This window comes from Arthrobacter sp. 210 2 (assembly GCF_059093025.1).
Window position 1 is genome coordinate 56428 of the sequence record NZ_JBNHIE010000007.1, and the last position, 57201, is coordinate 113628.

The following is a 57201-nucleotide window of genomic DNA, read 5'->3' on the forward strand; positions in this document are numbered from 1 at the left end:
GGGGTTACGTGCACTGCAGGCTGCACCGGCACGGGAAGGACGCTAACGGCGGGCTCGGCCGGCACGGGAACAACCGTAACGGCCGGCACCCCGGCCAAGGGGCCGCCGTCGGCCGGGCCGACCCCGGAAGCGCCCTCGGTGGAACCAGCCACTGCGGAGGATCCCGCCGGCGGCGTTGCGGTCCCCGCGGCAACCGCGGGGGAGGGCAGGGGCTCCACGCTGATGGGCTGCCCGCCGTGCTCGGCGATATCGCTGGCCAGGGTTTCGAGCATGCCTTCAGCCTCGGCAACCATGCCGGGATCTCCGGCGGCGATCCCCTTCACCAAGTACTGGGCCAGGGCGAATTCCGCAGAAAGTGCCGCCCTGCGCAGCAGATGGTTGTCCGGAGTGTCCCGGCGGCTGGCTGTGTAGCCGGCCAGGACCGCGTCCACGAAGTCCTGCTCGTTGGACGCCACCAGCCAGGCAAAGTCGTCCGCAGGGTCACCAATGCGAAGATCGGTCCACCCGGTGACGGCCGTGACGCGCTGGCCCTCCACCAGAAGGTTGTCCTCGTGCAGGTCGCCGTGGACCACACACGGATTGAAGCGCCACAGGGACACGTCCTCAAGGGCGTGTTCCCAGCGCAGCAGCAGGGCCGGCGGAATCTTCCCGGTAGTGGCTGCCTGGTCCAGTTCATTCAGCCGGCGCTGGCGGAACTCGTTGGGGGTGTAGCTGGGCAGGTCGGCGTTGCTGACCAAAGCCCGGGGCAGGTCATGGATAGCGGCCAGGGCCACCCCGATTTCCCGGGCCAGGGTCTCCGGGCCCGCGGTGAGTTCCTCAACACTGCGGGTGCTGCCGGCAAGGTGCGAGTAGACAAACGTGCTCAGGGTTCCCAGCCGGACGCTGCCGGCTACCGTGGGCATCAGGAAGGGAAGTTCGGCACGGATACCGGGGGCGAAAGCCCGCAGTACCAGGAACTCGGTTTCCAGCCTGGCACTGGCCTCCGCGTGCCGCGGCGACCGCACCCGCCAGCGCTTGCCCTCGGAATCCAGGAGCAGGGCTGAGTCGAAGTCCGCGGGATCATCCGGGGCAGAGCTAACGGCCGTTGGGGTCAGTCCGGGGACTGCCGCGGTTGCGACGGCTGCCAGTTCAATCGGTTTTCTTCTCACCGTTCCACGGTAGATTGCCCGCCGTCCAAGACACCGGTCTGACGGCGGCGAGTCTTCAGATACATCCAAATCTGGGTACCCCGGAGGAGGTCCGCGGCCCGCCCGGAAATGGGCATTGTCGGTCCCAGTCAGTACGGTGGACTCATGAGCCATGCGGAGTTTGCCACACCGGTCCATCAGGGGGTGCCGGCACTGCTGCCGGCGAACCACCTCCGGGACACCTTGCTTCCCGTCCCGCCAGCCTTGGTAGACCGGGGATCTGTTGTGCGGGCCAGGCCCGGCATGGTGGAGGAGCTCCTGGCACGGACTGAAACCCTGGCCATTGTCCTTTCCGGCCGGCAGGGACTGGTGCAGGGCAGCGGCCTTTTCACTGCCGGCGCCAAGGCGATGCTGGAGGGCCTGTCAGCGGCCGCGGTGACTCCGGAGCTTGTGGTCTACCTGGGCTCAGCCCTGCCGGGCGCGGACCTTCCTGCCGGCACCGAGCTGCTGCTGTTTGTCCTTCCGGAGGCCGTTAAGCCGGGCACCGCGGGCATCCCCGCCGACGCGGCATGGGCCGGGTTCCGTGATGTGGCGGCCGGCCTGAGCACAACGGACACTGCGTTGTTCGTGGAGGCAAGCGCCATCACCAACTGGCACGCCGGCCACACCCACTGCCCGCGCTGCGGGACGCCCACGCTGGTTGAAGCGGGCGGTTGGGTACGCCGGTGCCCCGCGGATTCGTCGGAACATTATCCGCGCACGGATCCCGCAATCATCGTCACCGTGGTGGGCCCGGATGGCCGGGTGCTGCTGGGCGGCGGCGGTGCTCCCGACGCAAAAAACTACTCAACCCTGGCGGGGTTCGTTGAGCCCGGAGAATCACTGGAGCAGGCAGTGGTGAGGGAAGTCCTTGAGGAAGTGGGAGTGCGTGTCACCGCCTGCCAATACCTCGGTTCGCAGTCCTGGCCCTTCCCCGCCTCCCTTATGCTTGGATTTACCGCCGTCACCGAAGATGCCGAGGCAACGCCCGACGGCGTGGAGGTCACCAGGGCGCGCTGGTTCAGCCGGGAGGAACTCCAGGACGCCGTGCTCAGCGGTGAGATTACCATTTCCAGCAGGCTCTCCATCGCGCGGGCGCTCATTGAGCACTGGTTCGGCGGGCGGATCGAGGACCGCCCCGCCGCCTGACACCCATATCCACCAGACTCCAAGCATTCGGTAGTCGAGACACAAAAGCAGCAGAAGTGACTACAGAGCATATTGACGGAGCAGCCTCGCTCGAGGACCGCATCCTTGGCGGATTGGACGCCGAACAGCGCGAGGTGGCCAGCACCCTGAACGGCCCGCTGTGCGTTCTCGCCGGCGCCGGGACGGGGAAGACCCGCGCCATCACCCACCGCATCGCCTACGGCGTGCATTCCGGCGTCTACTCCCCGCAACGGCTGCTGGCCGTGACGTTTACGGCGCGGGCCGCCGCCGAGATGAGGAGCCGGCTGCGGGACCTCGGGGCCGGCAACGTCCAGGCCCGCACCTTCCACGCTGCCGCCCTCCGCCAGCTCCAGTTCTTTTGGCCGCAGGCTGTTGGCGGCACATTGCCCAACCTTTTGGACCACAAGGCGCAGATGCTCGCCGAGGCGGCCAGGCGCTTGCGGCTCAGTACGGACCGGGCGTCCATCCGGGACCTGGCGTCCGAGATTGAGTGGGCAAAGGTCTCCATGCTGACCCCGGCCAACTACCTGGAAAACGCGCAGGGAAGGGGAACCCCGGGCGGTTTCGACCTCACCGCGGTGGCCCGGGTGTTCCAGGCCTACGAGGACGTCAAGACGGACCGCAACGTCATCGACTTCGAGGACGTGCTGCTGATCACCGTCGGGATCCTCCAGGAGGATGAGAAGGTGGCTGCCACCGTCCGCGAGCAGTACCGGCACTTTGTGGTTGATGAGTACCAGGACGTGTCCCCGCTGCAGCAGCGGCTCCTGGAACTGTGGCTTGGCGGCCGCGACGAACTGTGCGTCGTGGGCGACGCCAGCCAGACCATCTATTCCTTCACCGGCGCGTCGCCCCGGCATCTCCTCGACTTCAAGGCCCGCTATCCTCAGGCCAACGTGGTCAAGCTGATCAGGGACTACCGCTCCACACCGCAGGTGGTGAAGCTGGCGAACGATCTGCTGGCGGGGCGGCGGAGCGGCGGACCGGCTGCCGACGCCGCCTGGGCAACGCCCCTGCAGCTTGTGGCACAGCGGCCTGCCGGCCCGGCGCCCCATTTCACGGAGTGCTCAGATGACGAAGCGGAGGCCGCTACCGTCGCCCAGAAGATCAAGGTCCTTCTCGACGCCGGCACTCCCGCCAGCGAGGTGGCGATCCTGTTCCGCACCAACGGCCAGTCCGAAGCCTACGAGCAGGCCCTTGCCGCAGCGGGGATCGGGTACCAGCTGCGTGGAGGGGAACGCTTCTTCGCGCGTAAAGAGGTCCGGGACGCCATTCTCCAGCTGAGGGCGGCAACCAGGGCAGTATCGGAGACCGATTCGCCGGAACCCCTTGGCCAGCTTGTCCGCGATATTGTCTCCTCCCTCGGTTACACGGATTCCGCTCCCCACAGCGGCGGGGCGCTGCGGGAGCGCTGGGAATCCCTGGCGGCACTCGTGGCCCTTGCCGATGAACTCGTGCAGGTCCGGGGCGCACAGTTCGGACTGGCGGATTTCGTCAATGAACTCCAGGAACGTTCACTGGCCCAGCATGCGCCGACTGTCCAGGGGGTGACGCTGGCATCCCTGCACGCCGCCAAGGGCCTGGAATGGGATGCGGTTTTCCTGGTGGGGCTCAGTGAAGGCCTGATGCCTATCTCCTTCGCCGACTCGCCCGAGTCCGTCGACGAGGAACGCCGGCTCCTGTACGTCGGGATCACCCGGGCGCGCGAGCACCTGTCGCTCTCCTGGAGCACGGCCCGCACGCCCGGCGGCCGCGCCAACCGCAAGCCGTCCCGGTTCCTCGACGGCCTGCGGCCGGATTCCGTGGTGAGCTCACACACGCGCGGCAAGGGCGCGGCACCCCGCCGGAAAGCAGCGGCCCCCGCCCTGTGCAGGGTCTGCGGAAGCATGCTCGCAACCGGGGCGGAACGCAAGGTGGGACGCTGCAATGCCTGCCCGCCTACATACGAGGAACAGACCTTCGACGCGCTAAGGACCTGGCGCCGCGAAGTGGCACTGTCCGCCGAGGTCCCGGCTTTCGTGGTCTTCACAGATGCAACGCTCACAGCCATCGCCGAGGCCCGGCCTGCGTCCCTGGAAGAACTCGCCGGACTTGCCGGGGTGGGCCCCTCCAAGCTGGAAAAGTACGGGGAAGACGTCCTTCGGGTCCTGACGGAAAGCACGTCCCTGTGACCCGGTCTCCAGGGCCGCGGAACCGGCGTGACGGGGCCCCTGGTGCCGGCCTCACCACGGCTGACGGTGCTCCCGTGGAGGTCAGGCGTTCCGCCCGCCGCACGCGCACCGTGGCAGCCTTCTGGGAAAACGGGACCGCCGTTGTTGCCATCCCGGCCCGCTTCACGGCTGCACAGGAAAGCGAGTGGGTGCACCGCATGCTGGCAAAGCTGCAGCGCCAGGGGGAGCGGCGCGCCGCAGCAGGCAGGAAACGTCCCGCCTCGGACGCAGCCCTCGCGGCGCACGCCGCGCACCTTTCGGCGCACTACCTGGGCGGACGGGCTGTCCCCACGTCAGTGCGCTGGGTCAGCAACCAAAACTCGCGGTGGGGATCAGCCACCCCGGCGGACGGGACCATCCGCCTCTCGGACAAGCTCCGCCCCATGCCGCAATGGGTCATCGACTACGTGCTGCTCCACGAACTCGCCCACCTCCTGGTGGCCGCACACAACGCCGCTTTCTGGAAGCTGCTGGAGGCCTACCCGGAGACCCAGCGCGCCAAGGCATTTCTTGAAGGCGTCTCCTTCGCCACCGCACGCGGCCTCACGGACAACGGAGGGGGAGGCGGCGTGCCGGAGCAGGAACCCTGGCCGAACGACGCCGACTAGGCCCCACCCGGCGGCCACCGCAGGACTTAGCCCTTCGGCTGGTTGTCCCCGCCGTCGTCGTCCTGTGAATCTTCGTCCTTGTCCGTCCCCGCGTCTTTCCCGGCATCCGTGCCCGGCGCCTCGTCGAAACCGCCGCTGAGCAGTTTCTGCAGGGCATCATCCACTTCGCTGTCGCTGGCTTCGGCCAGTTTGCGGCGCCCGCTGAAGCCCTTGGGATCGTCCAGGTCCTCCGCGGTGGGCAGCAGGTCCGGGTGGTGCCAGATGGCGTCGCGTCCCTCGATGCCGCGCTCTTCCTTCAGGGTGGCCCACAGCGTGGCGGCGTCACGCAGCCGCCGGGGACGCAGTTCCAGGCCCACCAGTGAAGCGAAGGCGTGTTCGGCAGGGCCTCCCGTGGCGCGGCGGCGCCGCACGGTTTCGCGCAGCGCACCGGCGGAGGGCAGCATCTTTTCGGTCGCCGCGGCCGTGAGTTCGTCCACCCAGCCCTCCACGAGGGCGAGTGCTGTTTCCAGCTTCTCCAGGGCCTGTTCCTGGGCAGGGGTCCGCTGGGGCATAAAGACGCCCTGGGACAGGGCCTCCTGGATCCCTTCGGGGTTGCTCGGGTCCAGGTCCCGGGCCAATTCCTCGATGCGCGAGGTGTCGATGTGGATGCCGCGCGCATAGGCTTCGATAGCGCCGAGCAGGTGCCCCCGCAGCCAGGGAACCTGGACGAAAAGGCGGGCATGGGCCGCTTCGCGAACGGCGAGGAAGAGCCGGATGTCGTTTTCAGGCAGGGACAGGCCCTCGCCGAACGCGGCAACGTTCGCCGGCAGCAGCGCCATTTCAAGGTCGGCAAGGGGCACGCCGATATCCGTGGAACTGACCACGTCGGCGGAGAGGGCACCGATGGCCTGGCCCAGCTGCATGCCGAAGATGGCTCCGCCCATGTTCTGGAGCATGGAGGAAGCGCCGCCCATCATGGACTTCATCTCCTCGGGCATCTGCTCCGTCATGGCGGATGAAAGCGCGTTGGCGATGCTGTTGGCCACGGGTTCCGTCAGCCTTTTCCAGGTGCCCAGGGTGGCCTCGACCCATTCCGCGCGGGACCAGGCCCGGCCGATCAGGCCGGTGGCCGGCAGGTCAGTGACAGGGTCCAGCCACAGTTCCGCCAGGCGGAGGGCCTCGTCCACGTCACGCGACTGCTGGGAGGTTACCGATGGGTCCGAGCTGCTTGCTGCCACGCGCCGTGCATTGTCGTGGGCCAGCGTCCAGTTGACGGGCCCCTCGGACGGCGCGCTCATCATGGCCTGCACCTGGGAGAACATCTGGGCCAGCAGGTTGGGGTCGTTCGGCAGGCCGGCGGCCTTGGCGAGTTCGGCGGGGTCGAAATTTTCCATCCCCTTGCCGCCCATCAGGCTCTGCAGCATCTCGGTCAACGGATCCTTGGGGGTATCGTCGCCGTTGGACGGATTAAGTGGATTGGAGGTCATGATCCCGCCGATCGTCGGTGTGACTGTTGATCAACCTTCACGGTACCCCGGCCATGGTCGGCTGTCTGCCGCACTGCGTTGTCGTTCGCTGTAGGCAAAGAGCTGTCCCTGTCTGCCACCGCGTAGTGTTGGTGGGGTGACTACAACCCGTGGCGGCTACCCCTCCGAGGACCACGCCCCTGAGCTTCCCCACGATGGCTTTTCCTGGGAAAAAGACGCCGGCATAACGGCCGACGGCGGGACCGCACCTGAAGAGGCCGGCACACCGCCGCGGGACCCGCGGGTGTCCACCATGATGCTGGCAGGCATGGCCGCGCTGGGCCTTGGAATCGGCGTCGCCACGATTCCCGTCCCCTATGTTGTGGAATCACCCGGCCCCACGTACAACACGCTGGGGCAAAGCCAGGGAACCCCGGTCATCAAAGTCACCGGCCGGGAATCGTACCCCGCTGTCGGGAACCTCGACCTGACCACCGTGTACGTCGCCGGCGGCCCCAACGGGCCAGTCAGCATTATCGGTGCCTTTTCAGCCTGGCTGGACCGGACCAAGGCCGTCCACCCGGTGGAGCTCCTCTATCCCACGGGGACCACCCGGCAGGAAGCCGAGGAACAAAGCGCCGTGGCCATGACCACCTCGCAGGAGAACGCCGTGGCCTCGGCACTCAACGAGCTGGACATCCCTTTCGGCCAGCAGCTTCAGGCAGCGGACCTTTCCGAAGGATCGGCGTCGGCGGGCAAGATCCAGCCCGGGGACATCCTGAAATCCATCAACGGCAAGGACATCACCGCGCTGTCCGTCATCCAGGAGGAACTGGCCGCGGGCAACGGTGCCGCCGCCACCGTCGTCCTGGAGCGCGAAGGGCAGCCGGTAACCGAAACCATCACCCCGAAGGACAACGGCCAAGGCCGGTTCATCCTCGGTGTCATGCTCAAGTATCTGTTCACTTTCCCCTTTGACGTGGAGATCTCCCTGGAGAAGGTTGGCGGTCCGTCCGCCGGCCTGATGTTCTCGCTCGGCATTATCGACACCGTCACCCCCGGCGACCTGACCGGCGGCAAGCACATCGCAGGGACCGGCACCATTACCCCGGACGGGGCGGTAGGGCCCATCGGCGGGATCGGGCAGAAGATGCAGGCTGCCCGCGCCGGGGGAGCCACCCTGTTCCTGGCGCCCGCCGCCAACTGCGAGCAGGTGGCAGGGCACATCCCCGACGGCCTGCAGGTGGTACGGGTCGAGAACCTGGCAGAGGCAAGGGCCGCCGTCGAACGTGCCGGCACCGGCCAGGACACATCCGGCCTGCCGGGCTGCACAAACAACTAGACTGGGCGCAACTAGACTCGACAGGAACTAAGCTTTACCGCCACTCGTGGCAATTATGACGGGCAAAACCAGCCGTTTGACCGGTGGAGTTCGTCGCTCGCACGCACGCTTCGAATATCTGACGACCAGCTATGAGGTACCCAGTTTGTCCCGTCCCGCCAGCACCATGTCCACAGGCAGACCCCCATCACGGCGCGGCGCACTGACGCCCACCCTGATCGTCGTTGCCCTCGTGGTTGTGGGCTTCATCTTCTTCGCCAATGTCTGGACCGATGTCCTCTGGTACCGGCAGCTGGGCTTCATTGAAGTCTTCGTCACCGAGAACCTGGCCAGGATCGGCATCTTCGCGGCCGGATTCGCCTTGATGTTCGCTGCCGTGTTCTTCGCGATCCGCATCGCCTACCAGGCCCGGCCCGTGTACGCTCCGGACTCCGACATCCGCGACAACCTCAACCGGTACCAGGCCCAGCTGGAACCCGTCCGCCGGGTGGTCATGGTGGGCCTGCCGGTCCTCTTCGGGCTCTTCGCAGGCAGCGCAGCCGCAAGCCAGTGGCAAAAAGTCCTGCTGTTCTTCAACCAGGAGGGCTTTGGCAAGAGAGACCCCGAATTCGACATGGACATCAGCTTCTACCTGATGGTCCTGCCGTTCCTTGGGTTCGTCACCGGCTTCCTGATCAGCGTTGTGGTCATCGCGGGCATCGCGGGCATCCTCACGCACTACCTCTACGGCAGCATCCGCTTGATGGAACGCGGCGTGTTCACGAGCCGCGCAGCCCAGATCCACATCGCCGTCACCGGTGCCGCCTTCCTGGTGCTGCTGGGCGTGAACTTCTGGCTGGACCGTTTCTCCGCCGTGCAGAGCAACAATGGCCGCTGGGCCGGTGCCCTTTACACGGACGTCAACGCCGTCATCCCCACCAAGGCCATCCTGGCCGTGGCCGCCGTGCTCGTTGCCATCCTGTTCGTCGTCGCGGCCGTCATCGGACGCTGGCGCCTGCCGGTCATCGGCACCGCCATGCTGGTGATCACCTCCATTCTCGCCGGCGGCGTCTACCCCTGGGTCATCCAGCAGTTCCAGGTGCGGCCCTCCGAGGAAACGCTGGAAAAGGAATTCATCCAGCGCAACATCGACAACACCCGCAGCGCCTACGGCCTGGACACCATCCAGGTGAGCCGCTACGACGCCACCAACACCGCAAGCACCGGCGCCCTCGCGCCGGACGCCCAGACCACCGCGAACATCCGCCTGCTGGACCCGAACCTGATCTCCGACGCGTTCTCCCAACTCGAGCAGTACCGCCCGTACTACCAGTTCCCCGAAGCCCTGAACGTTGACCGCTACGAAGTGGACGGCAAGATCCAGGACACCGTGATCGCGGTCCGCGAGCTGAACCCCACGAACGTTGCCACAAACCAGCAGGGCTGGCTCAACCAGCACGTGGTGTACACGCACGGCTACGGCGTCGTGGCGGCAAAGGGCAACAAGTTCACCGTGGACGGCAAGCCCGAGTTCCTCCAGTCCGGCATCCCCTCCACGGGTGTGCTCGGCGATGATTCAAGCTACGAGCCCCGGATCTACTTCGGCGAATCGTCCCCGGACTACTCGATAGTAGGCGCGCCGGACGGTGCCCCCGCCCGTGAGCAGGACAGGCCGTCCGGCCGCGAGGGCGAAGGGGAAACCCAGTACACGTTCCAAGGCAACGGCGGGCCCAACGTGGGCAGCTTCTTCAACAAGGTCCTGTACTCCATCAAGTTCCAGTCGTCGGACCTGCTGCTCTCGGACGGCGTGAACCCCGAGTCGCAGATCCTGTACGACCGCAACCCCCGCGATCGCGTCGAGAAGGTTGCGCCCTACCTGACGGTTGACGGCAACGCCTACCCGGCAGTGGTGGACGGCCGCGTCAAGTGGATCGTGGACGGCTACACCACCAGCCAGTACTACCCGTACTCGCAGCAGGAACAGCTGTCGGATGCCACCGCGGACTCCCAGACCACGTCAGGCCGGGCGGTTGCCCTGCCCAACAGCACGGTCAACTACATCCGGAACTCGGTTAAGGCCACGGTGGACGCCTATGACGGGTCCGTCACTCTGTACGCCTGGGATGACCAGGACCCGCTGCTGAAGGCCTGGCAGAAGGTGTTCCCCACTTCACTGAAGCCTTATTCGGAGATGTCGGGCGACGTCATGAGCCACGTCCGCTACCCGGAGGACCTGTTCAAGGTCCAGCGCCAGCTTCTGGGTGAGTACCACGTCACCGATCCCTCCAGCTTCTACAAGACCAACGACGCCTGGAGCGTTCCCGCGGATCCCACCGTGGACACGGACGTCAAGCAGCCGCCGTTCTACATGTCGCTGCAGATGCCGGACCAGGACAAGCCCGCGTTCCAGCTGACGTCCTCCTTCATTCCGCAGATCGTCAACGGCAACGCACGCAACGTCCTCTACGGCTTCCTGGCAGCGGACTCGGATGCCGGCAACCAGGCAGGTGTCAAGGCCGAAAGCTACGGCAAGCTCCGGCTGCTGCAGATCCCGCCGGAGATCCAGGTCCCCGGCCCGGGCCAGGCGCAGAACAAGTTCAACTCCGATCCCACGGTGTCGCAGGCCCTCAACCTGCTGCGCCAGGGTGCCTCGGACGTATTGAACGGCAACCTGCTGACACTGCCTGTGGGCGGCGGCATCCTGTACGTCCAGCCGGTCTACCTCAAGTCCACCGGTGAGACGTCGTACCCCACTCTGCAGCGCGTCCTGGTGGCCTTCGGTGACAAGGTGGGCTTCGCGCCCACGCTGGATGAGGCGCTGAAGCAACTCTTCGGCGGTGACTCCGGTGCTGCCGCCGGCGACTCGGACAACAACGGTCAGACCCCGGCTGATCCCGGGGCCCCGGCTGCTCCTCCCGGGGGAGCGGACGCCAAGGCGGACCTGAAGGCGGCACTGGAGGAAGCCAACGCGGCGATCCAGGCAGGGCAGGCAGCACTGGCCGCCGGTGACTTCGCTGCCTACGGCGAGGCCCAGAAGCGGATCCAGGCTGCGCTGCAAAGGGCTGTGGACGCCGAGGCCAAGATCCCGGTAGCAGCCCCGGAGGCCACCCCGGCGCCGGCAGCTACTGCCACGCCTGAAGCTACGCCGTCGCCTTCAGCGAGCAGCTAGATCCGACGACGGCGGCCCGGCATCTGCCCCTTTGCGGGCGGGTGCCGGGCCGGCGTAACGGAGATCACGCCGCTTCGATTTGGCCGGATGTTCACCGGCCGGTAAAGTAGTTCTTGCGACGCGGGGTGGAGCAGTTCGGTAGCTCGCTGGGCTCATAACCCAGAGGTCACAGGTTCAAATCCTGTCCCCGCAACTGGCGAAAGGCCCGGACACTGGAAACAGTGTCCGGGCCTTTCTGTTTAACCCAAAACGAACGTCCTAACCCCAATGCCGATGCCGGATCCGGGTAGGGGTCAGCGGCCGGAAGGGGTCCCTCCGTGGACCCGTTTCGGCGCCGGAGTGCAGGGTGGAAAAACCTGCCGCGAAAATAGGGTAGTGTTGTTTCAGCGACGCGGGGTGGAGCAGTTCGGTAGCTCGCTGGGCTCATAACCCAGAGGTCACAGGTTCAAATCCTGTCCCCGCAACTATGTGAAGACCCCGTACGGCAGATATGCCGGACGGGGTCTTCTTTTTCCTTGGATACGGGTAGTTCCTAGTATTCTCTTTCGCAGAGCCTCACGCGCAGTGAGTACTTGGCCAGTCATTCTCGAGAGGAATGTTGTTCGATGTCCACACCCACGAAGAAGCCCGGCACCGCCGCGGGTAAGCGGTCCCGACTCTACTGGGGGGTGCCCGCCGTCCTCGTGGCGCTGGTCCTGGTGGTACTGCTTGCCAAGTGGCTGATGGGGCTGCCGGCTGTTGCCTCCTTCGTGACGGACTACCCGGGCCACTCGGAGCTTCCCGACAATGCTCCGGTGGGTTTTCCGGCCTGGCTGGCCTGGCAGCACTTCCTGAATGCGTTCTTCCTGCTACTGATCATCCGCACCGGCTGGCAGGTGCGCACCACCACCCGTCCCAGCGGGCACTGGACCCGCAACAACAAGGGCCTGATCCGGACCAAAAACGCGCCCACCAAGATCAGCCTGGAACTGTGGTTCCACCTGACCCTGGACGCGCTGTGGATCCTCAACGGGCTCGTGTTCGCGGTCCTGCTCTTCGCCACCGGACAGTGGATGCGCATCGTCCCCACGAGCTGGGACGTGTTCCCGAACGCCCTCTCGGCGGCCCTGCAGTATGCGTCGCTCAACTGGCCAACGGAGAACGGCTGGATCAACTACAACGCGCTGCAGCTGCTGGCCTACTTCGCCACGGTTTTCATCGCCGCGCCGCTTGCGTTCATCACCGGCCTCCGGATGTCCTCGGCCTGGCCCAAAAAGGCCGCCGGCCTCAACAAGGCGTTCCCCATCGAATGGGCCCGCGCCGTCCACTTCCCGGTAATGATCTACTTCGTGGCCTTCATCGTGGTGCACGTCTTCCTGGTGCTGGCCACCGGCGCGCTGCGCAACCTCAACCACATGTACGGCGTGCGTGACGACGACGGCTGGTTCGGCTTCTGGGTCTTCGTTGCCTCGGTGGTGGTCATGGTGGCGGCCTGGTTCCTTGCCCGTCCGATCTTCCTGCGGCCCATTGCTTCCCTGATGGGCAAGGTCAGCCGCTAACCCGCCTGGGAATCTTTAAGCCTCTGGTAAGCCTCCAGGGCGCGCTCCCTCGATTCGGGCAATTCAACGAGGGGGGCCGGGTACTCCGGCACACCGGCCTTCCACGGTTCATGAATGGCCTTGGCGTCAAGGCCGGCAAGCTCAGGGACGAACTCACGGAGGTAAGCCCCGGCGGCGTCGAATTTCCTGCTCTGCGTTACCGGGTTGAAGATCCGGTAGTAGGGCGAGGCATCGGCGCCCGACCCTGCCACCCATTGCCAGTTGGCAGGGTTGCTGGCGGCATCTGCGTCCACGAGGGTGTCCCAGAACCATTCCTCCCCGATGCGCCAGTCAGCCAGCAGGTTCTTGACCAGGAACGAGGCAGCGGCCATCCGGACGCGGTTGTGCATCCAGCCGGTCTGCCAGAGCTGGCGCATGCCGGCGTCCACGAGCGGATAGCCCGTGCGCCCCTGCTGCCACGCCTGCAGTTCCTCCTTGCCGAGGGACTGCCACTCAAACCGGTCGAACTCGGCCCGGTAGTTGCGGGTGGCAAGGTGCGGGTTCGCATACAGCAGGTGCCAGCAGAACTCCCGCCAGCCAAGTTCCGAACGGAAAATCGCGACGTCGGCCGGCACCTTGTGCGGGAACCGCCGGCGTATTTCCCGCCACACCCGGAAGGGACTCACTTCGCCGAACCTCAGGTGCGGCGAGAGCCGGCTGGTCCCTTCGGCACCGGGAATGTTCCTCCCCGTGCCGTAGTCTTCGGCTGGTCCGGCAAGGAAGTCCTCCAGCCGGTGCAGCGCGCCGTCTTCACCGGGCTCCCAGGTGTCAGCCAGGCCGCCGCTCCAATCGGGGGAGGAGGGCAGCAGCTGCCAGCTGTCCAGGTCGTCGCCCTGCGGCAGGCGGCCCTTCGGAGCGGCAGGTGACGGCAGGCTGCGGGGAGGCTCCAGGGGGTCGCGGACTTCATGGCCCGCCAGGCAGGTACGCCAGAACGGCGTAAACACCTTGTACGGTCCACCGGCACCTGTGCGCACCGTCCATGGCTCGAACAGCAGGTTTGCCTGGTAGCTCGATGCTTCCAGCCCGTTGTCCGCTGCCCAGGCCTTGACGGCGGCGTCCACGGTGCGCTCCGGAAGGCCGTAGCGCCGGTTCCAGAAAAAATGGCCAGCGCCGGTTTCAGACGCCAATTCCCTGATCGTGTCTGCCGCGGGACCGCGGCGGAGAAGCAGGCGCGAGCCCTTGGCTTCAAGCGATCCGGACAGCGCCGCCAGGGAATGGTGCAGCCACCAGCGTGCCGCCCCTCCCAGAGCACGGATTCCCTCTGACTCCTCGTCCAGGATGTACACCACCGTCAGGGGGAGCCCGAGTGCGGCAGCCTCAGACAACGCAGGGTTGTCGTCCAAACGAAGATCGTCACGCAGCCACACCAGGGACGTCACATCGGAAGAAGACATGCCACCACGCTACACACCTGCGGCATGGGTAAGGGCCGGAGCTTCCGGCCCCGGCCCTTACCCAACGCCCTTCACGAGGGCTGCTTCTGCTATCCGTCAGAGCTTGTCGTAGTCGATTTCAGTCGTGGTGGATTCATCGGAGTTGGCAGAGCCGGCTGCGCCGATGGCAGGCTTTGAGGCGCCGCCCGACTTCAACGCGGCCAGGCGGGCTTCAATCTCCACCTGCTCACCAAGGTCCTCGAGCTGGTTGAACTGCGCATCGAGGCTTGACGCCGCCAGTTCCTGCTGCCCACGGACCTTCGCCTCTTCCCGGCGGATCTTCTCCTCGAAGCGGCCCACCTCGCTGGTGGGGTCCATGATGTCAATGCTCTTGATGGCGTCGTGGACCTGCGACTGCGCAGCCGCGGTCTTGGAGCGGGCCACCAGTTCGTTGCGCTTGCTGGTCAGCTGGTTGAGCTTGCCCTTCATCTGGTCCAGGCCGGTCTTCAGCTTGTCCACTACTTCCCGCTGGGAAGCGATGCTCGGTTCGGCGCCCTTGGCCTCATTTTCGGCGGCCATCTGCCGCTGCAGGGCAACCTTGGCCAGGTTGTCGAACTTTTCGGCATCCGTCACATTGCCGTTGGCACGGTATTCATCGGCCTTACGGGAAGCGGCAAGTGCCTTGTTTCCCCAGTCGCGCGAGTTCTTGACATCCTCGTTGTAGTCGTCCTCGAGCATGCGGAGGTTGCCGATGGTCTGTGCGACGGCGGACTCCGCTTCGGCGATGTTGTTGGTGTAGTCCCGGACCATCTGGTCCAGCATCTTCTGCGGGTCCTCAGCGTTATCCAGCAAGGAGTTGATATTTGCCTTTGCCAGCTGTGCGACACGGCCGAAAATGGACTGCTTAACCATGGTGTTACCTTTCGTCCTGCTCTGTGATGACCACTGAAATCCGTGAACAGTGGGTGTACTGCTTCTGTCCGCCCGCCGGGACCCCGTCAAACGTCCAATCTGATTGTCAGAAACTTCCCGAGTCTCCTCCGCCGAAGTCTCCGCCACCGAAGTCGCCGCCGCCGAAGTCACCTCCGCCCCAGCCTCCGCCGTCGCTGTGGCCGCCGCCCCAGCCCCCGCCGCCGCCTCCGTTAAGGATGGAGTTGATGAGGATGCCGCCCAGGATGGCGCCGCCGAGGCCGCCACCTCCACCGCCGCCGAACATGCCGCCCCGGCCGTAGCCCTGGTTGGCGTAGCCGTCGAAGTGGTCCACGTCAGCCTGTGCCAGCTGGGCCGCCTGCGCAGCGAGCGCGTGAGCCTGTTGGGCGTAGGTCAATGCAGTGACCGGATCGGTCCGGGCAATGGACAGCGCATAGTCGAGGTTCCGCTGCGACTCTGCCAGCCGGGTGCGCGCCTCGGTGCCCACGCCGCCGCGCCGGGCGGTGATGTAGTCGGACGTTGCACTGATCTGGGCTTGGGCAGACATGATGGTCTGCTGGAGCGATGCCTGCGCACGGCGCGCCTGCTCCTGCTGGTCCCGGATGCCGGTCAGCGCCTGGTCGAGGGACTGATGGGCGGTCTCAACGCGCTGGAGGGTGGCGATCGGATCGATCTTTCCGCCCTGCATCTCCGCTTTCACCTGCCCCAGTGCCGCTTCCACACCTGCCACCGGACCGGCCAGCTCGGGGTGGGCGCCGGACTGGATTATTGCCCTTGCCTGGGCAAGGTCCTGCGAGGTGTCAGCCACTGCTGCCTCGAGGCTGGTCCTCGCTTCGTCCAGATTGGATGAGACCTTGGAGATGGCGTCCAGGAGGACGTTGGTCTGGTGCAGGCTTTCCTCTGCTGCCCGGACGGCCACGGCTGCCAGGCTGCCTTCGCCCTCGCCCAGCTTTTGCTGTGCGGTGGCGGTGGCGTTCTGGACGAAGGCCAGGCGTTCCTTGGCCTGCAGGATGTTGTCGGAGACCTGGGTCAGGGCGCTCTCGGCGTACTTGGCGCGCAGGGTGCCGAGGGACTGCTCCGCACTTGCAATTTTTGCATCTGCTTCACGGGCTCCTGCATTGACGGCTGCGAGTGCCTGCGGGGCGTTCTTCTCGAGCTCCCGCAGGGAATCGAAATCGGCCTTCTGTTCCTGCAGGGATGCCAGGGCGGCTTCCGAACGGCGGATGATCTCGCCAAGCCATGTGCGCTGCTGCTCTTCAGTGTCGGGAATGTGGTCGTCCAACTGCTGCTGCAGCTTGAACGATTCCGTCATGTGGCCTTTGGCTTCGTCCAGGGCCTTGGTGAAGTTGCCAACGGCGGAATCACCGTACTGTGCCTGCGCGAACATCAGTTCCTGCTCGCTGGACTTGATGGCGTCGTCAGCTTCGATCAGCAGGGAGCCGCTCTTCCGGCGCAGTTCCTCAACGCTGAGCGAGGCCAGCGGATCGAGCTCGGCGCCCTGCGGCCCATAGCTGCCTGTCGCTGCCTGGCCGGCTGCTTTCTTGCGCTTGTTGCGGAAGTACAGGTAGGCGCCGGCGCCACCGGCCGCGACAACGCCCGTGCCAACCAGGACGGCAGTGCCGGCTCCGTTATCGGAAGGAACCGTTCCGCTTCCACCACCAGCGGCGTCACCGATGGCCGCTGCGGTGTCAATTGCGGCCTGCGCGAAGTCGGGGTTGCCGCCCGCCAGATTGGCCGTGACGGCGTTTTGACTGATGGCCCCCTGCTTGGGCTTGATGGGACTGGCCGAGTTCAATACGAAGCTGAATTTCCCTTCTTCCGCTATCGCGAGGATGGCGTCGGACCGGCCCATGCTCTTATTCGTCGCTACGGCCTGTGCCCAGGCTGCAGGATCGGCGGGATTGGTGAACGAATCCACGGTCACAACATAGAGATTGTATTTGTGGTCTTTCAGAAGCTTCGAGATCGCTTCCTGCACTTCACCCTTGCGGCTGCCAAGAATGTTGGCGTCGTCCACAATGTTGGTTCCCGAGGGAATGGTCACTGGGTCCTCTGCCCAGGCCGCGCCGGCGGGTACCGCCAGCAGGCCGGTGAGGCCGATGACGGCGAGTATACGTTTGAACTTTGACCGCATGTGCAACCCTTCAGCACGCCTGACACCGATTCGGGACGAATCAGTCGTCTCAGAATCCAGCAGCGCCCCCACGCTTGGTGTGAAGCCGCAGGTCGCTGTGGCAATTCATCTTGATTCTATGGTGCACCCCACAGCCCGTCCATCGGCGGGAATATGCCACCAGCGAAACGCATGCGGGGGCGGCGCACAGGGGAAAAAGGGCCATCAGGAAGCTCTCAGCAAACATCCGAGCTTGTTCCAGCCAATGAGTTCATAGTTAATGCAGACGAGGATGAAAGGAAGTCCCATGACTGAGAACCACACTCCCGGACAGGGCGCCGAGGATAACCGTCCGGGCAACCGGAATCCGTGGCAGCAGCACCCGCAGCCGGGGGAGGGTTCCGCGGAGGCTCAGCATGCGGAAGCCCGCGGTGCGGAGGACGCGGCAAGCCAACGCCTGGCAGCAGGTGACCAGCCCGACGGTGGACACGTCCCGGCTCCTCAGCAGTACCCCACGGAAAGGCTGGACCAGCCGCAGCGGGCGAACCCCACGCAGGAACTCCCCGGAGCTCCCCGCCCCGACTATCCCCAGCGCCAGCCTTTCTACGGCCAGTCCGGGTACTACGGGCAGGGTCAGCAGCATACGCAGCAGTACCCCCAGCACAGTCCCCAGGGCCAGCTGCACAACGGCCATCAGGACATCGGCCAACACAGCGGCCACCAGGCCCAGGGTGCGCATGAATTCCAGGGCGGAGCGGTGGGCCTCGCGCCGAATCCCAAGGATGCCCCGCGGCGGAAAGCCAGCTTCGGCGTCGGCACGCTGGTGGCCAGCATCCTCGCCGCGGGCCTGGTGGGCGGCGGCGTGGCCACGGTGGGCTCCGCTGAATGGTTCGGTACCTCCGGAACCCCGGCCAGCACCAGCAGCAACGCCCAGCCCGGCACCGTCATCGTCAACAACCAGGACTCGGTCAACGAGATCACTGCAGCAGCAGTGAAGGCTTCACCCAGCGTGGTAACCATCAGTGCTTCCACCGGCAGTGCGGGCGGCACCGGTTCGGGCATCGTGCTGGACGACCAGGGACACATCCTCACCAACACCCACGTGGTCACCCTCGACGGCCAGACGGCGAATGCGAACCTTGAGGTCCGCTCGAGTGACGGCCGGGTCATCCCTGCGAAGCTGGTCGGCACGGATCCGTTGTCGGACCTCGCCGTGATCAAGGTGGACGCAGGCTCGGGCCTCACCCCGGCCACCCTTGGCGATTCCGGGAAGCTGAACGTGGGAGACACTGCCATCGCCATCGGCTCTCCGCTGGGTCTCACCGGAACCGTCACCGACGGAATCGTCTCCACCCTCAACAGGACCATCAGTGTTGCGTCGGCAGCTGCCCCCGAAGAGGGGGACAACGCCGAGGGCGACGACGAGGGCGGCTTCCAGTTCGCGCCTCCGGGCGGTGGACAGAGCCAGCAGACTGCAGAACAGGGCCAAATATCCATCAACGTCATCCAGACGGACGCAGCCATCAACCCGGGCAACTCAGGCGGCGCCCTGGTCAACAGCAACGGTGAGATTATCGGCGTCAACGTGGCCATCGCGTCGGCGGGCTCAAGCGCATCCTCCACGAGCGGAAACATCGGCGTCGGCTTCAGCATCCCCATCAACCACGCCAAGCGGGTTGCCCAGGAAATCATCGAGACCGGCAAGGCTTCCCACGGGCAGCTGGGTGTCAGCGTCAAGCCGAAGGGCACGAGCGCGTCCTCAGAGTTCTCTGTAGGCGCGGACGTCGCCACCGTGGAACCGGACTCGGCAGCCGCCAAGGCAGGTATCAGGGTGGGTGACGTGATCACGAGGTTCAACGACCTTGCAGTCGGTGAACCTGAGCAACTGACCGCGGCTGTGCGTGAGCAGCCCGGCGGTTCCAAAGTGAAGATCACCGTCCTGCGCAACGGCCAGGAACAGACGTTCGACGTCACGCTGGGCACTGCAGCGAGCTAAGTGCCGTACGGCGCTAACCGCGAAGCAGCAGTACGACGGCGGCGTCCCCACCTTCGGGCGGGGGCGTCGCCGTCGTTGTTTCCACCTCGTGGGGAAGCCAGGCACCGGCGTCAAGGGAGTGCTGACACAGGCGTTAACGGAAGAGGGCGCAGGGGCGGGCCTATATGGTTAGCTAGGAGCTACCCGTATGCCGGGCATTCCGCGGCCACGACCTCACCCGGCTGGCTGTCCACAAGCATGGAAGGCTGCTGTCAATACAGTGGAAGATACATTGAAGATCATCGTCCTGGTCAAGCATGTACCGGACGCCCAGTTCGACCGTCACCTCAACGGGGAGGGGTACACGACGGACCGCGATGAGAGCATCCTGTCCGAGCTCGACGAATACGCACTCGAGGCGGCACTGCAGCTCGCCGAGGCGCGTGGCGGCAGCAAGGCGGGCAACCAGGTCATCGCCCTGAGCATGGGTCCTGCCGGGGCCGTCAATGCCATCAAGAAGGCACTCCAGATCGGGGCCACCGAGGGGGTCCACCTCACCGATGACGCGCTGGCCGGTTCCGACGCCGCCGCTACATCCCTCGCGTTGGCGGCCACCGTCCGGTACCTGGGCCAGTCCGCACCGGTGGACCTGGTGATCACCGGCATGGCTTCCACCGACGGCGAAACCTCCCTGGTTCCGGCGCAGCTGGCGGAACGGCTTGGCCTGCCACAGGTCACCTTTGCCTCGTCGCTGGAGGTCAGCGGCGGCAGGCTGACGGCGCGGCGCGATGCCGATACGTTCTCCGAAACGGTGGAAGCATCCCTGCCCGCCGTTGTGTCCGTGACGGACCAGATCAATGAGCCCCGGTACCCCAACTTCAAGGGCATCATCGCCGCCAAGCGCAAGAGCATCACCACACTGTCGCTCGCGGACATTGGTGTTGACCAGGCACAGGTGGGCTTCGCCGGGTCCTGGACCAGCATCATCAATGCAGAGGAACGCCCGCCCCGGACCGCGGGCACCATCATCACCGACGAAGGCGATGCCGGCATCAAGCTGGTTGACTTCCTGGCCGCCCAGAAGCTGCTCTAAGAGGGATCACAGACATGGCAAAAGTACTTGTATTCATTGACAACCCGGGCGCTGCCGTCAAAAAGAGCTACCTCGAGCTGCTGACACTGGCACGTTCACTGGGGGAGAGCGCTGTGGCCCTCAACGGGGAGCTTTCCGACGGCGTTGCGGCTGCCTTCGCCGAATACGGCGTCAGCACTGTGGTGCGCCCCTCGGCCCAGGACCTCGACGACTTCCTGGTTGCCCCGAAGGCTGCCTACGTCGCCGCGGCCGCGGAAACCACCGGCGCGGGCATCGTCCTGCTGGACAACTCGCCCGAGGGCAAGGAGATTGCTGCCCGTGTGGCGATCCGGCTGAACGCCGGTGTTATCACCGACGCCATAGCTGTGGACGCGGATGGAACCGCGCACAAGTCCGTCCTGGCCGGCTCCTACAACACTTCCTGCAAGGCCACCACGTCCGTGTCAGTAGTGACCGTTAAGGCCAACAACATCACGGCCGAGCCTGCCACTGCCCCCTCCACGCCGGAAACCGTCACCGTAGAGGTGCCGGCCGCGGCCGCAGCTGCCCGGATCACCGCCCGCGAACAGAAGGTGGCCAGCGGACGGCCCGACCTCACCGACGCCCGGATCGTGGTGGCCGGCGGACGCGGCCTGGACGGCGACTTCGGACCCGTCGAAGAGCTCGCCGACGCACTGGGTGCAGCCGTGGGAGCGTCGCGCGCAGCCACGGACGCAGGCTGGATCAGCCATGACGCACAGGTGGGCCAGACCGGCAAGACCGTGTCCCCCCAGCTCTACATCTCAGCCGGCATCTCCGGGGCCATCCAGCAGAAGGCCGGGATGCAGACCTCCAAGGTCATCGTTGCCGTCAACAAGGACGCGGAGTCGCCGGTCTTCGAGATTGCCGATTTCGGCATCATCGGGGACGTCTTCGATGTGCTGCCGCAGGCTACGGAAGAAATCAAGAAGCGAAAAGGCTGATTCCTTGACTGCCTCCAACGAGCAGGCACAGAGCCCGTTCAACCCGGCCACAGACCGGGTTGGGCGGGTGCTCTGTTTTGCGGCCCACCCGGACGACATCGACTTTGGTGCCGCAGGCACCATCGCCGCCTGGACGGCCGCGGGGGTGCAGGTCAGCTACTGCATCATGACCGACGGCGACGCGGGGGGCTTCGACCCGGCACACCGGGCCAACATCATCGCCATGCGGGACGCCGAACAGCGCCGCGCCGCCGGGCTGGTGGGCGTCACCGACATCCACTACCTTCACCAGCGGGACGGATACCTCGAACCCTCGCACGAGGTGATGCGGGGCGTGGTGAAGCTGATCCGGGAAATCCGTCCCGACGTCGTGCTGTCCATGCATCCGGAACGGAACTGGCGGCGCATCCAGAAGAGCCACCCCGACCACCTGGCGGTGGGCGAGGCCGTCACCCGGGCGGTGTACCCTGCGCTGGAAAACCCCTTCGCCTACCCTGAACTCGCCGAATCAGGGCTTGAAGCCTACAAGCTGCCGTGGCTCTGGCTGTACGCCGGGCCGGAGGAGCGGGAGAACCACTTCGTGGATGTCACCGGGCAGGTGGAAGCCAAGCTGAAGGCGATCCATGTCCACGTCAGCCAGCACCCCGATGTGGAAGCCATGGAGGCAACTGTCCGGCAGGGGATGCGGACAAACGCGGCCCGGGCGGGACTTCCGGAGGGCCGCAGTGCGGAGGCGTTCCACGTTGTTGCCGTCAACGGGCCCGGAACCATCGCCGGCTTCTAGGATCTGTTTCTACATACAAGAACGCCCCGTTTCCTGGCCGGAAACGGGGCGTTCTTCAGCGTGTTGCCGCTTTCCGGCTACGCTCCCAAGGGTGCGGCGGCGACCGTGGGCAGGGTAGGTGACTGGGATCCGCCCACGGGTTCGACGGTTATCCCCAACGCAGCCGCGGAGGAAATGCCCTGCACAACAGCAGGCTTGGACAGGGCTTCCTCGTCCATCAACCCCTGTGACACGGGCGCAGAGCCGTCCTTGGGAATCAGCCACATCTGGTAAACCTTGCCCTCAGGCGGAGCGGGGACGCCATTCATCTTCACCACGGCAGCGTCCTCGGAGGAGGAGATGAGGAGGGTGGCGGTGCCGCCCCCGGACACATCCACCGATGCCTCGCGAAGGTCGCCCGCACGGACCACCTGGTTCAGGGGGTCGTTCTGGTCCGCGAGGTATGACCCCACTCCGACGCCGCCCAATGCGATCGCCGCAGCTGCTGCCACTCCGGCAAGCCAACGGCGGGCACCGGGCCGGCGCCGTTCTTCCCTGCGCTGGCGGGCCTTGGCGAGCTCGTCGCCGGCTACGGGCACGGCAGCGGGGGGAACGGCAGCGGTGGCGCCGGTTTGGGCGTCCGGCAGCAAGTCGTCCCGGTGCACGTCTTCCCGGTGCACGCCGTCCTGGGGCGGCAATTGGGCCACAATCCGGTTGAACAGATCGGCCGGAGGTTCCTCTTCAATGTGGAAAGTTCTGGCCAGCGTCTCGCGCGCCTGCCGCACCCGCTCCTGGAATGCGAGCCGTTCTGCTTCCGGGGCGGTGGAGATGTAATCCTCAATGGCTTGCCGTTCGTGATCCGTCACGGCGTCCAGGGCATACAGCTCAGCCAGGTCAACGGCCCTGCCGGACGCGAGGTCCATGGCAACGGTATCGCCGAACGAGCCGGAGCGGCCGTTGCGCCCATGGTTCATTTCTGTCATCTCAACTCACCCCCAGACAGGTCTTCAATCGGATCAGTCCATCGCGGATGCGGGACTTTATGGTGGGTACTGCCGCGTTCAGCCGTTCTGCGACCTCCCGGTAGGTGAGGCCGCCATAGTATGCGAGGCGTACGGACTCCTGTTGTGTTTCGGTCAAGGTTCCGAGGCAGCGGGCCACGGCTTCAGCTTCCAGCCTGCTTCCCACTTCGTCGGAAACGCTGTCATGATCGATGTCCTGCGTGCTGGCACCGTACTTCGCTTCCCGGTCCGTTGAGGACTGCGAGGACCTGACTTTGTCCACCGCGCGCCGGTGCGAAATAGTCATCAACCAGGACAGCGGGCTTCCTGCCTGGCGGTCGAACTTCGCCGCGTTCTGCCACACCTGCAGGAAGACCTCCTGGGTGGTGTCCTCGCTAAGCTCAGGATCAATCAGCACCCGGCGGGCCATGCCGAACACCCTCCGGGACGTGAGCCGATAGAACTCCGCAAAGGCCGCCTGGTCCCCACGGGCTATGCCTTCCAAAAGGATTACAAGGCGTTGGCTGAGGTCAGCCGGCGGATCGGTTACCGCGGCAGGAGCCTCGGAATGTGGCGCGTTGGGAGTTTCCATTACTTCCAAGCATAAGTCTCCCGGCGGTGAATCCTCAGCAGTGCCTGTGCGGCTGCGGCTTTTGGTCCTGGACCCTGCTTCCAGAAGTGTCACCTGCCGCTCCTCGATCCCGTGAAATGTTCTCAGGAGTGATTCGGGGCTGCTGCATGGGTGGATGGGCGGCGCCGGAAGATTTTTCCCCCGGCCGCCATAGGGAAGGCCTCAGATCCGCGCGCCGGCGAACCCCTGCTGCCGCCACGCCTCGTAGACGGCAATGGAAGCGGCGTTGGCCAGGTTCAGGGAACGCAGGGCAGGCAGCATGGGCAGCCGCACCGTGGCGGTGACGTGGGAGTCCGTTTTCAGTTCCTCCGGGAGGCCCACGGACTCCCGCCCGAACATCAGGACGTCGCCCGGCTGGTACGCGATGTCCGTGTAGCTGGCCGCTCCATCGGAAGTAAACGCATAGACGCGTTCGGGTTGCAGGTGCTGCCAGGCGTCCTCGATGTTCTTATGCACCGTGACCACGGCGAGGTCGTGGTAATCGAGCCCGGCGCGGCGCAGCTTGGCGTCTGAAAAATCGAAACCCAGTGGTTCCACGAGATGCAGCTCAGCCCCGGTGATGGCGGCAAGCCTTATGGCGTTACCTGTATTGCCGGGAATTTCAGGGGCGTGGAAGAGGATGCGGAACACATTCCCATCCTAGCGACCGCAGTCAGTGCATGCCGCGCAGCAGCCGGGCCAGGACGGGCACGTTCACGGTATTGGGCGCCGGCCCGGAGGCAAGGAACTCCTTGAGCCCGCGCACCATGCCGGCACCGTTGACGATCTGTACTGTTTCGAGTGCACCTGCGGGGCGGCGGTGATGGTCGATGACCGGCTCGTGCAGGTTCCCGCTGGGGCTCAAAACCACTGTCCAGCCGGTGACGTTCAGTTCCGGGAAGATGTCCTGCATCGCCCGAACAAGGTGGGCCAGCTGCGGCGGCGCGATGGTGCGCGTCCCATGGTTCAGGGTCCTGCCGTCCCAGGCGTACGCCCCCTTGGGCAGGAGCATGGAATTAATCAGCGCGAGCCGGTAGCCCGACAGCACGGCATGGTCGATGTGGCTGTTGTCCGCCGGCGACTGCAGGCCGTTGATGAGCCGGGCGGCGGGGATGGCGGGCAACACCTGGCGGGTCAGGAGCTGGACAGTGCGCATCTCCCGCTGGATCCGTGCTTCGGCTCCAAAGATGCCGCGTTTCCGGGGCATACCGTGCACCTGCTGGCTGGCCTGGGCCGGTGGAATCAGCGGAACAGTGCCGGGCGCGAACGGCGGCACGTAGACAGGCGGATCCCCCGCGGTATTGCGGGTGCTGCCAGGCCGGTGGACTGTGGCCGACGCCCGGCTGCCGGCGGGAGGAGCATCAAAGTGCGGCTCATCGTCAGCAGCATTGCCCCGGACAGGGCCCGCCGCATACGAACGGTCGTAGGCTTTACGTCGCTGGGGATCAATGAGGGTCTCATATGCGGCCGTCACCCGGCGGAACGCGGCAGCGTCACCGCCATGGTCGGGATGGGCGGTGCGGGCAGCACGGCGGTAAGCCACCTTGATTTCCTTCTCAGTGGCCGTAACGGCTACCTGAAGGACCTGGTAGTGGGAGCTGCTGCTCTCGGTCAAACACTCATCCTTTTCTGTATGGCCGACCCGCGGGGGAGCCAAGCCAGCCCAGTCTAGCCAGCACAGCGGCCCGCCCTGTCCTGACAACGAGTGCCTGGGCTGTGCAGGTTCCCGGCGGGAGCTGCAGTCTAGACTCGTGCATGCGCGGCCGGCGGGGCCGTGGCATGAAGCAGCGGGGGACATGACAATGCCGACGACGGTACGGGCGGCCGGCGGGAAGTGGCTGGGGGCGGCGCCGGCAGGCACCCTGGTCGCCGTCCTTTTGAGCGGATGCAGCGTGGAGGTGCGGGATCCGGCGGCACCGGACGTGGTGGAAAGCACTCCGGTCCTGGCTACTCCCACCATTACCCCCGGCCATGACGCTGACGCCGTGGCCGGGCAGGATCTTCCCTTCGCAGCCGGCGGGACCCTTGCCCGCGACGTCCCCGTGGGGATATCGGATGGGTTGAAGGATGCGCCTGGCTGGAAGCAGGTTAAGGACAATGTCGCCGGCGAGAGCCAGTACGCAAAAGCGGACGGGTGCCTCGTGGCTGCCAAAGTCCGCAGCAACCAAGGCGCCCTTGCGCGGGGCGATGACCGTGAATCAACGGCGGCGCTCTTCGAATACCTTGATCCGACCCTGCTGCCGGGCTCCCTGAAGGCAGACACCCTTCGCTGGGGAAATGACCGTGACGCGCCGGTGCGCCGGGTGGAAGTCCTGGCCCTGGAGCAGGCTGCACCGCCGGGCGGGAAGGCAGCGGTTGTCCTGGCCCGGCTCTTCGCCACCGCCGGCTCGTCCGTCTATGTCTCCGTGTCCTGCCCCGATGCGGCATCGCTCGCCGCAGCACGGGCAGACGTAGCCTCGTTCCTGCCGGTGCTGCCGCCGTCGAACTAGCTTCCCGGGCATTTAAAAGGAAGAGCCGGCCGCTGGATATCCAGCTGCCGGCAGGTCTTTTCTGCTGTAGTCAATGCGCACAGTTACTCCGTGCGCACTCCTGTAGGCCGGGAGAGGCGGTTCAAAGCCAGCGCTGCCACCAGAAGCCCGAAGTCGCGCAGTGCGACGTCGAAGAAACTCCCCAGCAGGAGGAGGTTGATGATGATGCCGGCCAGCCAGGCCGCCACCAGGAGCGAACCAAACCGCGGGCGGATGGCCACGATAATACCGGCGGCAATCTCCACTGCCCCCACCACGTACATGAAGGTCTGGGCGGGGATCGGCACGATCGCGGTGGCCTGCGGAGCAAGGTAGATCGTCCAGTCAGCCAGGATGTTGGTGAACTTGTCCAGGCCGAAGATGATCGGCGCAACGGTAAACACAGTTCGCAGCAGCAGGAAAGCCTGCCGTGCAGGTTGATCTGCCGGGAGGTGATGGGCATGCACTGCGGATGCGGTTTTCATGGCAACTCCTTCTAAAAGTAGATATGACAATTTTAGAAGCGGGCAGGTCTATAATCAAGAGATCTTGACTTTGGATTGGGGTGGAATGACCAGGCTCCCTTGGGCAGACAGGATGGCTGCGCTCGCCTCCCTTGCAGACGAAAAGCGGCTCCAGCTCTTCGAATTCGTGGCGGCGGCGCCGCATGCCGTGAGCCGCGACGATGCCGCCCGGGCCGCGGGCATTCCGAGGAGTACCGTGTCCTTCCACCTGGACCGGCTGGTTCAGGACGGCCTGCTGGCCGTTGAATTCCACAAGCCGCCGGGAAAAACCGGCCCCGGGTCCGGCAGGCCTGCAAAGATGTACCGGAGCACAGCGGGCGAAATCGGCGCCTCGGTGCCTGACCGGAATTACGACCTTGCAGGCGAACTCCTGGCCGCCGCCATCGAGAGGTCCCAGGAGACCGGCAAACCGGCTGGAGAGGCACTCCGGGACATCGCCTTCCACAAAGGCCGGGAGTTGGCCGAGGGAGCCGAATCCCTGGAGCGGTTCCTCGCCGCAACCGGATATCGGCCGGAACCGGACGGCGAGGACGGGTTCCTGCTGTCGAACTGCCCCTTCCACCGGCTTTCCCGGACGCACTCCGGCGTGGTGTGCTCCATGAACGGCGCGTTCCTGCGGGGCGCGGCGGTGGGTTCCGGCACCTCGGAGGAACGCGTGGCGGGAGCGGATATGCCGGATTACTGCTGTGCCCGGATTGTCCCGGCACATCAGGTGGCAGGGCCTCCGGCACCGGGCGGCAACCGGCCCAAGGGCTAGAATTGCAAGGTGCCCGTCTACCTCGATCATGCTGCCACCACCCCGCTTTCGGCTGAGGCTCTGGCTGCCCTGACGCGTGAACTTGCCCGCACCGGAAACCCCTCCTCGCTGCATGGTTCCGGCCGGCGGGCGCGCAGGTCAGTTGAGGATGCCCGGGAGGCCGTCGCCGCTGCTGCCGGCGCCCATCCATCAGAGGTGATCTTTACGTCCGGCGGCACCGAATCGGACAACCTGGCTGTCAAGGGCCTGTATTGGGCCCGGGTGGCAGAGAACCCTGCGCGGCGGCGCATCCTCTGTTCCGCCGTCGAACATCACGCGGTCCTGGACACCGTGGAGTGGCTCGAGCGGCACGAGGGCGCCGACGTGACGTGGCTGCCGGTGGACGGCGACGGCGTGGTGGACCTCGAATTCCTTGAAGGTGAGCTGTCCCGGGATCCGGGCACCATCGCGCTGGTCACCGTTATGTGGGCCAACAACGAGGTGGGCACCATCGAGCCGGTCCATCGGATCGTGGAACTGGCCCATGCTGCGCGCGTTCCCGTGCACTCGGATGCCGTGCAGGCGTTCGGTTCGCTCCCCGTGGATTTCAAGGCGTCCGGCCTGGATGCCATGTCCATCTCCGGGCACAAGATCGGGGGACCGGTGGGTGTGGGCGCCCTCCTGCTGGGGCGGACGGTCAAGCTGACCCCCGTCCAGCACGGAGGCGGGCAGGAACGGGACGTCCGCTCCGGCACCTTGGATACGGCCTCGATTGCAGCTTTCGCAGCGGCCGCAGAGGCTGCTGCTGCAGCGCTGCCCCGTGAAGCCGCCCGGATCACGGCTCTCCGCGACCGACTGATCAAAGGGGTGCTCGAGCGGGTGCCGGAGGCCGTCCTGCGCGGAGCGCCAGGCACCGGGCGGCTCCCGGGCAATGCGCATTTCACCTTCCCGGGCTGCGAAGGGGATTCCCTCCTTTTCCTTTTGGACCTTGCCGGGGTTGAGTCATCCACCGGATCGGCGTGCACGGCCGGTGTGCCGCGCCCGTCCCACGTCCTGCTGGCCATGGGACTTGACGAGGAAACGGCGCGGGGCGCGCAGCGGTTCACTCTCGGCCATGCCTCCACCGACGCCGACGTTGACGCCTTGCTGAGCGCCCTTCCGGATGCCTATGCACGTGCCCGGCAGGCGGGTATGGCCGGCCGCGAGTCCTCCATCCAGACTGCAGGCACCATCGCCCGGCAGGGACGGGCTGGCAGCTGACTGCGCCGTGTTCCTTTACGCTGCGCCGTGCTCCTTTACACGAGGCCGTAGAATAGATAGGCGACGATCGTATCCGGGACCCTGCCCGGCGGTCCGCACGGTCCCGGCCACGGGGCCGCAGCCTTCCCCGACAGAAAGCCAGCATGCGAGTTCTAGCAGCCATGAGCGGCGGAGTTGACTCCGCCGTAGCCGCCGCCCGCGCCGTTGAGGCGGGGCATGACGTCGTCGGGGTCCACCTGGCGCTGTCGCGGATGCCAGGCACCCTGCGTACCGGCAGCCGCGGCTGCTGCACCATCGAGGATTCCCGCGACGCCTGGCGCGCGTGTGACGTCCTGGGCATCCCTTACTACGTGTGGGACTTCTCCGAGCGCTTCAAGGAAGACGTCGTCCAGGACTTCATCGACGAGTACGCAGCCGGCCGTACGCCCAACCCCTGCATGCGCTGCAACGAGCGGATCAAGTTCGCGGCCCTGCTGGAAAAGGCCATTGCCCTGGGCTTCGACGCCGTGTGCACCGGACACTATGCCAAGGTGATCGAAGACGCCGACGGGAACCGTGAGCTGCACCGCGCCGCGGACTGGGCCAAGGACCAAAGCTATGTCCTCGGCGTCCTGACCCACGAACAGCTCAAGCACTCCATGTTCCCGCTCGCCGACACCCCGTCCAAGGCCGAGGTCCGGGCCGAAGCCGAGCGGCGCGGACTCTCGGTGGCCAACAAGCCCGACAGCCACGACATCTGCTTCATTCCCGACGGCGACACCGCCGGGTGGCTCGCGGAAAAGATTGACATGACCACCGGCGACATCGTGGACGAAACAGGCACCAAAGTAGGTGAGCATCCCGGCGCCAACGCGTTCACTGTCGGCCAGCGCCGCGGCCTGAAGCTCGGCACACCGGCCGCCGACGGAAAACCGCGCTTCGTCCTGGAGATCCGGCCGAAGGAAAACAAGGTGGTGGTGGGACCGGAGGCGCTCCTGGCCATCGACGAGATCCGGGGCATTAAGGTCTCCTGGGCGGGCCTGCCGATCGCGGAGGTGGAGTCCGGTGCGGAATTCGACTGCTACGCGCAGGTTCGCGCGCACGGCGACCCCGTGCCGGCCACTGCCCGGATGGAAGCAGGAGAAGGCGGCGCCGCCGGCCAGTTGGTCATCAGGCTGACCGACCCCCTGCGTGGCGTGGCGCCCGGCCAGACGGTTGTCCTCTACCAAGGCAGCCGCGTCCTCGGCCAGGCAACCATCGACGTTGCCCGGTCCCTGCAGCGCGCCGCGCTGTAACTGAACACTTTTCCAAGCGCCGCCCCGGTTTCCCGGGGCGGCGTTTTTTCTACCTTCCTGCCGGTGGACTGCCCCTAAAACCGGGGCTGCGGATGCGCCAGGTAAATTTTGTGTCTCAACTCACACGATGGGCCGTCCCGGGGGTTGACTCTCTGATTGAATCTACCCATCAGTAACGCGCTGCCCGCCTGAGCAGAGGCACCCACATCCTCGGCGGGCGCGTACTCATCGAACAGAAAGTTCACAGATGACGAAGAGCAACAAAGCCCTGCACGGCGCCATCGCGCTGGCAGGCATCTCCGCCCTCGCACTGACGGCCTGCACGGGCCCCTCCGGCGGCGGCGGAACGGCAACCGAGGGCGCCGGCGGCGGCGCCATCACCTATGGAACGACTGACAAAGTGGTCACGCTCGACCCCGCCGGCTCCTACGACGGCGGATCCTTCATGGTGATGAACCAGATCTACCCCTTCCTGCTCAACTACGCTCCGGGAACAGCCGACGCCACCCCGGACATTGCAGAGTCGGCCTCCTTCACCAGCCCCACCCAATACACCGTGAAGCTGAAGCCGGACCTGAAGTTTGCCAACGGCCACACACTGGACTCCTCCGACGTTGTCTTTTCCTTCAACCGGGTCAAGAAGATCGACGACCCCAACGGCCCCGCGTCGCTGCTGGCCAACATGGAAAAGATCGAGGCCACTGACTCCAGCACCGTGGTCTTCACGTTGAAAGCCGGCAACGACCAGGTCTTTCCAGGAGTGTTGGCCTCCAACCCGGGCCCCATCGTGGATGAGGAAGTCTTTCCCGCGGACAAGATCCTGGACGACGACGCCATCGTCGCGGCCAAACCCTTCGCCGGGCAGTACACCATCGACAGCTACAAGAAGAACGAACTGATCAGCTTCAAGCCCAACGCCGACTACCAGGGCCTGCTGGGCAAGGCTGCCAACGACGGCGCTACGCTCAAGCACTACGCCGACCCGAACAACCTCAAGCTCGATGTCCAGCAAGGCAACATTGACGTTGCCGGCCGGATCCTGACTGCAACTGACGTTGCTGACCTCGAGTCGGACAGCAACGTGAAGGTCCACAAGGGTCCCGGCGGAGAACTCCGCTACATGGTGTTCAACTTCGACACCATGCCGTTCGGCGCCAAAACGCCCGACGCCGATCCCGCCAAGGCACTGGCTGTCCGGCAGGCCATTGCGCACCTGGTGGACCGGGACGTCATCGCGTCGCAGGTCTTCAAGAACACGTACACCCCGGTCTACTCCTACGTGCCCAAGGAATTCGAAGGCGCAACCGAGCCGCTGAAGAGCCTTTACGGCGACGGCAGCGGCAAACCCAGCCTGGACAAGGCCAAGAAGGTCCTCACCGACGCCGGAGTGACGTCCGTGGTGGACCTGAAGCTGCAGTACACCGACAGGTACGGTACGTCTGCTGCGGATGAGTACGCCCTGGTGAAGGAACAGCTCGAGAAATCGGGGCTTTTCACGGTTGACCTCAAGTCCACGGAGTGGACCACCTACACCAAGGAACGCAGGGCCGATGCCTACCCCGTGTACCAGCTGGGCTGGTTCCCTGATTACTCGGATGCGGACAACTACCTCACGCCGTTCTTCATCCCCGGGAACTTCCTCGGCAACCACTACGAAAACCCGGCCGTGACAGAGGTCGTCAATAAGCAGCTGGTCACCACCGACAAGGCGGAACGGAGTGAGCTGCTGGGCCAGGCCCAGGAAGCCATTGCCAAGGACCTCTCCACGCTGCCGCTGCTGCAGGGTGCCCAGGTCATGGTGGCAGGAACGGATGTCCAGGGCGTTGAAAAAACCCTCGACCCGTCGTTCAAGACCCGCCTTGGCGTGATGTCCAAGTAGGTCCTGCCGACCATTCGACGACCACCGCACATGGGGCGGGACGCCCGCCAGGCGTCCCGCCCCAACGTGCTGGTTAATGGTGCGGGCAGCAGCCGGCGCCCAGACAACCCTGAGGTACCATGACCACTTTGATTGATGCGCCGCCCAGCGACGCGGACGGCCTCCTCCCGGCCACCAAAAAATCTTCCGGCGGGGGACTCGGCCAGTACATCCTGATCCGTTTCCTGCTGATCTTCCCCACGATCTTCATCCTCGTCACCATGGTCTTCTTCCTGATGAGGATTACCGGTGACCCCATTACTGCGGCCATGGGCGGCCGACTGCCTGCCGACCAGCTCCAGGAACGCATCCAGGCGGCCGGCTATGACCGGCCCATCCTGGTCCAGTACTTCGAATACCTTGGCCAGCTGGCCACCGGCAACTTCGGCCGTACCCTTACGGACAACCGTGCCGTCGTCGAAATGCTGACCACCTACGGCTCCGCCACCCTGGAACTGAGCATCAACGCGCTGCTCGTTGCCCTGCTGGTGGGAATCCCCCTGGGCCTGGTCGCAGCCCACCGCCGGGACAAGGCCGCGGACGCGGTCCTGCGGGTGTTCGCCATTCTCTGCTACGCCACACCCGTGTTCTTCGCGGGCATGCTGCTGAAGCTGACGTTCTCCGTCTGGCTGGGCTGGCTCCCGGTGGCGGGCAGGGCAAGGACCTCAAGCGAGCTCGCGCTGACGTCGCTGGAAGCACCCACCGGCATCTACTGGCTTGACGCCCTGCGGAGCGGCAACATGGCCGCGCTCAGCGACGTCCTGGCCCACGCCGTGCTGCCGGCGGTGGCCCTCGGCCTGCTGACCGCCGGCATTTTCCTCCGCCTCGTCCGGACCAACGTCATCGGAACCCTGGGCAGGGACTACGTGGAGGCCGGGCGTTCCAGGGGAGTCAGCGAGTTCCGCCTGGTGACCAAGCACGCCTACAAACCGGCCCTGATCCCGATCATCACCGTGATGGGCCTGCAGATCGCGGTGATGCTCGGCGGCGCGGTACTGACCGAAATTACGTTCGAGTGGAAGGGCCTGGGATTCCAGCTGGCCAATTACCTCACAGCACGCGACTTCGTGGCGGTCCAGGGCATCGTGGTGCTGCTCGCCATCATCGTCGCCTTGACCAACTTCATCGTGGACATTATCGCCGCGCTGATCGATCCCCGCGTGAGGTACTGACATGAGCATTCCAGCCGTTCCCGTCCCGATGGAAAGTCCGCGGGCGCCCTGGTACCGGCGCCTGCCGGTCGTCTCGCATTTCAACAAAAGCGTTGGCCTCCAGCGCGGCATGCTGGTGGCGGGCCTGATCCTGACCGGCGCTTTTGTCCTGACCGCACTCTTTGCCCCGCTGCTCGCGCCGTACGGCTTCTCGCAGCTGTCCGACGCCGACGGCAACTTCCCCACCCAGCAAGCCCCGGGTGGCAAGCACCTTTTGGGTACAACAGTGGGGGGCTACGACGTCCTGTCGCGGGTGATCTGGGGTGCGCAGACCGCCATCCTGGTGATCATCGTCGCCGTGGTCATGTCCATCGTCCTCGGCGTCGTCCTTGGCTTGGTCAGTGGATACCTGGGCGGGTGGCTCGACCGGATCCTGGTGGTCATCGCCGACGCCGTCTACGCCTTTCCGTCGCTGCTGGTGGCCATCGTGATGGCCATCGTTATCAGCGGGGGCCAGTCCAGTCTCATCGGCGGCATCTTCGCCGCCGGCACTGCCATCACGCTGGTATTCATTCCGCAGTATTTCCGCGTCATTCGGGCCGAGACTGTCAGGTTGAAGGCCGAGCCGTTCGTGGAGTCCGCAAAAGTGGTGGGAGCCTCCAACATCCGCATCATGAGCCGCCACATCTACCGCAATGCCACGCGCACCCTTCCGCTGATCTTCACGCTGAATGCCTCCGAAGCCATCCTCATCCTGGCCGGCCTGGGTTTCCTTGGTTTCGGCATCGAGCCGAGCTCGGCCGCCGAATGGGGCTTCGACCTGAACAAGGCGCTCGCCGACACCACGTCCGGGATCTGGTGGACCGGCATGTTCCCCGGCCTGGCCATCGTGCTGACCGTGGTGGGCCTGACCCTGGTGGGCGAGAGCATCAACGACCTGAATGATCCGCGCCTGCGCGGCCGCAAGCGCATAGGGGGCAGCTCCCCGGCGCCGGTGGACACCGCCGCCATCGCAACAGAAGTGAGGGCATCATGACCGTCAACATCGACCCGTTGTCCGCTGGGCATTCAGGCGACGGACAGCCCGACGGCGGCCGTCCGGTCCTGGACATCGACCACCTTCAGGTCACTTTCGCCACCGACGGCGGGCCCGTCCATGCCGTCAAGGACGTCAGCCTGGAAGTCAGGAAGGGGGAAGTGCTCGCGATTGTGGGGGAGTCGGGGTCCGGCAAGACTGTCACTGCCAAGACCATCCTGGGCCTGCTCCCGGAAACAGCCAGCAGCTCGGGCGCGGTGGTGATCAACGGGGCTGACGTGATCAGTGTCAGTGCCGCCCGCCTCCGCCAGATCCGGGGCCGGGATGTGGCCATGGTGTTCCAGGAACCGTCCACGGCGCTGAACCCGGTGTTCACGGTCGGATGGCAGATCGCCGAAGGCATCAGGGCGCACGCCGGCCGTGAGAGTGGGAAACGGGTTTCCGCCAAAGAAGCCAAGTCCCGGGCCATTGAGGCCCTGCGCAAGGTGGGTATTCCCGATCCCGAGCACCGCGTCAACTACTACCCCCACCAGTTCTCGGGAGGGCAGAAGCAACGGGTTGTCATCGCAGCGGCGCTGGCGCTCAACCCCGGCCTGATTGTTGCCGACGAGCCGACCACCGCACTGGACGTCACGGTCCAGGCCGAGATTCTGGAACTCCTCCGGGACCTGCGGGACAAGTACGGCACCTCGATCGTGCTCATCACGCACAACATGGGGGTGGTGGCGGACCTGGCCGACCGCGTGGTGGTGATGTACCAGGGGGACGTGGTCGAGGAAGCTCCGGCCCGCACCCTGTTTGCCGAACCCCGGCAGGACTACACCCGGAAGTTGCTCGCCGCGGTGCCGCACCTGGGGCACAACTCCGCCTCGGAAGGACTGACCAGCCGGGCCCACCAGGATGAGGACGTCCTGGTGGAAGCCAACAATCTGACCATCGAGTACCCGGGCAGGCTGGGTACGCCGGCTTACAAGGCCGTGGACAGGGTCAGCTTCACGCTGTCCCGGGGCGAGGTCTTCGGGCTCGTCGGGGAGTCGGGTTCCGGAAAAACCACTATCGGCAGGGCCATCGCCGGGCTCAACAGGACCACCGGAGGCAGCCTGAAAGTCCTGGGCTACGAAATGCTGAACCTTCGCGAACGCACCTTCAAACCGCTCCGCAAGGACATCGGCTTCGTCTTCCAGGACCCGGCCGCGTCCTTCAACCCGCAGCTAACCATCGGGGAGTGCATCGCCGAGCCCATGGTGATCCACACCCGGCCAAGCCCCGCCCAGGCGCGTAAACGCGCCGGCGAGCTGCTTGAATCAGTCCAGCTGCCGGCGTCGTATGCGGGCCGTTACCCCCACGAGCTGTCCGGCGGGCAGCGCCAGCGGGCCTCGCTGGCACGGGCCCTGAGCCTGAACCCCCGGCTGCTGATAGCGGATGAACCGACGTCGGCCCTGGACGTTTCGGTGCAGGCCAAGGTTTTGGAGCTGTTCAAGGACATCCAGCAGGAGTTCGGGTTCGCCTGCCTTTTCATCAGCCATGACCTTGCAGTGGTGGACATCCTCTCCTCCTGGGTTGGCGTGCTCTACAAGGGCAGGCTGGTGGAACAGGGGATCGGGAGCCATATCATGGGCAGCCCACAGCATGACTACACCAAGCGGCTGATTGCATCGCTGCCGGTCCCTGACCCCGAGGAACAGGCACGACGCCGGGAACAGCACCGGGCGCTGCTGGGCATCTGAGCGGCACAGCATGGTGGGCAAGCGCCGGGGCCGGGCGACATCCGGCGCCGGCGCTTAACACCCGGATCATTGGGCCGGCTGCCCATAGACTGGGATCATGACGCAGCACAACCTTCCCTCTCCTGACTCCGACGATTACGACCCCTCCGCCAGTTCGTTGGCCGGCCAGGTGGACAATTCGGTGATGGCTGAACTGCTGTCCATCCGCTCCAGTATCGACAACATCGATGCGACCCTCGTGTACCTCCTGGCAGAGCGCTTCAAAGCCACGCAGAAGGTGGGCTTCCTGAAGGCCGCCCACCGCCTCCCTGCGGGAGATCCAGGACGCGAAACCGCGCAGATTGCCAGGCTCCGCCGGCTTGCCGAAGACGCCCACCTCGATCCTGCCTTCGCGGAAAAATTCCTGAACTTCATCATCGGTGAAGTCATCCGCCATCACGAAGCGATTGCTGAGGACCACCAGGCTGCGTCCGGCCAGCACCCGCAGGCATCAGCACTCGCGTGACCGTGGGCGAACGGCACGAACCCGTCCGCGGCGCCGCGCTGCCGGATAAAGCGCCGCCTGCGGAAGTCACGGCAACGGGACTGGGACCATGGCCTGGGGAGGACCCGCTCGAAGCCGCCCGGATCATCCGGGGTGAACTCGGCAGCCCGCACCTGCCGTTCCTCGCCGAACTGCCGGCCCGCGGGGTGGGCTCCGATGCCCTGGGGCGCACCGCCTCCCTCCTGGAGGAACTGGCCGTCGACGTCCAGCCGTACGGGTGGCGCCTCGTGGACCGCCCCGGCAAGGACTTCCGCCGCGCAGCCTCGGCGCTCTCCACGGACATCAACGTCCTGGCTGACGTAGCAGGGGCCGAGGACGCGTCCGCGGAGGAGATCAAGCTCCAGCTGGTGGGCCCGCTCACCCTGGCGGCGGGTCTGCATCTGCACAACGGGGAGCGGGCCTTGCTTGATTACGGGGCGCGCCGGGACCTCACCGCCTCACTCGCTGCCGGCGTCGGAAGCTACCTCGCCCGGGTATCGGCTGCCGTTTTCGGTGCGCGGCTTGTGGTTCAGCTCGACGAACCCGATGCTGCCGCTGTGCTGGCCGGAACCATTCCCACTGCCAGCGGCTACCGCACCCTGCGTGCCGTCGCCGCCTCCGAAGCGCGGGAATCCTGGCGCCTGGTGATGGATGCACTCCGCGCAGCCGGTGCCGCGGAAGTGGTGGTGTCGGTGCCTGAAGTTGAGGCCCCGTTCGACCAGATCCTGCATGCCGGAGCCGACGGCATTGCGGTGCCGTTCAAATCCCTGACGTCCCGACAGTGGGAGCAGCTGGCGGGAGCGGTCGAGGCCGGCAAACGGGTGTGGGCAGGAGCCCTTGACGTTGCAGCAGGTCAGCTTCCCAAAGTGGCGGACTGCGTCGAGTCGGTATGGCGCCCGTGGCGGCAGCTTGGCCTCCCGGCGTCGTCCCTGGCCAGCCTCCGGGTCACCCCCTCAGCGGGGCTTGCCGGTCACAGCCCCGCGCAGGCCACCGCCGTGCTGGGCAGGCTGACCCAGGTGGCGGACGGCCTGAACCAGGTCGCCCTGGGCTAGCCTGCCGGGGCTGGCCGGCAGGGGCGCCGGCGGCCACGCGCCTCAGACCCGGTTCTCCCAGCGGTCCGGCTGCGCGTACCGCGGCAGGAAGCTCCGCGCCGGGTTGCCCCCGGTGTAGGGACGCAGCCGGTAGTCGAAGCTGCCGGCATACACCAGGACGAGGCCGATCTGCGGCTGGATGACCTTGACCTGGATGCGGTGCCGGCCGTTGGGACCTTCTGCGGGGTCCCACCATTGCTCGGCGTAGGCTTTGGCGTCCACCGGTGCCGGAAGTGGCACGCGGAGCGGACCGAGGAAAAGCCGGGATGCTTCCGACACGCCCCGCAGCCTTCCCCCTGCCGTGACGCTGAGGTTCAGGTCCGTGACCAACCGCCGGTAGCGGCCCACGTAGTCCACCAGCTGCGGGCTCCCGTTACGGCTGGTGGCGCTGGTGGTGTCCTGGAAGATGCGGGTCCGGCCGGGGAACCGGATCTCGCGCCGGGCGGTCAGGCTGGAGCGGCCAAACGGATCCTGGTGGGCGTGGTTTTCGATCCGGAACGGGACGTTCTCACCGTATTCCGGAAAGAACGCTTCCTCTCCGCCGGTGAGGCGCAACAGCGGCCGCAGCCACTCCTGCCGGCAGCCGACGACGTCGAACGTGCCTTCGCCCACGCCGTACCGGCCGGAGCCGGGCACCAGGGAAAAGTACTCCTGCAGTTCAGGCTGCAGCCTGGTAAATTCCGCCCCGAGAACCTGCTGGTAGATCGGTACGTTCATGAAGATCCTCCTGCTCAAAAAACTCTGCCGGCTTCACAATTTACCGGCCGCTTTCAGCCTGATGTACATGTCTGCCAGCCGCGGCGGCAGCTGGTGCGGTTCGGCGTCCACCACTTCCACCCCGAGGCGGCGGAGCTCCGCGCTGACAGCGGCGCGCTGAAGGAGCGCCCGTTCGGCAGCTGCGGCACGAAAAACCCCGGTGGCGTCGGCGCGGTCCCGGAGCATGACGCCCAGCTGGGGGTCGCGAACAGCCGCCACCACCACAACATGGTCGTTGGCAAGCCGCGCGGCGGCTGGAAGGAGTCCTTCCTCCGGCGCGCCGCCGTCCAGCGAGGTCAGCAGCACCACCAGGGACCGGTGTGCGGTGACGGCGCGGACCTGCGCCGGCACGGCGGGCCAGTCCATCTCGATAAGCTCCGCGTCCAGCGGTGCCATGGCCTGCACCAGCTGTCCCAGCAGGTTGCCCTGCACGGCAGATCCTGCCCGGGCACGGGTCCGGCGGTCAAAGGCCAGGAAGTCAACCCGGTCACCGCCGCGCTCGGCCAGGACGCCGAGCAGCAGCGCAGCTTCCATGCCGGTATCGAGGCGGGTCTCGTCGTCGATCCTCGCTGCCGAGGTCCGGGACGTATCCAGGACCATCACCACGCGGCGGTCGCGTTCCGGACGCCAGGTGCGGACGACGACGGAGGAACGGCGGGCGGTGGCCCGCCAGTCGATGGAACGTACGTCGTCGCCCCGGACGTAGTCACGCAGGGAATCGAACTCGGTGCCGGCCCCGCGGATCTGCACGGCAGCTTTTCCGTCGAGTTCGCGGAGCTTCCGCAGCTTGGACGGCAGGTGCCGCCGCGAATGGAAAGGCGGCAGGACACGTACTGCGCCCGGACACTCGATGGTCCGCTGGCGGGCGGCGAGCCGCAGGGGTCCGAAGGAGCGCAGCGTGACGTGCGGGGCCTTGAGGTCTCCGCGGCGGACCGGCTGCAGCCGGACGGTGACCCGCCTGCTTTCGTGGGCCGGGATGTCAATATCCTGGACAGGGTTTCGTGCCCCCGCCGACGGCTGCCAGCCGTCGCGGAGGGTGCCGCGCAGGCGCCGGTTCCCGTCGTTCCGGACGGTGAGCCTGGCATCGATGGTCCCGTTCAGGGCGACATTTCCGGGCTCGGAACGCTGGACCTGGACAGACCGCAGCGAACCGCCAAGGACCAGGTCGGCTGCTGCCAGCGCGGCAAGCACGCCCAGTACGGCCAGCACCGTTCCCCACCCGGGCAGCAGCAGGACCGGCACCAGGCCCACCAGCACCAGCAGCACGTAACGCCCGGAGATGGCCATCAGCGTGGAACGGGAACGGACGCCAGGATGCTGCCCAGCACATCGTCCACGCGGACCCCGTCCATTTGGGCTTCCGGCTGCAGGGCAACCCGGTGCCGCAGGCAGGGCAGTGCCAGTGCTTTGACATCGTCCGGGGTCACGAAACCCCTGCCGGAAAGCCAGGCCCAGGACCGGGATGTATTCAAGAGTGCCGTGGCACCGCGGGGCGAAACACCCAGCAGGAATGATGGCGCCGTGCGGGTGGCACGCACCAGGTCCACGATGTAGCCGATGATTTCCTGCTCCACGGCCACACCACTTACCGCGTGCCGTGCCCGCTCCAGGTCAGCGGCACCCGCAACGGGCTGGACGCCGGCGGCGGCCAGGTCACGCGGATCAAAGCCGGCAGCGTGGCGGCGGATGACCTCCATCTCATCCCGCCGATCAGGCAGCGGCATGGTGAGCTTAAGCAGGAACCGGTCCAGCTGCGCTTCCGGAAGTGGATACGTCCCTTCATACTCCACGGGGTTCTGGGTGGCGGCCACGAGGAACGGTGACGGCAGGGGCCGGGACACTCCATCCACCGAAACCTGCCGCTCCTCCATCGCCTCCAGCAGCGACGCCTGGGTCTTGGGTGGCGTCCTGTTGATTTCGTCCGCCAGGAGGAGGTTGGTGAAGACGGGCCCCTCACGGAAGGTGAATTCGGACGTGTGCGAGTCGTACACCAGGGATCCCGTGACATCCCCCGGCATCAGGTCGGGGGTGAACTGCACGCGCTTCGTATCCAGGCTCAGCGCGGCGGACAGGGCACGCACCAGCAGGGTCTTGGCGACTCCCGGCACACCCTCCAGCAGCACGTGCCCCTGGGACAGCAGGGCGATCAGCATTCCGGTAACGGTGGCGTCCTGCCCCACCACCGCCTTTGACACCTCATGGCGCACGTCCAAAAGGGCTTGCCGGGCGGAATCGTGCTCCATCGGATCAAGGACCCGCTGGCCACTGCCGTGTTCACTCATCGGCTGCTGACCTCTTTCTCTAGGTTGTTCAGTTCCTGCGCCCAGGCCACGAGCCGGGCCTCGGTGCGGGGATGGTGGTTGACGAGGTCCCGGACTTCCGCTGCGGGCCTGCCCAGCAACCGTGCCGCCGCATCAATGGTGTGCTCGGCAGTGGCCCCCGGCCCCAGGCGCAACTTCCCGGCAAGCCTCGCCAGCGTTCCGGCCCGGAGGTTGTCGCGGGCCTGCTCGACGGCGTGCGCGTCGTGGTACATCCGCGCGCGTCCCTCCGCCGTCTCTACTGCCTTGACCACCACTGGCAGCGGTTCAAACACCAGGGGACCGAGGCGCCGGCCGCGCCAGGCGATCGCCGTCAAGGCCACGACGATGAGCCAGGGACCCAGATACCGGACCCAATCCGGCGCCAGGTCGTCGAGGGTTTGCGGTGAGCCGAAGGTATTCAGGTCCTCCAGCGAGGGCAGGTACCAGACCAGGTCCGATGAACCGCCGAGGGTCCGAAGGGCCAGTGCAGCGTGTCCCAGCTCATCCAGCCCGTCGTTGCTCAACACTCCGGTGCTGCCCAGGACGGACAACCGCCCGTCCCCGCTGACGGCAAGCAGCCCGGCGGCCGAACCGGAAGGACGGTAACAGGACACCCCGCCGTCGTACACGAAGCCCGACTTGCCGGAGATGTCCCCGGCAGCCTGCGCGTCCGGAAGGGAGCAGCCAGGGACGAGTGCGGGGGAGGCATCGGGCACCACACCCGCCTGCCGGATGTCACTGTCCAGGGCGGACAGCGTCTCCAGCCTGGGCGTCACCAGCACCAACCGCCCCGCTGCGGCCGCAAGATCAAGGAGCCGCGGTTCGTCGAGGATACCGCTCCGGTCGTACAGCAGGAGGGTAGGGGAGGAGCCTGCTTCCAACGCGGACATGGCTGCTTCGAAGTTTCGGGCCTTGTGCACGTCAACTCCGTGCCGGCCGAGGATTTCGCTGACTGCCCGTGCCCCTTCCGGTCCCGCATTGCTGACCGACAGGGGAGTGGCGTCACCTTTGGGGGCAAGCTGGCCCCAGACGGCCATACCTAGGGCGATGGCGCAAACCGTGGCGAGGACGGCGAGGGACCGGTGCCTTCGCAGCCATCCAAGCGGGCCTCGACCGGGCGCCGGGAGCGTGTCCGGACCGTCAACTCTGGTCTCCGGCTGCCTTATGCCGGCGGTATCAATGCCCGTCATGGCATGACCTCCCCGCGGCCCTGTGCCTGGGAACGTTCGGGTTTGCCCGCTTCGAGGGCGGCGTCCAGGGCGGCCATGTCCGCATAATCGGAGCTGCCCGGCGCCATGTTTCCGTAGCGGACGGCGTCGAAAGTGCTTGCCGCGTGGTCCAGGCGGTGCCCTTCCGCGCCGAACGGCACGGACAACTCGCGCGCCACTTCGTCCGCCGTCCGGCCGGGCTGGGGATCCAGGATGGTGCGGTCCTCGGCCGAGCGGACGAGCGCGCGGAAGCGGTCGACGACGGCGTCCCCCCAGTTCCCTGCCGCGGCAGACGCTTCGGAGCGCCGCCGGTAGTCAGCCGCAGTCACCTCGTAGTCCGCCTCAAAAACGTCCTTGGGCTGCCTGGATGCGGCGTTCAGGCGTGGCCGGGCGAGGATGACGGCGACGGCAATGATTAGGGCGACCACGATCCCGATGACCGGTGTTGGCAATGGCCCCGCCGACTGGGCGGACCCATCCAGGGACGAGAGCCAGTCCAGGAAGTCCATCCACAGCGTTTGAAGCCAGGACGGGGTGGCCTCGCGGTACTCAGACTTGCCCAGTTCCTCCACTGCCCAGCGCCGGGCTTCCTCCGCATCCGGGAGCACAGGCGGCTCAGCGGACATCCGGCCAGGCTCCCGCCGCAGGCCCGTGACCTTCCCGTCCCGGAACCCCCGCCGCGACGCCGCGGCCCGGGACGCCGTCGGGATCAGCGCCTGATTCCATCAGCCGCAACAGCACGATGTCCAGGCCATCCTTGCGCATCCGCAGGTCCATATAGAGCAGGGCCATGACGGACGTCTGGAACGCATAACCAAGTGCCCCGATCAGGGCGCCAAGGACCGCCGTGACAACTCCAACAGCCACAGCCACCGCAGCTTCCTGCCCGCTGCCGCCGTGCGGTGATGCGAAGGTGGTGAGGAGGCTTGTCAGAAGGCTCACCGGGATCATCACCACCTGGCTGATGACTCCCACCATGATGCTGACCACGAGCGTGATTCCCAGGATCCGCCACCAGTTGGCGCGGGTCAGCTCCCAGGACCGGCGTAACCCGGCCAGGGCTCCGAGTTCCTCAATGACAACCGCAGCGGGAGCCACCATCACTTTGATGGTGATCCAGATGAACAACGCAATAAAGCCCAGGACCAGTGGTACCAGTATGAGGGCCCCGGTTCCTTCCATGCCGGATACCAGCGCGACGGCCACCCCGGCGAGGAGTGCGAACGCCAGCAGGCCGGCCGCCATGAGCACCAGCGCAAGGCGGACCAGGGCGCCCGCCCTCGACCGCGCCAGGGTCCACATCTGCCGGAAGCCCGTGCGGCGGTTGAGGATGGACCGGGCCACCGGAACCACCATGGCGCCCTGGAGGATCGCCGAGGTAAACAGTGTCAGGATGCCGACCACCAGGATGGCGGCACCGAAGCCCAACCCCAGCGAGGCGAGGTCCGCGGGGCTGGCAGTCTCTGCCCAGGCTTCGATGGAACCCACGGAGGTTGCGGTTACCGCGGTAATCACGGCTGCGAGAATGGCCACCAGTGACTGGGCCAGCAAGGCCGCGCCCAGCATGGCCTTGGCGTTCCGGCGGATGGCCTGGAAGGAGCCGTCCATGATTTCCCCGAACATGAGGGGGCGGAGCGGAACAATGCCCGGCTTGGGCGGGGCAACGTAGCGGGGCTGGCCGTAGGGGCCACCGTAGTGGGCTCCGGGATACGGCGGTCCCGGATAGGTGCCTTGGGGGTATGCGCCCTGGGGGAATGCGCCACCGGCGCTTGCGCCCCAGACAGGCTGTTGTCCGGGGGCCTGCTGCTGCCAGGAAGGTGGTCCCCAAGGCTGCCCTGGCGGCTGTTGGCTGGGCTGCTGGCCGGCGGGCGGGTGCCAGGTATTTTGCCCCCACGGCTGTTGTGCCTGCTGCCCGGCTGGGGGTTTCCACTGCGGCGTTTCACCCCATGGATCCGGGCTGGCCGGTGATGCAGGGGTGGAGGCGTCTCCCGGGCCCTGGCCGTCCTGGTCCCGCCCGTCAGCGCGCCCGTCCCGGCGTCCGGGCTCCTCCTGGCCTGAATCCTGTGATGACACCATGTTCCTTCCCCCGTGCTGGTCCGAATGCTGCCCGCGCCCGCAGTACGACTTCCGGAGGGCGCCGGGAAGGTCCGGCATCATCCCCAGCCTATAGTTCCGGCGTCGGACGTCCTAGCGTTCCGCCATGCCGTAAGGCGCTGAACAGGACAAAGCCTGCCTGATAAGGGAATATATAACTATGAAGGCACGCATTCTGGTGGTTGATGATGATGAAGCGCTGGCCGAAATGATTGGAATTGTTCTTCGCAATGACGGCTTCGAGCCGGTCTTCTGCGCTGACGGCGCAAAGGCGCTTGACGTTTTCCGGTCATCCAGGCCGGACCTTGTATTGCTGGACCTCATGCTTCCCGGCGTGGACGGCATCGAGGTCTGCCGGCAGATCCGGTCCGAGTCGGATGTGCCTATCGTCATGCTCACCGCCAAGTCGGACACCTCCGACGTCGTCCGCGGACTGGAATCCGGTGCCGACGACTATGTGCCGAAGCCCTTCAAGCCCGCCGAGCTCGTGGCCCGCGTCCGTGCCCGCCTCCGCCCGGGGGACCAGAAGGCCCCCGAAACCCTCCGGATCGCCGACATCACCATCGACGTCGCCGGCCACACCGTCAGCCGGGGAAATGAGCGCATCTCGCTGACTCCGCTTGAGTTTGATCTCCTGGTGGCCCTCGCCCGCAAACCGTGGCAGGTTTTCACCCGCGAACTGTTGCTCGAACAGGTCTGGGGTTACCGGCACGCAGCGGACACCCGCCTGGTCAACGTCCATGTCCAGCGCCTGCGGTCCAAGATCGAGCAGGACCCTGAGGCTCCTGAAGTCGTATTGACGGTGCGTGGTGTCGGCTACAAAGCAGGGGCCTGATCCCGCTGCACCTGATGGGGGACGCGGTCCGGGCGTTCCCGCTCCCGCGACCCCCGCTGCCGGAGGCAACACCGGCCGCCCCGGAACAACTGACCCCGATGCGGCCCCCGGACACACGGACGCCCTGACCCCGGGCTTCCGGCGCCTGGCGTTCCGAGCCCGGATCTGGCAGCGGCGTGCACTGATCGTCAGCCTGCGTGTGGCACGGCTCGTCAGGATGGGTTTCCGCCGCTTCCTGCCGGCCCTGCGCTACATTGGCCGTGCCCTGCACCGCCGGTGGCGGCGGTCGCTGCAATTCCGGACGGTTCTCACCACGCTGCTGCTTGCCGTCACCTCCTTCGCGGTTGTTGGCGCCTACCTTTCCAACCAGATCGCCAACAACCTTTTCCAGGAGCGCCTGACACAGGCCGAGTCAGAGACGCGCTACCACGTCAAGCAGGTCCAGGACACCTTCGACGGCGCCCAGGTCACCGACCAGTCCAGCGTTATCACCCTGGTCTACGACACCCTGAACGCGGTCGAAGGGCGCGGCTCGGTAATCCAGCGCCGCTACGTGTTCGAGGCCATGCCTGAGCAGACCAAGCCGAGGAACCGCTGGGTTGAGTCCCGTGCCTCCGACCAGTTGACGGTCAGCGTTATTCCACCTGAATTGCGCAAAGCCGTGCAGGAGTCCGGAAAGGACCAGTACTGGGCGTCCACGGTCATTCCGGTGGGCACTGAGGACCGGCCGGGCATCGCCGTTGGCAACAAGGTGACATTTAACGGCACGGTCTATGAGCTGTACCTGATTTACGACCTTAACACCGCACAGCAGACCCTGGACGAGATCCAGAGCGTGCTGTGGGCAGGCGGCGCTGTACTGGTGCTGCTGATCGGTGCAGTGGCCTGGTATGTCACCCGCAACGTCGTCAGCCCGGTCAGCCATGCCGCGATGGTTTCGGAGAAACTTGCCGCCGGACAGCTGCAGGAGCGGATGGTGGTCCGTGGTGAGGACGAGGTGGCCCGCCTCGGCGCCTCCTTCAACCACATGGCTGCCAGCCTCCAGGAGCAGATCACGCAGCTGGCCACCCTTTCGCAAATGCAGCAGCGCTTCGTATCCGATGTCTCGCATGAGCTGAGGACGCCGTTGACCACGGTCCGGATGGCGGCGGAGGTCCTGTACGACGCCCGCGACGACTTTGACCCTATTAACAAGCGCTCCGCTGAACTGCTCTACAACCAGGTGGAACGCTTTCAATCGCTGTTGTCGGATCTCCTTGAGATCTCACGGTTCGACGCCGGCGTGGCCGTGCTGGATGCGGAAGCCGAGGACATCCTGCAGGTTGTTGCCCACGTCATTGAAGGTGCGGCGCCGGTAGCGGCCGAATACGGTTCCGGGATTGTCCTTAGCGCTCCGGCGGGCGCCATCATCGTGGACATGGATGCCCGGCGGATCGACCGGATCCTGCGGAACCTGATCCTGAACGCCGTTGAACACGGTGAAGGAAAACCGGTGACGGTCACCGTGGCAGCCAGCCAAACCGCCGTCGGAATTGCGGTCCGAGACCATGGCATCGGCATGGAGCCGGCGGAAGCCGCCCGCGTTTTCGACAGGTTCTGGCGTGCGGATCCGGCCCGTGCCCGTACAACGGGAGGCAGCGGATTGGGGCTGTCCATTGCCATGGAGGACACCAAGCTGCACAACGGCTGGCTGCAGGCGTGGGGCAGGAAGGGCAGCGGTGCCAACTTCCTGCTCACACTGCCGCTGCGCCAAGGCGAGGACATTGATACATCCCCCATCCATCTCGAACCGGACGACGTCATGATTCCGGGGGAGCCCGGCAACATCCCCCGGGAAACCGACAACAGGAACATGCTGGTCCTCGAAACCGGCTCTTCGCGGCTGGTTCCGGTGCCGACGTCAAAGGAGACCCCATGATGGGCCGCGGCCACGGCCAGGCACGATGCGCTGCCTTCCTGCTTGCCCTGTTGCTGGTCCTGCTGGCGGGCTGCGCGCGAATACCCACATCAGGACCTGTCGGGAAGAGCAGCGAAGGCAGCGCCGGAAACCTCAGCGCACCGGTGTTCCTGCCGGCCGCCCCGCAAGACGGTGCATCGCCGGAAACCATCATTGACTACTTCTACCGGGCAGGAAGCGGGTACGAGGACGACTACGCCGTGGCCCGCCAGTACCTGACGCAGGCATCATCCGTGTCCTGGAAGCCGGACCAGCGCGCGCTCGTCTATCGTGACGCCCGCGTCGTTGCAACGGATACTGAAAACGTCTTCAACTACGAGCTGGACGTCGCCTATACCGTTGACGCTGACGGTATCGCCACACAGTCGCCGGAAGGAACCGTCGAAAAGATACCAGTCACCGTCACCCAGGTTGACGGTGAGTGGAGGATTTCGGCCATTCCGGACGGCACGGCCATCCCCGAGGAAACCTTCAAGGTGATCTACGGGGCATATCCGATCTACTTCTTCGACCCCACCTTCACGTTCGCCGTCCCGGACGTCCGCTGGTTCATCAGGAACAAAACGGTGAAGTCCATGACGAGCGCCCTGCTCGCCGGGCCGGCCCCGTACCTCCGCGGTGCCGTAGCCAGTGCCTTCCCATCCGGAATCAAGCTGGCCCGCGAATCGGTCCCCGTAGTTTCAGGCGCCGCGCAGGTGGACCTGACGGCGAAGGAGCTGATGGAAACGTCACCGGAGGACCGCCTCCGCATGCAAATGCAGCTGACGCTGACGTTCCGCAGCCAGCCCGACGTCGTCAACGTTGAGCTGCGCGCCAACCAGGATCTGGTGCGCGTGGAGGACGACGGATCCGTATTGCCGCCGGTGCAGGACAAGAGCGTCCCCTCGCGGCAAATCGCCATCAGCGGAAATGAGCTGGTGAGGTACGAGAACAACAGGGTTTCCCCGCTGCCGGACATGCAGCCCGTCTCTGCGCTTAACCCGCGCTTTCCGGCGGAATCCCCGGTGTCGCAGACGGCCGCGTTCCTCAATGACAGCCGGACAACCCTGTACAGCATCAGCCCCGGGCAGCCGCCCCGTGCGCTCACCACGCGAAGCACGTTGAGCCGCCCGTCCTTCGGGCTCAGCGACTGGGTGTGGACCGCAGGCCCGGGAGCGGACGGCGGCACCGAGGTGGTTGCCTACCGGCCCACCGGCGTCACCGAAGGATCGCAGGTCCCTTCAGTCACCCTGACTCCGGCGTGGCTTGCAGGACGGACGGTCAAGGAATTCCGGATTTCGCGGGAAGGCGTGCGAGCGCTGGTCATCTCGGAGCAAAACGGCAGGACGCGAGTGCAGGTGACAGGCATCATCCGGGGTGGCGACGGAACGCCCCGGGAGCTGACAGCGCCCGTCACGCTGGCCACCGAAAGCAACCCGGACCAGGGCGCATGGGTCAGCGATACCACCGTGGCCGTCATGAAGGGATCCGCGGGCTCCAACGTCACCCCGGAACTGCTGTCCCTCACGTCCGGGCAGCCGCAGCAACTTGCTCCGTGGCCGGGGTTGGTGGCCCTCAGCGCCGGAAATGGCGCCGAGGAAGTTTACGCGCAGTCCTCGGAGGGCATCTTCCAACGGCTGGGCAACGGATGGTCGCCGCAGATCAAGGGCCCGATCGATCCCTCGTTCCCGGGCTGAACAAGGCACCCCGACTTACCCACATACGCCTGCTGCCGTCTTCCGCTTCATGCCGGACCGCGCCGAGTGTTAAGGGGTGAGCAGCAAAGCCGGCTTGCCCGGCAGGAGCCGGTCCAGGGCCGATCCGGACCTCCTGGCGCCTGCGCCCCGGCCTGCCCGGCACCGTTCTGACCATCAGAGCACACTGCTGCGGTTTGCCGACCAAATGGCCGGTGCCGCTGCCGATCTCCTTGCGCTGGCTGTTCCCGTGGACTGCGTGTGCTGCGGCGCGGAAGACCGGGCGTTGTGCACTGCCTGTGAGCGCCACATCAGGCGCCTGACCAAGGAACCCTTCAGGGCGGAAAGCGGAGCGCCTGCGCTGATGGACATCCGGGGAACGGTCCTGCTTCCGGTCGTTGCAGCCGGCGTCTACCGGGAGGAATTGGCGCAGGCCCTCCTCTCCTTTAAAAGGCACGGCCAGCATCAGCTCAAAACCGCTCTTGGCCGCTCTTTGGCCGGAGCTGTCCGGGCGGCAGCGGGGGAGGGGCCGTCAATCGCGCTCGTTCCAGTTCCCACCAGTTCCGCGGCGTACATGAACCGGGGATTCAGCCCCGTCCACCTGCTCCTGGCAGAGGCTTCGCGGCAACTTCCGGGCATTGGCGTGGTGAACGTCCTGGCGAAGACCGGCAAAGAAGGCCTGCGCCTGACGGGAGGCCAGAAAGGCCTGGACCGCGGTGCCCGCGCAAAGCGGGTCCGTGGCTCCATGGAGGTCCGGCGCCGGGGCCAGGGAAGGGTCGAAGGACGCCGCTGCATCATCGTTGATGACGTCCTCACCACGGGTGCCACATTGGCGGAAGCTGCACGGGCACTGCACCAGGCAGGTGCCATTGTGGCGGGCGGCGTAGTCCTGGCCGCGACACGCGCGCCGGATGCCGGCGGTGGCGGCGCTGCTTCCCCTGAGGACCAGCGGAAGCAACCATGACTTAGAAAAAAATAAACCAGGAAAGGATGAATAACGCATGGCTATGAACTAACGTCGGTGGTGGGTACCAAGAACAGAATGTACCTTTCGATGGCGGCTCGGAGAGGGGCTCGACTGTCAGACAGCTCGGCCCAGGGAAGCGCCGCCGTCGTGTCACCGAAGTCATTTGGAGGGCACCATGGAGTTTATGATCAGCGGACGAAATCTGACAGTTTCAGACCGGTTCCGCGAATATGCCGGGGAGAAGATCTCAAAGATCGAATCGCTTGGAGACAAAGTCCAGCGGGTCGACGCCAAGGTCTCCAAGGAGACCAATGCCCGGCAGACCGGCGATCAGCTGACCGTTGAGGTGACAGTACTGGGCCGTGGACCCGTGATCCGTGCCGAAGCCAGCGCCGCCGACAAGTTCGCTGCATTTGATCTTGCATACAACAAACTGCTTGAGCGTCTCCGCCGCGCGAAGGACCGGAAAAAGGTCCACCACGGGCGCCACACTCCCAAGGCGGTCCGTGAAGCGACTGCCACGCTCGAACCGGCAAGTGCCCACGAGCCGCTGTACCTTGAGGCGAGCCACCGGAACGAGGCTGTGGCCGCCCCCGCCGAGAAGTCCCCCTACGACGTCGACAATGACATTCCCGCCGGGAATTCCCCCGTCCTGATCAGGCGCAAGGTCTTTCCTGCTGCGTCCCTTTCCCTCGACGACGCCGTAGACAACATGGAACTCGTCGGCCACGATTTCTACCTTTTCGTTGACAAGGCCACCAACACCCCTTCTGTGGTGTACCGGCGCCGCGGCTGGACGTACGGCGTTATTACGCTGGACCATGAGTGCGAGCCCGGAGATACTGTGGTGGAAGAAAAGATCCTGGCCTACCGCTCGGATGACGCCGCCGCCAACGCCTAAGGGTGCAAGCCACCCACCGAGAGGACTGATGTGTCAGCAGCGCTGAGCCTGGACCAGGCACGGCGAATCGCTTTGGCAGCACAGGGACTCCACAAAGGACGGCCCGCCGGTCCCGTGACTTCACGGACGGTGGGCCGTACCTTTGCCCAGATCCAGCTTGTCCAGATCGACTCCGTCAACGTCCTCTCGCGCAGTCACTTCCTTCCCTTCTACTCCCGCCTGGGCAACTACGACCGCACCATCCTGCGGCGGATGTCCAGCGTCCATCCCCGTCGCATGGTGGAGTACTGGGCCCACGAGGCAAGCTATATCCGCCCGGAGCATTACCCGGACCTGCTTCACTGGCAGAAACGCGCCTGGGTCGGCGCCGCGCGCATGGACCCCCATCAGCGCAGTGCCGTCGCCGCGAAGATACTGGATACGCTCGCACACAGCCGCCCGATGACGGCCTCGGAAATCACCGCCAGAATCGGCCACGTTGAGGACCGGCAAAGGGTGAACTGGGGTTGGAACTGGAACGCGGTGAAACGCGTCCTGGAGCATCTCTTCGAGAAGGGCCTCGTCTCGGCTGCTTCCAGGACCGAGCAGTTTGAGCGCAAATACACCCTGACCGGCAAGGTGCTGCCGCATGTCGCTGCCGGGGCCCATGACCCCGACCCTGCAGCGGCGCTGCACCGGCTGACAGAGGCAGCAGCGCAGGCACACGGCATAGGAAGCGTGCGCTGCTTTGCCGACTACTTCAGGACACCCATGAAGGCAACGGTGGAGTCCGTGGAGCACCTTGTCCGAAAGGGCAGGCTGGAGCCGGTGACCGTGGCCGGCTGGGGCAGGAACGTTTACCGGCACGTTGATGCTGTCCTGCCCCGGCGGGCGACGGGACGTGCCTTGCTCAGCCCGTTCGATTCCCTGGTCTTTGAACGCCGGCGGCTCGAGGAACTCTTCGGCTTCCACTACCGTATTGAGATCTACACGCCGGAACACAAAAGGCGCTACGGCTACTATGTCCTTCCATTCCTCCTCCGAGACCGGATCGTCGCCAGGGTGGACCTGAAGGCTGACCGCGCCGGCGGGAGACTGCTCGTCCGGTCTGCGTTCGGTGAGCCGGACGCGCCGCCGGACACCGCCGTCGAACTCGCCGCGGAACTGTTCCTGATGGCTGAGTGGCTGGGACTGCACGAGGTGGAGATCTACCCTGCGGGAGACCTCGCGGCCGCCCTCGCGGCGGCCGTTGCCCGGCCTGTCGCCAACACATAGGGTGGTATCCGCTCTCAGGGAAACAGGCACCTGCCGGTTGTCTCTCCCGTAGACTAAAAACGCCAGAATTCGGCGGCATGAGACTGGGAGCATCTTCACGTGGCATCACTTATCGAAAAACTACTCCGCACGGGTGACAAAAAAACGCTGCGGCAACTGCGTAATTATGCCGACTCCATCAATGCGCTGGAAGACTCGTTTAAGACCTTCACCGACGCTGAACTCCGTGAGGAAACAGACCGTCTCCGCGAACGCCACCAGGACGGCGAACAGCTGGATGACCTGCTCCCGGAGGCTTTCGCCGCGGTACGGGAAGCGTCCTCACGAACCCTCGGAATGCGGCACTTCGACGTCCAGCTGATGGGCGGCGCGGCACTGCACCTGGGCAACATTGCAGAAATGAAGACCGGTGAAGGCAAGACCCTGGTGGCAACCGCTCCTGCCTACCTCAACGCTCTCACCGGCAAGGGCGTCCACGTGGTCACCGTGAACGACTACCTCGCCGAATACCAGTCTGACCTGATGGGCCGCGTCTACCGGTTCCTGGGCCTCACCAGCGGATGCATCCTGTCAAACCAGGATCCTGCCGTCCGGCGCCAGCAGTACGCCGCGGACATCACGTACGGAACCAACAACGAGTTCGGTTTTGACTACCTCCGCGACAACATGGCGTGGGACAGGAACGAACTCGTCCAGCGCGGACACAACTTTGCCATTGTGGATGAGGTCGACTCCATCCTCATCGACGAGGCCCGCACACCGCTCATCATTTCCGGCCCCGCACAGGGGGACACGAACCGCTGGTACAGCGAATTCGCCAAGGTGGTCCTCCGGCTGCAGCCCGAGAAGGACTACGAGGTGGACGAAAAGAAGCGTACCGTCGGCGTGCTGGAAAGCGGGATCGAAAAGGTCGAGGACTACCTCGGCATCCAGAACCTGTACGAATCCGCGAACACCCCGCTCATCGGGTTCCTCAACAACGCCATCAAAGCCAAGGAACTGTTCAAGCGGGACAAGGACTACGTCATCCTGGACGGCGAAGTCCTGATCGTGGATGAGCACACCGGCCGCATCCTTGCCGGCCGCCGCTACAACGAGGGCATGCACCAGGCGATCGAGGCCAAGGAAGGCGTCGAGATTAAGGCCGAAAACCAGACGCTGGCTACCGTGACGCTGCAGAACTACTTCCGCATGTATCACAAGCTCTCGGGCATGACAGGAACTGCCGAAACCGAGGCAGCCGAGTTCATGAGCACCTACAAGCTGGGCGTCGTGGCCATTCCCACCAACCGCGACATGCAGCGCATCGATCAGCCGGACCTCGTGTTCAAGAACGAAACCGTCAAGTTCGACGCCGTTGTCCGTGACATCGCCGAGCGGCACGAAAAGGGCCAGCCGGTCCTGGTGGGCACCACCAGCGTCGAGAAAAGCGAATACCTTTCGCGGCTCCTGGCGAAGGAGGGCATCCGCCACGAGGTGCTCAACGCAAAGAACCACGCACGGGAAGCTGCCATCGTTGCCCAGGCCGGCCGGAAGGGCGCCGTCACCGTGGCGACCAACATGGCCGGCCGCGGTACCGACATCATGCTGGGCGGCAACGCGGAATTCACCGCCGTCGCCGAACTGGCAAAGCGGGGGCTGGATCCCGAGGAGAACTCCGAGGAGTACGAGTCCGCCTGGCCCGCAGCCCTCGACGCAGCCAAGCAGTCGGTTAAGGACGAACACGAGGAAGTTCTGAACCTGGGCGGCCTTTACGTCCTGGGAACCGAACGGCACGAATCCCGCCGGATCGACAACCAGCTCCGCGGCCGTTCCGGGCGCCAGGGCGACCCCGGCGAGTCCCGCTTCTACCTGTCGCTGACTGATGACCTCATGCGGCTTTTCAACTCCGGTGCCGCCGAACGCCTGATGAACAGCTCGGTTCCGGACGACGTTGCGCTGGAGTCCAAGCTGGTCTCGCGCGCTATCGCTTCCGCGCAGGGACAGGTGGAAGGCCGGAACGCCGAGCAGCGTAAGAACGTGCTGAAGTACGACGACGTCCTGAACCGCCAGCGCGAGGCCATCTACAGTGACCGGCGGCGGATCCTGGAAGGTGACGACCTGCACGAAAAGGTGCAGTTCTTCGTGGAGGACACCATTTCCGCGCTGATCGATGACGCAACCGCGGAAGGTAACGGCGACGATTGGGACTTCAACCAGCTGTGGACCAACCTGAAGACGCTCTACCCGGTAAGCGTCACCGCCGAGGACATCATTGAAGAGGCGGGCGGCAAATCACGGTTGACCGTTGAGTTCCTCAAGGAAGAGCTGCTGTCCGACGCCCGCCTGGTGTACCAGGCGCGGGAGGAAGCCATCGGTTCGGAGAGCATGCGGGAGCTGGAGCGCCGTGTGGTCCTGTCCGTCATTGGACGCAAATGGCAGGAACACCTCTATGAGATGGACTACCTTAAGGAAGGAATCGGGCTGCGGGCCATGGCCCAGCGTGATCCTCTCGTGGAATACCAGCGTGAGGGCTTCGTCCTGTTCCAGGGCATGATGGAGGCCATCCGCGAGGAAAGCGTAGGGTTCCTGTTCAACCTGGAAGTGGAAGTCACCCCTGCCCAGGACGTGGTAGTACCGGATGCTGCCGGCGGGCACACGGAGCACGTGGAGCCCCAGGTCCGCGCGGCTGGCCTGGAAGCGCCGGAAAGGCCTGCCCAGCTGCAGTACACCGCTCCCAGCGAAAGCGGCGAGACGCAGACCCGCGTGGAGACCAGGCAGTCGGGACGTTCGGGAAATCCGGCCAAGGCGGCAGCCCAGGATGCGGCCAGGCGTTCGGCCAAGAAGAAGCGGCGCTGACGGCCGCGCCTTAAACCAGGCAGCCGCACGGAAAGCAGGCAGAGGCAGGGCGGGAAGCACTTTCCCGGCCCTGCCTCTTTGCGTGGGTCAGCCGATGACAAGTTCAGTCACCCTCCAGACATGCTTGCTGCGCTCCAGCCGGATGGCGACGGCACGGGCACGGACGTCGTCCACCACAACGGCGCTGGCTTCGTAGATGCCATCCGCCACCTCGCAGACGCGGACTGAGCGGACGGTGGAATTCCTGTGGAGCCGGGCCAGGGCGGGATTCCCTGTACGGGTGAGCTCCCGCCTGATCAGGGACGCCCGGTGCTGCAGATTCCCCAGGCATCGTGGATCGAGCCGCCGTGCCAGCTGGTGGATGGGCCGGATTCCGGCCAATACCTCCATCGCTGCCTGCACGGTGCCGCGGGTGATCGCGCGCACTTCTGCAGTCTCGTCGACGGACCGCAGCGCGGGCTGGGTTCCGGGGCGATAAAAGCCTGCCCGCCCCTGGTCCAGCGCCGGGTTCCGAAGTGCGGCGGCCTCCCGGTCTCTTCCCGTTTCCCTGTCGGAGCCCTCCTGGGCTGCCCGGATTGGCGTCACTGCAGACATTGGTTTCCCCTTTTTATGGTTGTGCCCGGAAGGCCGGATGCCCGCCGGTGGTGTTGCGGGTGGCTACGCGGACGTAGGAGGCACCAGGATTTGCCCGGGAAGAAGTACATCCGGGTTCTCGCCAAGGAGGGTTTTGTTGGCTTCGTACCACCGCGGCCACTCAAGAGCTATGTCCACGTCCGAGGCACCGGGCCCCAACTGATCCGCCACGATGTCCCACAGACTGTCTCCGGCAAGGACGGCTACCGGCCCGCTGTACCGGCCTGTCCCCAGATGGATGCCGGCGTCGCTGCGCACGTCAGGTGCGGTCAGCAACCCGGGCTCGACGATCGGAGCCGATGGTTGCCAGCGCGGTTGAATTGTTGATGGAGCCGGAAGTATGGGCTCAGTTTGCCCGGGTACCGGGGCCTGGTTGTTTACCGGGACCTGGTCTGCGGCGGAAGGTAGAGGGGCCGGCGAAGGGTCGGACGTTGGTTGCGGCCCGGAGCCACCGGTCACGGGCGCAGCCGCACCTGGTCCACTGCCTGGGCTTGCAGGCACGGACGGCTCGCTGGCGTTGTCTGGAGGCGGAGCTGCTTCCTGTTCGCCCGTTGCCGGCGTGGCCCGTTCCGGTCCGGATGCCGCCGGCGCAGAGGACCCCTGGCCTTGCGTCGGAGCCCACTGTGGACCCGGTGCCGGAACTGCGGCGTGTGCGGCAACACCGCCGGACAAAAGCTGAAGGGAAACCGCTGCAACAACCAAGCGCTGCATAAAAGCGGGCGACATTTTGCGGGTCGCTGCGGCTGCCCTGGCCTTGCCGAGTTTCTCCAGCAGCACGCCGGCAGCAGCACATGCAAGGGACGCAAACCACCAGAGCAGGAGGACTGCCCCGGCAGCGGCCGCGGCGGCGCCCAGCACGTCCTCCACCTCAGGGCGCTGGTGGCGGGCGGCCGAGTCCTGCCACTGGCCAAGAAGTCCTGCTCCAACAAGGACCAGCGTGAAGGCCAACACCAGCAGACCCGCCGCTGCGGTGGCGTCAGCACCGATCCCCGTGTCTTTACGATTCCGCATTTCAAGCCTCTTTGATGCAGTTTGATGTAGTTTGCTTACGTCTGCTTCAGTTTGCGCTCGTCTCGATGCTTTTGTCTAGACAGTGGAGAGAATGAAAATCCGGGTTGACCAGCCCGCGGTGGAGTCCTACGCTGACCGGATGCGCTGGGATTCCCTCTTTAACGACATGGAAAGCCAGTTCGCGGAAGCGGACAGGCTGTCTCTTGATGCTGAGATCAACGAGCGCACCAGAATCGACATGGTGAATGTAGAATTCACGGACAGGCTCCGCGGAGCTCTCGGCTGCCGCCTGGGTGTCCATCTTGCCTGTGGGGAGGTATTTCACGGCACGCTGTCCCATGCCGGTGCGGACGCAATGGTGCTGGACGAAGACCACCACCAGGTTCTCATTCCTTACGCTGCGGCGCTCCGCTACGTGGGTTTGGGGAGGTGGTCGCAACCCGAGGCTTCGCCGGTGCGCCGTGCGATAGGACTTGCGCATTCCTTGCGCGCCCTTGCAAGGGACCGCACGGAACTTTCGGTCACACTGGGAAACGGTGCCGGCAGTGTCCGTATGGAGGGAGTCATCGACAGGGTGGGGAAGGACTTCATTGACCTGGCGGTTGTTGCTGCCGGGGAGGCCCGCCGCAGTGGCCAGGTCAGCCAGGTTTCTACCATCCCGTTTCCGGCATTGGCGGCTGTAAGGTCGCGGCGGACCCACGACATGTAGCGGCGAGGACTTTCAGCCGCGCTGCCCGGAAATTAGGGCGCACGTGGAATGGTCAGACGGACCGTGATTTGGACTCCTGGATCATCCGGCTGGCCTCGGCATAGCGTTCCTCGATGTACTGCTCCAGCATTTTCTCTTCGACCCGCCACTGCCCCCGGCCACCGACCTGGATAGCCTTGAGCTCCCCGCTTCGCACCAATGCATAAGCGGCAGGCGAATTGATCTGGAGCTGCTCTGCGACATCCGCGAGCGTGAGAAACCTGGGCATGCATTCATTTTGCCATCAGATGAGCCGTTTTGCTGCTGTTATCCACAGATTGGCCTTGTTTGCTTTATGGGCTTTCGTTCCAGCGCCCTTGCCGCAACAATAAATTGTCCGGCCACAGTGCGCCGGCGCAACTAGGGGGAGAAGCGGCATGGTTCCTGATTCGTCTGCCACGGCGGCACGCCTTAAGCGTCCATCCTGGCGGGACCCGCGCCTGCTGATGGGCATTCTCCTGGTCCTGGTCTCCGTTGCCGGCGTCGTCTTCCTGGTCAACAGTGCCGACCGGACCACGGAGGTTTACGCGGCGCGGGACGGCATCGGCGTGGGCGAGGCCTTGACCGCCGAGAACGTGGTCCGGGCTAAAGTGCGCCTCGGCGAAACCGAGCAACATTACATTCCTGTGGAGTCCGGCCTGCCCGAGGGCGTGGTTGCCGTACAGCGGATCGCCAAGGACCAGCTGGTACCCCGGGCGAGCCTTGGGGAAGTGGACCAGCTGGACCGCAAACCGGTGGCGCTGACCATTGACGAAACGCTTCCGTCGCAGGCAGTCGAGGGCGCCAGGGTGGA

General features: G+C 65.7%; 48 protein-coding genes and 2 tRNA genes (2 of these 50 cut by a window edge). 31 read left to right on the plus strand and 19 right to left on the minus strand.

Translation table 11 applies throughout. From position 1 onward, the window contains the following. Positions 1-1148, minus strand: partial view of a macrolide 2'-phosphotransferase gene (locus tag AC5RWA_RS14145; protein ID WP_494058060.1) — the 5' portion only. It extends 106 nt beyond the left edge of the window; the window shows 1148 of its 1254 coding nt (coding positions 1-1148); it begins with the start codon at positions 1146-1148; its stop codon lies off the left edge, out of view. Between the two features lie 144 nt (positions 1149-1292). Between AC5RWA_RS14145 and nudC the strand changes: the two genes are divergently transcribed. From nudC to AC5RWA_RS14160, 3 genes are read left to right on the plus strand one after another with little or no spacing between them, the layout of a single operon-like run. Beyond that, positions 1293-2315 (plus strand): NAD(+) diphosphatase, encoded by a 1023-nt coding sequence (gene nudC / locus AC5RWA_RS14150; protein WP_476246055.1) that lies wholly within the window; start codon positions 1293-1295, stop codon positions 2313-2315. A gap of 56 nt (positions 2316-2371) precedes the next feature. Next, on the plus strand, positions 2372-4507 hold the full coding sequence (locus AC5RWA_RS14155) for an ATP-dependent DNA helicase UvrD2 (protein WP_494058061.1): 2136 nt from the start codon (positions 2372-2374) through the stop codon (positions 4505-4507). Further along, positions 4504-5154, plus strand: coding sequence for a M48 metallopeptidase family protein (locus tag AC5RWA_RS14160; RefSeq protein ID WP_494058062.1), 651 nt, complete (start codon positions 4504-4506; stop codon positions 5152-5154). The genes AC5RWA_RS14155 and AC5RWA_RS14160 overlap by 4 nt, the downstream gene beginning before the upstream one ends. 26 nt (positions 5155-5180) lie before the next feature. On the opposite strand, the gene AC5RWA_RS14165 is transcribed toward AC5RWA_RS14160, so the two are convergent. Continuing rightward, positions 5181-6620 carry a zinc-dependent metalloprotease gene (locus tag AC5RWA_RS14165; RefSeq protein ID WP_494058063.1) on the minus strand — a complete coding sequence of 480 codons (1440 nt, stop codon included), beginning with the start codon at positions 6618-6620 and terminating at the stop codon, positions 5181-5183. A 136-nt stretch (positions 6621-6756) separates the two neighbouring features. On the opposite strand from AC5RWA_RS14165, the gene AC5RWA_RS14170 reads away from it, so the two are divergent. The 5 genes from AC5RWA_RS14170 to AC5RWA_RS14190 all read left to right on the plus strand — a co-directional run bounded on the left by AC5RWA_RS14170 (position 6757) and on the right by AC5RWA_RS14190 (position 12627). After that, positions 6757-7941 (plus strand): YlbL family protein, encoded by a 1185-nt coding sequence (locus AC5RWA_RS14170; protein WP_494058064.1) that lies wholly within the window; start codon positions 6757-6759, stop codon positions 7939-7941. 166 nt (positions 7942-8107) lie between these two features. Next, entirely contained in the window at positions 8108-11089 is a 2982-nt protein-coding gene (locus AC5RWA_RS14175) for a UPF0182 family membrane protein (protein ID WP_494058065.1), read from the plus strand. 119 nt (positions 11090-11208) lie between these two features. Then, positions 11209-11282: transfer RNA gene (locus AC5RWA_RS14180), tRNA-Met, on the plus strand. A 197-nt stretch (positions 11283-11479) separates the two neighbouring features. After that, positions 11480-11553: transfer RNA gene (locus AC5RWA_RS14185), tRNA-Met, on the plus strand. Between the two features lie 141 nt (positions 11554-11694). Continuing rightward, positions 11695-12627, plus strand: a complete 933-nt coding sequence (locus AC5RWA_RS14190; RefSeq protein WP_494058066.1) for a cytochrome b/b6 domain-containing protein — start codon at positions 11695-11697, stop codon at positions 12625-12627. On the opposite strand, the gene AC5RWA_RS14195 is transcribed toward AC5RWA_RS14190, so the two are convergent. From AC5RWA_RS14195 to AC5RWA_RS14205, 3 genes are all read right to left on the minus strand, one after another. Continuing rightward, entirely contained in the window at positions 12624-14060 is a 1437-nt protein-coding gene (locus tag AC5RWA_RS14195; protein WP_494058067.1) for a cryptochrome/photolyase family protein, read from the minus strand. The two genes, AC5RWA_RS14190 and AC5RWA_RS14195, sit on opposite strands and share 4 nt — an antisense overlap. 96 nt (positions 14061-14156) lie before the next feature. Continuing rightward, complete coding sequence (locus tag AC5RWA_RS14200) at positions 14157-14951, minus strand: PspA/IM30 family protein (RefSeq protein ID WP_079597279.1); 795 nt, start codon at positions 14949-14951, stop codon at positions 14157-14159. A 106-nt stretch (positions 14952-15057) separates the two neighbouring features. Beyond that, positions 15058-17103, minus strand: a complete 2046-nt coding sequence (locus AC5RWA_RS14205; protein ID WP_494058068.1) for a TPM domain-containing protein — start codon at positions 17101-17103, stop codon at positions 15058-15060. Positions 17104-17389: 286 nt separating this feature from the next. On the opposite strand from AC5RWA_RS14205, the gene AC5RWA_RS14210 reads away from it, so the two are divergent. From AC5RWA_RS14210 to AC5RWA_RS14225, 4 genes are all read left to right on the plus strand, one after another. Continuing rightward, the gene (locus AC5RWA_RS14210; protein ID WP_494058069.1) at positions 17390-19078 is read left to right on the plus strand and encodes a S1C family serine protease; all 1689 of its coding nucleotides are present in this window, start codon (positions 17390-17392) and stop codon (positions 19076-19078) included. 271 nt (positions 19079-19349) lie between these two features. Then, positions 19350-20150 carry an electron transfer flavoprotein subunit beta/FixA family protein gene (locus tag AC5RWA_RS14215; protein ID WP_079597276.1) on the plus strand — a complete coding sequence of 267 codons (801 nt, stop codon included), beginning with the start codon at positions 19350-19352 and terminating at the stop codon, positions 20148-20150. A gap of 14 nt (positions 20151-20164) precedes the next feature. Then, complete coding sequence (locus tag AC5RWA_RS14220) at positions 20165-21112, plus strand: electron transfer flavoprotein subunit alpha/FixB family protein (protein ID WP_079597275.1); 948 nt, start codon at positions 20165-20167, stop codon at positions 21110-21112. A 4-nt stretch (positions 21113-21116) separates the two neighbouring features. Beyond that, positions 21117-21896 (plus strand): PIG-L deacetylase family protein, encoded by a 780-nt coding sequence (locus AC5RWA_RS14225; RefSeq protein ID WP_079597274.1) that lies wholly within the window; start codon positions 21117-21119, stop codon positions 21894-21896. 77 nt (positions 21897-21973) lie between these two features. On the opposite strand, the gene AC5RWA_RS14230 is transcribed toward AC5RWA_RS14225, so the two are convergent. From AC5RWA_RS14230 to AC5RWA_RS14245, 4 genes are all read right to left on the minus strand, one after another. Then, positions 21974-22849: an anti-sigma factor gene (locus AC5RWA_RS14230; protein WP_494058152.1), complete on the minus strand. Its 876-nt coding sequence runs from the start codon at positions 22847-22849 to the stop codon at positions 21974-21976. Positions 22850-22859: 10 nt separating this feature from the next. After that, positions 22860-23468: an ECF RNA polymerase sigma factor SigK gene (gene sigK, locus AC5RWA_RS14235; RefSeq protein WP_079597272.1), complete on the minus strand. Its 609-nt coding sequence runs from the start codon at positions 23466-23468 to the stop codon at positions 22860-22862. 201 nt (positions 23469-23669) lie between these two features. Next, entirely contained in the window at positions 23670-24137 is a 468-nt protein-coding gene (locus AC5RWA_RS14240) for a tRNA (cytidine(34)-2'-O)-methyltransferase (RefSeq protein ID WP_079597271.1), read from the minus strand. A 22-nt stretch (positions 24138-24159) separates the two neighbouring features. After that, the gene (locus AC5RWA_RS14245; RefSeq protein WP_494058070.1) at positions 24160-25101 is read right to left on the minus strand and encodes a J domain-containing protein; all 942 of its coding nucleotides are present in this window, start codon (positions 25099-25101) and stop codon (positions 24160-24162) included. A 181-nt stretch (positions 25102-25282) separates the two neighbouring features. On the opposite strand from AC5RWA_RS14245, the gene AC5RWA_RS14250 reads away from it, so the two are divergent. Next, positions 25283-25975, plus strand: a complete 693-nt coding sequence (locus tag AC5RWA_RS14250) for a hypothetical protein (protein ID WP_494058071.1) — start codon at positions 25283-25285, stop codon at positions 25973-25975. A gap of 83 nt (positions 25976-26058) precedes the next feature. Here AC5RWA_RS14250 and AC5RWA_RS14255 read toward each other — a convergent pair whose 3' ends face one another. Next, positions 26059-26478: a hypothetical protein gene (locus AC5RWA_RS14255; protein WP_494058072.1), complete on the minus strand. Its 420-nt coding sequence runs from the start codon at positions 26476-26478 to the stop codon at positions 26059-26061. Positions 26479-26563: 85 nt separating this feature from the next. Between AC5RWA_RS14255 and AC5RWA_RS14260 the strand changes: the two genes are divergently transcribed. The 9 genes from AC5RWA_RS14260 to AC5RWA_RS14300 all read left to right on the plus strand — a co-directional run bounded on the left by AC5RWA_RS14260 (position 26564) and on the right by AC5RWA_RS14300 (position 37194). Next, positions 26564-27274: a helix-turn-helix transcriptional regulator gene (locus tag AC5RWA_RS14260; RefSeq protein ID WP_494058073.1), complete on the plus strand. Its 711-nt coding sequence runs from the start codon at positions 26564-26566 to the stop codon at positions 27272-27274. A 9-nt stretch (positions 27275-27283) separates the two neighbouring features. Beyond that, complete coding sequence (locus tag AC5RWA_RS14265; RefSeq protein WP_494058074.1) at positions 27284-28513, plus strand: cysteine desulfurase family protein; 1230 nt, start codon at positions 27284-27286, stop codon at positions 28511-28513. Positions 28514-28656: 143 nt separating this feature from the next. After that, positions 28657-29787 carry a tRNA 2-thiouridine(34) synthase MnmA gene (gene mnmA, locus AC5RWA_RS14270; protein WP_079597266.1) on the plus strand — a complete coding sequence of 377 codons (1131 nt, stop codon included), beginning with the start codon at positions 28657-28659 and terminating at the stop codon, positions 29785-29787. 247 nt (positions 29788-30034) lie between these two features. After that, entirely contained in the window at positions 30035-31666 is a 1632-nt protein-coding gene (locus AC5RWA_RS14275; protein WP_494058075.1) for an ABC transporter substrate-binding protein, read from the plus strand. A gap of 119 nt (positions 31667-31785) precedes the next feature. Next, positions 31786-32877, plus strand: coding sequence for an ABC transporter permease (locus tag AC5RWA_RS14280; RefSeq protein ID WP_494058076.1), 1092 nt, complete (start codon positions 31786-31788; stop codon positions 32875-32877). Position 32878: 1 nt separating this feature from the next. Beyond that, complete coding sequence (locus AC5RWA_RS14285; protein ID WP_494058077.1) at positions 32879-33892, plus strand: ABC transporter permease; 1014 nt, start codon at positions 32879-32881, stop codon at positions 33890-33892. Beyond that, a complete protein-coding gene (locus AC5RWA_RS14290) occupies positions 33889-35619 on the plus strand; it encodes an ABC transporter ATP-binding protein (protein WP_494058078.1) in 1731 nt (576 codons plus the stop codon). Before AC5RWA_RS14285 ends, AC5RWA_RS14290 begins: the two co-directional genes overlap by 4 nt. Positions 35620-35716: 97 nt before the next feature. Beyond that, a complete protein-coding gene (locus AC5RWA_RS14295; RefSeq protein ID WP_079597262.1) occupies positions 35717-36124 on the plus strand; it encodes a chorismate mutase in 408 nt (135 codons plus the stop codon). Positions 36125-36162: 38 nt separating this feature from the next. After that, positions 36163-37194: a uroporphyrinogen decarboxylase/cobalamine-independent methonine synthase family protein gene (locus AC5RWA_RS14300; RefSeq protein WP_494058153.1), complete on the plus strand. Its 1032-nt coding sequence runs from the start codon at positions 36163-36165 to the stop codon at positions 37192-37194. Between the two features lie 42 nt (positions 37195-37236). On the opposite strand, the gene AC5RWA_RS14305 is transcribed toward AC5RWA_RS14300, so the two are convergent. Genes AC5RWA_RS14305 through AC5RWA_RS14330 form a run of 6 tightly spaced genes read right to left on the minus strand, consistent with a single transcriptional unit; the run spans position 37237 to position 43573 of the window. Beyond that, positions 37237-37950, minus strand: a complete 714-nt coding sequence (locus tag AC5RWA_RS14305) for a DUF4166 domain-containing protein (RefSeq protein WP_115525095.1) — start codon at positions 37948-37950, stop codon at positions 37237-37239. A gap of 33 nt (positions 37951-37983) precedes the next feature. Continuing rightward, positions 37984-39276, minus strand: a complete 1293-nt coding sequence (locus AC5RWA_RS14310) for a DUF58 domain-containing protein (protein ID WP_494058079.1) — start codon at positions 39274-39276, stop codon at positions 37984-37986. Then, positions 39276-40271 (minus strand): AAA family ATPase, encoded by a 996-nt coding sequence (locus AC5RWA_RS14315; protein ID WP_494058080.1) that lies wholly within the window; start codon positions 40269-40271, stop codon positions 39276-39278. The genes AC5RWA_RS14310 and AC5RWA_RS14315 overlap by 1 nt, the downstream gene beginning before the upstream one ends. Further along, complete coding sequence (locus AC5RWA_RS14320) at positions 40268-41479, minus strand: DUF4350 domain-containing protein (RefSeq protein ID WP_494058081.1); 1212 nt, start codon at positions 41477-41479, stop codon at positions 40268-40270. The genes AC5RWA_RS14315 and AC5RWA_RS14320 overlap by 4 nt, the downstream gene beginning before the upstream one ends. Then, complete coding sequence (locus AC5RWA_RS14325) at positions 41476-42123, minus strand: DUF4129 domain-containing protein (protein ID WP_494058082.1); 648 nt, start codon at positions 42121-42123, stop codon at positions 41476-41478. The genes AC5RWA_RS14320 and AC5RWA_RS14325 overlap by 4 nt, the downstream gene beginning before the upstream one ends. Next, positions 42113-43573 (minus strand): proline-rich domain-containing protein, encoded by a 1461-nt coding sequence (locus AC5RWA_RS14330; RefSeq protein WP_494058083.1) that lies wholly within the window; start codon positions 43571-43573, stop codon positions 42113-42115. Before AC5RWA_RS14330 ends, AC5RWA_RS14325 begins: the two co-directional genes overlap by 11 nt. A gap of 178 nt (positions 43574-43751) precedes the next feature. On the opposite strand from AC5RWA_RS14330, the gene mtrA reads away from it, so the two are divergent. From mtrA to secA, 7 genes are all read left to right on the plus strand, one after another. Then, positions 43752-44426 carry an MtrAB system response regulator MtrA gene (gene mtrA, locus AC5RWA_RS14335; RefSeq protein ID WP_079597257.1) on the plus strand — a complete coding sequence of 225 codons (675 nt, stop codon included), beginning with the start codon at positions 43752-43754 and terminating at the stop codon, positions 44424-44426. Beyond that, positions 44398-46344 (plus strand): MtrAB system histidine kinase MtrB, encoded by a 1947-nt coding sequence (mtrB, locus tag AC5RWA_RS14340; RefSeq protein ID WP_494058084.1) that lies wholly within the window; start codon positions 44398-44400, stop codon positions 46342-46344. The genes mtrA and mtrB overlap by 29 nt, the downstream gene beginning before the upstream one ends. Next, positions 46341-48059: an LpqB family beta-propeller domain-containing protein gene (locus AC5RWA_RS14345; protein ID WP_494058085.1), complete on the plus strand. Its 1719-nt coding sequence runs from the start codon at positions 46341-46343 to the stop codon at positions 48057-48059. The genes mtrB and AC5RWA_RS14345 overlap by 4 nt, the downstream gene beginning before the upstream one ends. A gap of 76 nt (positions 48060-48135) precedes the next feature. Beyond that, on the plus strand, positions 48136-49020 hold the full coding sequence (locus AC5RWA_RS14350) for a ComF family protein (protein WP_494058086.1): 885 nt from the start codon (positions 48136-48138) through the stop codon (positions 49018-49020). 178 nt (positions 49021-49198) lie between these two features. Then, positions 49199-49924: a ribosome hibernation-promoting factor, HPF/YfiA family gene (gene hpf / locus AC5RWA_RS14355; protein WP_494058087.1), complete on the plus strand. Its 726-nt coding sequence runs from the start codon at positions 49199-49201 to the stop codon at positions 49922-49924. 30 nt (positions 49925-49954) lie between these two features. Beyond that, positions 49955-51178, plus strand: a complete 1224-nt coding sequence (locus AC5RWA_RS14360) for a winged helix-turn-helix domain-containing protein (protein ID WP_494058088.1) — start codon at positions 49955-49957, stop codon at positions 51176-51178. A gap of 99 nt (positions 51179-51277) precedes the next feature. After that, positions 51278-54016 (plus strand): preprotein translocase subunit SecA, encoded by a 2739-nt coding sequence (gene secA, locus AC5RWA_RS14365; protein WP_494058089.1) that lies wholly within the window; start codon positions 51278-51280, stop codon positions 54014-54016. 87 nt (positions 54017-54103) lie between these two features. Here secA and AC5RWA_RS14370 read toward each other — a convergent pair whose 3' ends face one another. Together AC5RWA_RS14370 and AC5RWA_RS14375 are read right to left on the minus strand one after the other, a co-directional pair. After that, on the minus strand, positions 54104-54610 hold the full coding sequence (locus AC5RWA_RS14370) for an Rv3235 family protein (RefSeq protein ID WP_176156849.1): 507 nt from the start codon (positions 54608-54610) through the stop codon (positions 54104-54106). A 63-nt stretch (positions 54611-54673) separates the two neighbouring features. Next, positions 54674-55660, minus strand: a complete 987-nt coding sequence (locus AC5RWA_RS14375) for a LysM peptidoglycan-binding domain-containing protein (protein ID WP_494058090.1) — start codon at positions 55658-55660, stop codon at positions 54674-54676. A 91-nt stretch (positions 55661-55751) separates the two neighbouring features. On the opposite strand from AC5RWA_RS14375, the gene AC5RWA_RS14380 reads away from it, so the two are divergent. Continuing rightward, positions 55752-56369 (plus strand): hypothetical protein, encoded by a 618-nt coding sequence (locus AC5RWA_RS14380; protein ID WP_494058091.1) that lies wholly within the window; start codon positions 55752-55754, stop codon positions 56367-56369. 52 nt (positions 56370-56421) lie between these two features. Here the strand turns inward: AC5RWA_RS14380 and AC5RWA_RS14385 are convergent, their stop codons facing one another. Continuing rightward, a complete protein-coding gene (locus tag AC5RWA_RS14385) occupies positions 56422-56637 on the minus strand; it encodes a helix-turn-helix domain-containing protein (protein ID WP_009356834.1) in 216 nt (71 codons plus the stop codon). A 148-nt stretch (positions 56638-56785) separates the two neighbouring features. Here AC5RWA_RS14385 and AC5RWA_RS14390 point away from each other — a divergent pair, with 148 nt between their 5' ends. Continuing rightward, positions 56786-57201, plus strand: the 5' portion of a protein-coding gene (locus tag AC5RWA_RS14390; RefSeq protein WP_476246019.1) for a hypothetical protein. Its footprint extends 229 nt past the window's final position; only the first 416 of its 645 coding nucleotides appear in the window; the start codon lies at positions 56786-56788; its stop codon lies off the right edge, out of view.

What these genes read in the sequence shown, in the direction of transcription:
- AC5RWA_RS14320 (WP_494058081.1), bottom strand. Translation starts at nt 41,479, where the DNA reads ATGACGGGCATTGATACCGCCGGCATAAGGCAGCCGGAGACCAGAGTT.
- AC5RWA_RS14280 (WP_494058076.1), top strand. Translation starts at nt 31,786, where the DNA reads ATGACCACTTTGATTGATGCGCCGCCCAGCGACGCGGACGGCCTCCTC.
- AC5RWA_RS14290 (WP_494058078.1), top strand. Translation starts at nt 33,889, where the DNA reads ATGACCGTCAACATCGACCCGTTGTCCGCTGGGCATTCAGGCGACGGA.
- AC5RWA_RS14325 (WP_494058082.1), bottom strand. Translation starts at nt 42,123, where the DNA reads ATGTCCGCTGAGCCGCCTGTGCTCCCGGATGCGGAGGAAGCCCGGCGC.
- mnmA (WP_079597266.1), top strand. Translation starts at nt 28,657, where the DNA reads ATGCGAGTTCTAGCAGCCATGAGCGGCGGAGTTGACTCCGCCGTAGCC.
- AC5RWA_RS14315 (WP_494058080.1), bottom strand. Translation starts at nt 40,271, where the DNA reads ATGAGTGAACACGGCAGTGGCCAGCGGGTCCTTGATCCGATGGAGCAC.
- AC5RWA_RS14195 (WP_494058067.1), bottom strand. Translation starts at nt 14,060, where the DNA reads ATGTCTTCTTCCGATGTGACGTCCCTGGTGTGGCTGCGTGACGATCTT.
- AC5RWA_RS14175 (WP_494058065.1), top strand. Translation starts at nt 8,108, where the DNA reads ATGTCCACAGGCAGACCCCCATCACGGCGCGGCGCACTGACGCCCACC.
- AC5RWA_RS14230 (WP_494058152.1), bottom strand. Translation starts at nt 22,849, where the DNA reads ATGAACCATGGGCGCAACGGCCGCTCCGGCTCGTTCGGCGATACCGTT.
- AC5RWA_RS14380 (WP_494058091.1), top strand. Translation starts at nt 55,752, where the DNA reads ATGAAAATCCGGGTTGACCAGCCCGCGGTGGAGTCCTACGCTGACCGG.
- AC5RWA_RS14370 (WP_176156849.1), bottom strand. Translation starts at nt 54,610, where the DNA reads ATGTCTGCAGTGACGCCAATCCGGGCAGCCCAGGAGGGCTCCGACAGG.
- AC5RWA_RS14200 (WP_079597279.1), bottom strand. Translation starts at nt 14,951, where the DNA reads ATGGTTAAGCAGTCCATTTTCGGCCGTGTCGCACAGCTGGCAAAGGCA.
- sigK (WP_079597272.1), bottom strand. Translation starts at nt 23,468, where the DNA reads ATGGAAACTCCCAACGCGCCACATTCCGAGGCTCCTGCCGCGGTAACC.
- AC5RWA_RS14285 (WP_494058077.1), top strand. Translation starts at nt 32,879, where the DNA reads ATGAGCATTCCAGCCGTTCCCGTCCCGATGGAAAGTCCGCGGGCGCCC.
- nudC (WP_476246055.1), top strand. Translation starts at nt 1,293, where the DNA reads ATGAGCCATGCGGAGTTTGCCACACCGGTCCATCAGGGGGTGCCGGCA.
- AC5RWA_RS14275 (WP_494058075.1), top strand. Translation starts at nt 30,035, where the DNA reads ATGACGAAGAGCAACAAAGCCCTGCACGGCGCCATCGCGCTGGCAGGC.
- AC5RWA_RS14205 (WP_494058068.1), bottom strand. Translation starts at nt 17,103, where the DNA reads ATGCGGTCAAAGTTCAAACGTATACTCGCCGTCATCGGCCTCACCGGC.
- AC5RWA_RS14310 (WP_494058079.1), bottom strand. Translation starts at nt 39,276, where the DNA reads ATGGCCATCTCCGGGCGTTACGTGCTGCTGGTGCTGGTGGGCCTGGTG.
- AC5RWA_RS14190 (WP_494058066.1), top strand. Translation starts at nt 11,695, where the DNA reads ATGTCCACACCCACGAAGAAGCCCGGCACCGCCGCGGGTAAGCGGTCC.
- AC5RWA_RS14330 (WP_494058083.1), bottom strand. Translation starts at nt 43,573, where the DNA reads ATGGTGTCATCACAGGATTCAGGCCAGGAGGAGCCCGGACGCCGGGAC.
- AC5RWA_RS14305 (WP_115525095.1), bottom strand. Translation starts at nt 37,950, where the DNA reads ATGAACGTACCGATCTACCAGCAGGTTCTCGGGGCGGAATTTACCAGG.
- AC5RWA_RS14165 (WP_494058063.1), bottom strand. Translation starts at nt 6,620, where the DNA reads ATGACCTCCAATCCACTTAATCCGTCCAACGGCGACGATACCCCCAAG.
- AC5RWA_RS14210 (WP_494058069.1), top strand. Translation starts at nt 17,390, where the DNA reads ATGACTGAGAACCACACTCCCGGACAGGGCGCCGAGGATAACCGTCCG.
- AC5RWA_RS14295 (WP_079597262.1), top strand. Translation starts at nt 35,717, where the DNA reads ATGACGCAGCACAACCTTCCCTCTCCTGACTCCGACGATTACGACCCC.
- hpf (WP_494058087.1), top strand. Translation starts at nt 49,199, where the DNA reads ATGGAGTTTATGATCAGCGGACGAAATCTGACAGTTTCAGACCGGTTC.
- AC5RWA_RS14375 (WP_494058090.1), bottom strand. Translation starts at nt 55,660, where the DNA reads ATGCGGAATCGTAAAGACACGGGGATCGGTGCTGACGCCACCGCAGCG.
- AC5RWA_RS14220 (WP_079597275.1), top strand. Translation starts at nt 20,165, where the DNA reads ATGGCAAAAGTACTTGTATTCATTGACAACCCGGGCGCTGCCGTCAAA.
- AC5RWA_RS14255 (WP_494058072.1), bottom strand. Translation starts at nt 26,478, where the DNA reads ATGAAAACCGCATCCGCAGTGCATGCCCATCACCTCCCGGCAGATCAA.
- AC5RWA_RS14345 (WP_494058085.1), top strand. Translation starts at nt 46,341, where the DNA reads ATGATGGGCCGCGGCCACGGCCAGGCACGATGCGCTGCCTTCCTGCTT.
- mtrA (WP_079597257.1), top strand. Translation starts at nt 43,752, where the DNA reads ATGAAGGCACGCATTCTGGTGGTTGATGATGATGAAGCGCTGGCCGAA.
- AC5RWA_RS14385 (WP_009356834.1), bottom strand. Translation starts at nt 56,637, where the DNA reads ATGCCCAGGTTTCTCACGCTCGCGGATGTCGCAGAGCAGCTCCAGATC.
- AC5RWA_RS14260 (WP_494058073.1), top strand. Translation starts at nt 26,564, where the DNA reads ATGACCAGGCTCCCTTGGGCAGACAGGATGGCTGCGCTCGCCTCCCTT.
- AC5RWA_RS14250 (WP_494058071.1), top strand. Translation starts at nt 25,283, where the DNA reads ATGACAATGCCGACGACGGTACGGGCGGCCGGCGGGAAGTGGCTGGGG.